The sequence below is a fragment of the Achromobacter xylosoxidans genome, from assembly GCF_002192695.1.
Lineage (GTDB): Bacteria > Pseudomonadota > Gammaproteobacteria > Burkholderiales > Burkholderiaceae_B > Achromobacter > Achromobacter xylosoxidans_C.
In genome coordinates this window covers 1-57,464 of sequence record NZ_MTLG01000058.1, presented here as the reverse complement: position 1 = coordinate 57,464, position 57,464 = coordinate 1, and the positions used below count along the sequence as shown (strand labels likewise).

Annotated in this window: 49 protein-coding genes (1 of these 49 running past the window's edge); 23 read left to right on the top strand and 26 right to left on the bottom strand. The window is 66.7% G+C overall.

Features of this window, described 5'->3' with window-relative positions; translation table 11 throughout:
• Positions 1 to 206 carry the final stretch of an acyl-CoA dehydrogenase family protein gene (locus tag BRO63_RS09680; RefSeq protein ID WP_088139545.1) on the top strand. It extends 946 nt beyond the left edge of the window, so 206 of the gene's 1,152 nt are visible here — the last part of the coding sequence; its start codon lies off the left edge, out of view; it ends in the stop codon at positions 204 to 206.
• A 23-nt stretch (positions 207 to 229) separates the two neighbouring features.
• Here the strand turns inward: BRO63_RS09680 and BRO63_RS09675 are convergent, their stop codons facing one another.
• From BRO63_RS09675 to BRO63_RS09650, 6 genes are all read right to left on the bottom strand, one after another.
• On the bottom strand, positions 230 to 1,102 hold the full coding sequence (locus BRO63_RS09675; RefSeq protein WP_088139544.1) for an MOSC domain-containing protein: 873 nt from the start codon (positions 1,100 to 1,102) through the stop codon (positions 230 to 232).
• Between the two features lie 95 nt (positions 1,103 to 1,197).
• Positions 1,198 to 2,124 (bottom strand): ectoine hydroxylase, encoded by a 927-nt coding sequence (gene thpD, locus BRO63_RS09670; protein WP_088139543.1) that lies wholly within the window; start codon positions 2,122 to 2,124, stop codon positions 1,198 to 1,200.
• A 17-nt stretch (positions 2,125 to 2,141) separates the two neighbouring features.
• Positions 2,142 to 2,546 (bottom strand): ectoine synthase, encoded by a 405-nt coding sequence (locus tag BRO63_RS09665; protein ID WP_088139541.1) that lies wholly within the window; start codon positions 2,544 to 2,546, stop codon positions 2,142 to 2,144.
• Positions 2,543 to 3,850 carry a diaminobutyrate--2-oxoglutarate transaminase gene (ectB, locus tag BRO63_RS09660; RefSeq protein WP_088139539.1) on the bottom strand — a complete coding sequence of 436 codons (1,308 nt, stop codon included), beginning with the start codon at positions 3,848 to 3,850 and terminating at the stop codon, positions 2,543 to 2,545. Before ectB ends, BRO63_RS09665 begins: the two co-directional genes overlap by 4 nt.
• A 123-nt stretch (positions 3,851 to 3,973) precedes the next feature.
• A complete protein-coding gene (ectA, locus tag BRO63_RS09655) occupies positions 3,974 to 4,534 on the bottom strand; it encodes a diaminobutyrate acetyltransferase (protein ID WP_088139538.1) in 561 nt (186 codons plus the stop codon).
• A complete protein-coding gene (locus BRO63_RS09650; protein ID WP_088139536.1) occupies positions 4,531 to 5,079 on the bottom strand; it encodes a MarR family winged helix-turn-helix transcriptional regulator in 549 nt (182 codons plus the stop codon). Before BRO63_RS09650 ends, ectA begins: the two co-directional genes overlap by 4 nt.
• A gap of 260 nt (positions 5,080 to 5,339) precedes the next feature.
• On the opposite strand from BRO63_RS09650, the gene BRO63_RS09645 reads away from it, so the two are divergent.
• The 4 genes from BRO63_RS09645 to BRO63_RS09630 all read left to right on the top strand — a co-directional run bounded on the left by BRO63_RS09645 (position 5,340) and on the right by BRO63_RS09630 (position 11,590).
• A complete protein-coding gene (locus BRO63_RS09645; RefSeq protein WP_088139534.1) occupies positions 5,340 to 6,272 on the top strand; it encodes a MurR/RpiR family transcriptional regulator in 933 nt (310 codons plus the stop codon).
• Between the two features lie 49 nt (positions 6,273 to 6,321).
• Complete coding sequence (locus tag BRO63_RS09640) at positions 6,322 to 7,662, top strand: aspartate aminotransferase family protein (protein ID WP_088139532.1); 1,341 nt, start codon at positions 6,322 to 6,324, stop codon at positions 7,660 to 7,662.
• 156 nt (positions 7,663 to 7,818) lie between these two features.
• On the top strand, positions 7,819 to 8,823 hold the full coding sequence (locus BRO63_RS09635) for a TAXI family TRAP transporter solute-binding subunit (RefSeq protein WP_088139530.1): 1,005 nt from the start codon (positions 7,819 to 7,821) through the stop codon (positions 8,821 to 8,823).
• Between the two features lie 148 nt (positions 8,824 to 8,971).
• A complete protein-coding gene (locus BRO63_RS09630) occupies positions 8,972 to 11,590 on the top strand; it encodes a TRAP transporter permease (RefSeq protein ID WP_088139529.1) in 2,619 nt (872 codons plus the stop codon).
• Here the strand turns inward: BRO63_RS09630 and BRO63_RS09625 are convergent, their stop codons facing one another.
• The 5 genes from BRO63_RS09625 to BRO63_RS09605 form a co-directional block, all read right to left on the bottom strand.
• On the bottom strand, positions 11,591 to 12,790 hold the full coding sequence (locus tag BRO63_RS09625; protein WP_088139527.1) for a DUF418 domain-containing protein: 1,200 nt from the start codon (positions 12,788 to 12,790) through the stop codon (positions 11,591 to 11,593). It lies immediately after the preceding gene.
• Positions 12,787 to 13,410, bottom strand: coding sequence for a TetR/AcrR family transcriptional regulator (locus BRO63_RS09620; RefSeq protein ID WP_088139525.1), 624 nt, complete (start codon positions 13,408 to 13,410; stop codon positions 12,787 to 12,789). Before BRO63_RS09620 ends, BRO63_RS09625 begins: the two co-directional genes overlap by 4 nt.
• A gap of 114 nt (positions 13,411 to 13,524) precedes the next feature.
• On the bottom strand, positions 13,525 to 15,855 hold the full coding sequence (gene parC, locus BRO63_RS09615; protein ID WP_088139524.1) for a DNA topoisomerase IV subunit A: 2,331 nt from the start codon (positions 15,853 to 15,855) through the stop codon (positions 13,525 to 13,527).
• Positions 15,856 to 15,890: 35 nt separating this feature from the next.
• Positions 15,891 to 16,496 carry a YcxB family protein gene (locus tag BRO63_RS09610; RefSeq protein ID WP_088139522.1) on the bottom strand — a complete coding sequence of 202 codons (606 nt, stop codon included), beginning with the start codon at positions 16,494 to 16,496 and terminating at the stop codon, positions 15,891 to 15,893.
• Complete coding sequence (locus BRO63_RS09605) at positions 16,496 to 18,457, bottom strand: DNA topoisomerase IV subunit B (RefSeq protein ID WP_088139521.1); 1,962 nt, start codon at positions 18,455 to 18,457, stop codon at positions 16,496 to 16,498. The genes BRO63_RS09610 and BRO63_RS09605 overlap by 1 nt, the downstream gene beginning before the upstream one ends.
• 337 nt (positions 18,458 to 18,794) lie before the next feature.
• Between BRO63_RS09605 and trxA the strand changes: the two genes are divergently transcribed.
• Complete coding sequence (gene trxA, locus BRO63_RS09600; protein WP_006218534.1) at positions 18,795 to 19,121, top strand: thioredoxin TrxA; 327 nt, start codon at positions 18,795 to 18,797, stop codon at positions 19,119 to 19,121.
• A 116-nt stretch (positions 19,122 to 19,237) separates the two neighbouring features.
• On the top strand, positions 19,238 to 20,497 hold the full coding sequence (gene rho, locus BRO63_RS09595; protein WP_088139520.1) for a transcription termination factor Rho: 1,260 nt from the start codon (positions 19,238 to 19,240) through the stop codon (positions 20,495 to 20,497).
• Between the two features lie 112 nt (positions 20,498 to 20,609).
• Here rho and BRO63_RS09590 read toward each other — a convergent pair whose 3' ends face one another.
• Positions 20,610 to 24,275, bottom strand: coding sequence for a YhdP family protein (locus BRO63_RS09590; RefSeq protein ID WP_306425670.1), 3,666 nt, complete (start codon positions 24,273 to 24,275; stop codon positions 20,610 to 20,612).
• A gap of 82 nt (positions 24,276 to 24,357) precedes the next feature.
• Here BRO63_RS09590 and glnE point away from each other — a divergent pair, with 82 nt between their 5' ends.
• Together glnE and BRO63_RS09580 are read left to right on the top strand one after the other, a co-directional pair.
• Complete coding sequence (glnE, locus tag BRO63_RS09585) at positions 24,358 to 27,138, top strand: bifunctional [glutamate--ammonia ligase]-adenylyl-L-tyrosine phosphorylase/[glutamate--ammonia-ligase] adenylyltransferase (protein WP_088139517.1); 2,781 nt, start codon at positions 24,358 to 24,360, stop codon at positions 27,136 to 27,138.
• Between the two features lie 83 nt (positions 27,139 to 27,221).
• Positions 27,222 to 27,896 (top strand): epoxyqueuosine reductase QueH, encoded by a 675-nt coding sequence (locus BRO63_RS09580; protein ID WP_088139515.1) that lies wholly within the window; start codon positions 27,222 to 27,224, stop codon positions 27,894 to 27,896.
• Here the strand turns inward: BRO63_RS09580 and BRO63_RS09575 are convergent, their stop codons facing one another.
• From BRO63_RS09575 to BRO63_RS09530, 10 genes are all read right to left on the bottom strand, one after another.
• Entirely contained in the window at positions 27,897 to 28,856 is a 960-nt protein-coding gene (locus BRO63_RS09575; protein WP_088139513.1) for an AraC-like ligand-binding domain-containing protein, read from the bottom strand. It lies immediately after the preceding gene.
• A gap of 131 nt (positions 28,857 to 28,987) precedes the next feature.
• Positions 28,988 to 29,524 carry a c-type cytochrome gene (locus BRO63_RS09570; protein WP_088139511.1) on the bottom strand — a complete coding sequence of 179 codons (537 nt, stop codon included), beginning with the start codon at positions 29,522 to 29,524 and terminating at the stop codon, positions 28,988 to 28,990.
• Complete coding sequence (locus BRO63_RS09565; RefSeq protein WP_088139510.1) at positions 29,521 to 30,042, bottom strand: methylamine dehydrogenase light chain; 522 nt, start codon at positions 30,040 to 30,042, stop codon at positions 29,521 to 29,523. The genes BRO63_RS09570 and BRO63_RS09565 overlap by 4 nt, the downstream gene beginning before the upstream one ends.
• On the bottom strand, positions 30,026 to 30,664 hold the full coding sequence (mauD, locus tag BRO63_RS09560; protein ID WP_088139508.1) for a methylamine dehydrogenase accessory protein MauD: 639 nt from the start codon (positions 30,662 to 30,664) through the stop codon (positions 30,026 to 30,028). Before mauD ends, BRO63_RS09565 begins: the two co-directional genes overlap by 17 nt.
• 10 nt (positions 30,665 to 30,674) lie before the next feature.
• Positions 30,675 to 31,232 carry a MauE/DoxX family redox-associated membrane protein gene (locus BRO63_RS09555; RefSeq protein ID WP_088139506.1) on the bottom strand — a complete coding sequence of 186 codons (558 nt, stop codon included), beginning with the start codon at positions 31,230 to 31,232 and terminating at the stop codon, positions 30,675 to 30,677.
• A complete protein-coding gene (locus tag BRO63_RS09550; protein ID WP_088139504.1) occupies positions 31,229 to 32,419 on the bottom strand; it encodes an amine dehydrogenase large subunit in 1,191 nt (396 codons plus the stop codon). The genes BRO63_RS09555 and BRO63_RS09550 overlap by 4 nt, the downstream gene beginning before the upstream one ends.
• 32 nt (positions 32,420 to 32,451) lie before the next feature.
• Positions 32,452 to 33,333, bottom strand: a complete 882-nt coding sequence (locus BRO63_RS09545) for a transporter (protein ID WP_088139503.1) — start codon at positions 33,331 to 33,333, stop codon at positions 32,452 to 32,454.
• A 68-nt stretch (positions 33,334 to 33,401) separates the two neighbouring features.
• On the bottom strand, positions 33,402 to 34,913 hold the full coding sequence (styD, locus tag BRO63_RS09540) for a phenylacetaldehyde dehydrogenase StyD (protein ID WP_088139501.1): 1,512 nt from the start codon (positions 34,911 to 34,913) through the stop codon (positions 33,402 to 33,404).
• Positions 34,914 to 35,094: 181 nt separating this feature from the next.
• On the bottom strand, positions 35,095 to 36,084 hold the full coding sequence (locus BRO63_RS09535; protein ID WP_054458742.1) for a quinone oxidoreductase family protein: 990 nt from the start codon (positions 36,082 to 36,084) through the stop codon (positions 35,095 to 35,097).
• A 71-nt stretch (positions 36,085 to 36,155) separates the two neighbouring features.
• Positions 36,156 to 37,133, bottom strand: coding sequence for a DMT family transporter (locus tag BRO63_RS09530; protein WP_088139499.1), 978 nt, complete (start codon positions 37,131 to 37,133; stop codon positions 36,156 to 36,158).
• 76 nt (positions 37,134 to 37,209) lie between these two features.
• On the opposite strand from BRO63_RS09530, the gene BRO63_RS09525 reads away from it, so the two are divergent.
• From BRO63_RS09525 to BRO63_RS09505, 5 genes are all read left to right on the top strand, one after another.
• Entirely contained in the window at positions 37,210 to 38,103 is an 894-nt protein-coding gene (locus BRO63_RS09525) for a DMT family transporter (RefSeq protein ID WP_088139497.1), read from the top strand.
• Between the two features lie 33 nt (positions 38,104 to 38,136).
• Positions 38,137 to 38,643, top strand: a complete 507-nt coding sequence (locus tag BRO63_RS09520) for a MarR family winged helix-turn-helix transcriptional regulator (protein ID WP_088139495.1) — start codon at positions 38,137 to 38,139, stop codon at positions 38,641 to 38,643.
• A gap of 95 nt (positions 38,644 to 38,738) precedes the next feature.
• A complete protein-coding gene (locus tag BRO63_RS09515; protein WP_088139494.1) occupies positions 38,739 to 40,160 on the top strand; it encodes an efflux transporter outer membrane subunit in 1,422 nt (473 codons plus the stop codon).
• A 22-nt stretch (positions 40,161 to 40,182) separates the two neighbouring features.
• Positions 40,183 to 41,376, top strand: a complete 1,194-nt coding sequence (locus BRO63_RS09510; protein WP_088139492.1) for an HlyD family secretion protein — start codon at positions 40,183 to 40,185, stop codon at positions 41,374 to 41,376.
• Positions 41,373 to 42,971: a DHA2 family efflux MFS transporter permease subunit gene (locus tag BRO63_RS09505; protein WP_088139491.1), complete on the top strand. Its 1,599-nt coding sequence runs from the start codon at positions 41,373 to 41,375 to the stop codon at positions 42,969 to 42,971. The genes BRO63_RS09510 and BRO63_RS09505 overlap by 4 nt, the downstream gene beginning before the upstream one ends.
• A 55-nt stretch (positions 42,972 to 43,026) precedes the next feature.
• On the opposite strand, the gene BRO63_RS09500 is transcribed toward BRO63_RS09505, so the two are convergent.
• The 3 genes from BRO63_RS09500 to BRO63_RS09490 form a co-directional block, all read right to left on the bottom strand.
• Complete coding sequence (locus BRO63_RS09500) at positions 43,027 to 43,749, bottom strand: hypothetical protein (protein ID WP_256943265.1); 723 nt, start codon at positions 43,747 to 43,749, stop codon at positions 43,027 to 43,029.
• 268 nt (positions 43,750 to 44,017) lie between these two features.
• Entirely contained in the window at positions 44,018 to 45,085 is a 1,068-nt protein-coding gene (locus BRO63_RS09495) for a tartrate dehydrogenase (protein ID WP_088139488.1), read from the bottom strand.
• A gap of 155 nt (positions 45,086 to 45,240) precedes the next feature.
• Positions 45,241 to 46,767 (bottom strand): helicase HerA-like C-terminal domain-containing protein, encoded by a 1,527-nt coding sequence (locus BRO63_RS09490; RefSeq protein WP_088139651.1) that lies wholly within the window; start codon positions 46,765 to 46,767, stop codon positions 45,241 to 45,243.
• A 161-nt stretch (positions 46,768 to 46,928) separates the two neighbouring features.
• Here BRO63_RS09490 and BRO63_RS09485 point away from each other — a divergent pair, with 161 nt between their 5' ends.
• The 7 genes from BRO63_RS09485 (at position 46,929) to BRO63_RS09455 (ending at position 52,216) form a co-directional block, all read left to right on the top strand.
• Positions 46,929 to 47,660, top strand: coding sequence for a YebC/PmpR family DNA-binding transcriptional regulator (locus BRO63_RS09485; protein ID WP_054458755.1), 732 nt, complete (start codon positions 46,929 to 46,931; stop codon positions 47,658 to 47,660).
• Between the two features lie 138 nt (positions 47,661 to 47,798).
• Positions 47,799 to 49,106, top strand: a complete 1,308-nt coding sequence (purD, locus tag BRO63_RS09480; protein ID WP_088139486.1) for a phosphoribosylamine--glycine ligase — start codon at positions 47,799 to 47,801, stop codon at positions 49,104 to 49,106.
• A gap of 11 nt (positions 49,107 to 49,117) precedes the next feature.
• Positions 49,118 to 50,029: an oxygen-dependent coproporphyrinogen oxidase gene (gene hemF / locus BRO63_RS09475; protein ID WP_088139484.1), complete on the top strand. Its 912-nt coding sequence runs from the start codon at positions 49,118 to 49,120 to the stop codon at positions 50,027 to 50,029.
• Positions 50,026 to 50,613, top strand: a complete 588-nt coding sequence (nadD, locus tag BRO63_RS09470) for a nicotinate (nicotinamide) nucleotide adenylyltransferase (RefSeq protein ID WP_088139482.1) — start codon at positions 50,026 to 50,028, stop codon at positions 50,611 to 50,613. Before hemF ends, nadD begins: the two co-directional genes overlap by 4 nt.
• A gap of 74 nt (positions 50,614 to 50,687) precedes the next feature.
• A complete protein-coding gene (rsfS, locus tag BRO63_RS09465) occupies positions 50,688 to 51,089 on the top strand; it encodes a ribosome silencing factor (RefSeq protein ID WP_013392761.1) in 402 nt (133 codons plus the stop codon).
• Positions 51,090 to 51,096: 7 nt separating this feature from the next.
• Complete coding sequence (gene rlmH, locus BRO63_RS09460) at positions 51,097 to 51,567, top strand: 23S rRNA (pseudouridine(1915)-N(3))-methyltransferase RlmH (protein ID WP_088139480.1); 471 nt, start codon at positions 51,097 to 51,099, stop codon at positions 51,565 to 51,567.
• A gap of 34 nt (positions 51,568 to 51,601) precedes the next feature.
• Positions 51,602 to 52,216, top strand: coding sequence for a Maf family protein (locus tag BRO63_RS09455; RefSeq protein WP_088139478.1), 615 nt, complete (start codon positions 51,602 to 51,604; stop codon positions 52,214 to 52,216).
• A gap of 134 nt (positions 52,217 to 52,350) precedes the next feature.
• On the opposite strand, the gene BRO63_RS09450 is transcribed toward BRO63_RS09455, so the two are convergent.
• Complete coding sequence (locus BRO63_RS09450) at positions 52,351 to 53,724, bottom strand: dicarboxylate/amino acid:cation symporter (protein WP_088139476.1); 1,374 nt, start codon at positions 53,722 to 53,724, stop codon at positions 52,351 to 52,353.
• Between the two features lie 291 nt (positions 53,725 to 54,015).
• Here BRO63_RS09450 and BRO63_RS09445 point away from each other — a divergent pair, with 291 nt between their 5' ends.
• Positions 54,016 to 55,995, top strand: coding sequence for a sensor histidine kinase (locus BRO63_RS09445; protein WP_088139474.1), 1,980 nt, complete (start codon positions 54,016 to 54,018; stop codon positions 55,993 to 55,995).
• A complete protein-coding gene (locus tag BRO63_RS09440; RefSeq protein ID WP_088139473.1) occupies positions 55,979 to 57,388 on the top strand; it encodes a sigma-54-dependent transcriptional regulator in 1,410 nt (469 codons plus the stop codon). Before BRO63_RS09445 ends, BRO63_RS09440 begins: the two co-directional genes overlap by 17 nt.
• The last annotated feature ends 76 nt before the right edge of the window (positions 57,389 to 57,464 follow it).

Here is a 57,464-nt window from a genome sequence, read left to right as displayed (position 1 = left end):
CTACCTCCGAGACCGCGATCGCCAAGGTCGTCGCGACCGAAAACAACTGCAAGTGCGCCGACATGGGCATCCAGATCATGGGCGGCGCGGGCTACATGATGGAGAACGAAATGCAGATGTACTTCCGCGATGCCCGGGTAGGCCCGATAGGCGGCGGCACGAGCGAGATCATGCGCAGCATCATCGCCAAGCAAATGGGCGTGTAGCCGCCTCGGCAGCGGGGCCGGGATCAGAAATCGAGTTCGATCCCGACCTCGTCACCCACCTTCAGGCGCGCGCCCTCGGGCGCGTCCAGGATGGCGTTCTGGCCGAACACCACGCCGATTTCCAGATTGCGGTAGCCGGCCAGTGTGCGGCCAGGCTCTTCATACTGTTGGGCGGTGTTCTGGTCGATATCGGGAATCGAGCAACGGGTACAAGGCTTGACGAAAGCCATCTTCACGCCCGCAGCCTCGATCATGGCGGTGTGGTCTTCCTCAAAGGCTTCCCATTCGCCCTCGACCACGATATTGGGCCGGAAGCGGTCCATCGGCACCGGCGCCACGCCCTTGGCCCGCAGGCGCGCGTTCAGATCGTCCAGCGACGCCTGGTTGGCCACCAGCAGCGGGAAACCGTCGGCAAAGCCGAAGCAATGCTGGCCCGCGAACGGTTCGGCCAGGTCGGGATGCGCATCCACCCAGCGCGACACCCAGTCCGGCTTGGCGTTGCGTTGCGCGGCCGCGTCCACCTTGTACAGACGGCACGGCGTCTTGAGGAAGTCGGAAAACCACTGCCCGGCCGCCGCGCTTTCGCGCCGGCCGGAAGTGGCATCGCTCCACACGGCCACGGACTGCGCCTCTTGTTCCAGTCCCGATCCGTCCAGGGCAACGTCCAGATCGGGCATGCCCGGCGCGGACAGGCGCAAGGTCTGTGCGGTGAGCGCCGTGCGGATCAGCGCCATCGCGGGCCATTGCCGCTGCGTCATGAACTGGCCGTCGGCGCCGATCAGCATCCAGCGGCGGTCGTGGGCCAGTCCTGCGCGGTCGATGGGCGATTCGTTCAGCGCGATGCCCGCGCAGGATTTGACCGGGTAGATGTGCAGGCTGAGGATGCGGGCGGACATGACGTGCGGGATCTCGATGAGGCGAAGTGCGCAGAGAATAGCAGACGCCCGCAAGAAAAATGCCCAGGGGGCGCCTGGGCATTTTCACAGGAGGCTCAGCCTCCGACCAGCTTCAGGGTATCCAGCGGCGTGACCGCCTTGAATCCCTTGCGCGTCGCGATGTGCTCAGGACGCGGAGTCAGGCCGTACTTGGGCGGGTTCAGCGTGTTTTCCATGCTGTTGTAGACCATGAACACGTTGGCGCGCGGCCACGGCGAGATGTTGCTGTTGGAGCCGTGCATCGTGTTGCAGTCGAAGAACACCACCGACCCAGCCTTGGCCGTCATGGAGCGGATGCCGCCCTGCTCCACCAGCAGCTGCAGGCTGACCGGATCCGGCACGCCGTATTCCTGCTTCTTCAGCGACTGCTTGTAGTGTTCATTCGGCGTTTCGCCCACGCAAGAGATGAACTGGCGATGCGATCCAGGCACCAGCATCAGGGGGCCGTTGCACTCGTTGTTGTCGGTCAGCAGCACCGAGCAGCTGAGCGCGCGCATCGCCGGCATGCCGTCCTCGACGTGCCAGGTCTCGAAGTCGGAATGCCAGTAGAACTCCTTGCCCTTGAATCCGGGCTTCATGTTGGCGCGCGACTGGTGGATATACACCTCGGAACCCAGGATCTGCCGCGCCACGTTGACCAGCCGCGGATCGCGCACCAGGCGCGACAGGATGGGGTTGAGCACGTGCACCATGAAGATCGAGCGCACCGCATTGCTGCCCGGCTCGGTGATGGACTCTTCGCGGCGGACGATCGAGGGGTCGCGCGTCATGCGCTCGACCTCGGTGGACAACGCGCGGATTTCATCTTCGGAGAACAGGTTCTCCAGCAGGATGAAGCCGTCGCGCTCGTATTGCTCGACCTGGCCGGCGTTCAATGCGCCAGCGTACTGGCCGTTTTCATAGACCACCGGATCCTGGCGGGCGATGATGGCGGAACTTCGATCCGTACGGGAGGCGTACGGATCCTGTGCAGGTGAGATCATGCGAACCTCCTTGTATTTCAGGCCGCTTGGGCTTCGGCTTCAGGCAAGGCGTAGACGCCTTCTTTGTCATGCACTTCCTGGCCGGTCAGCGGCGGGTTGAAGACGCAGATGACGCGCAGCGGCTCCTTGCCGCCGCACAGCCAGTGCTCGTCGTTTTCGTTCAGGGCGTAGACCACGCCGGGCCCCAATTCGTACTTCTTGCCGTCGGCGATGGTCTCAATAGAGCCGTCGCCTTCGATGCACCACACCGCTTCAAGATGGTTCTTGTAGTGGATGTGGGTGCGGCCGCCCGGAAAGATGGTGGTCTCATGAAAGGAGAAGCCCATGCCGTCCTTCTTCAGCAGCACGCGGCGGCTGACCCAGGTGTCGGTGCGGACTTCGTCGGCGGTGCCGATCACATCTTTGACATTGCGTACGATCATTGACGTTTTCCTCCAAATTTCAGGATGCGGGCGGACTGCCCTTCTTCGGCAAGCGCTTCCGCAACGCTGGCTTCGATCACGTCCAGGCCCTTGCCCAGCAGCTCTTCCTCGATGGTCAGGGCGGGCAGCAGCTTCAGCACTTCATCGTGCGCGCCCGAGGTTTCGATCACGACGCCCTTCTTGAAGGCGTTCTGCGCGATGCGGTTGGCCAGCGCGGGCGTGGCGTTGCACACCAGGCCCTGGATCAGGCCGCGGCCGCGTACCGACAGGCCGGCGTTGGGATAGCTGTGCACCAGGTTCTCCAGCCAGTCGCGCACCTGGCGCTCCTTGCGCTGGATCTCGGCGGTGAAGGCGGTGTTGGCCCAGTAGGTTTCCAGCGCCTGGGTCGCCGTGACGAAAGCCAGGTTGTTGCCGCGGAAGGTGCCGCTGTGGGCGCCGGGCTTCCAGACGTCCAGCTCGGGCTTCATCAACACCAGCGACATCGGCAGGCCGAAGCCGGACAAGGACTTCGACAAGGTGATGATGTCGGGCCGGATGCCGGCGGCCTCGAAGCTGAAGAAGGTGCCGGTGCGGCCGCAGCCGACCTGGATGTCGTCCACGATCAGCAGCATGTCGTGGCGCTTGCACAGCTTTTCCAGTTCTTTCAGCCAGCGCAGCGTCGCCACGTTGACGCCGCCTTCGCCCTGCACCGTCTCCACGATGACGGCGGCCGGCTTGTCCATGCCGCTGCTGGGATCCTCCAGCATGCGTTCAAGATAGGCCATGGTGTCCACGTCCGGACCGAAGTATCCGTCGTAGGGCATGAAGGTGGTGTTGCCCAGCGCATAGCCGGACGCCTCGCGGAACTTCATGTTGGCCGTCACCGCCAGCGAGCCGCCGCTCACGCCGTGGAAACCATGGGTGAAAGAGATGACGTTGGGACGCCCCTTCACCTGGCGCGCGATCTTCAGCGCGGCTTCGACCGCGTTGGTGCCGGTGGGGCCGGTGAACTGCAAGGTGTATTGCCAGTTGCGCGGCTTGAGCAGCACGCGGTCCACCGTCTCCAGGAAACGCTTCTTCGCGCTGGTGGCCATGTCCAGGCCATGCACCACGCCGTCCGACTGGACGTACTCCAGCAGCTTTTCCTTGAGAACAGGATTGTTGTGGCCATAGTTCAGCGTGCCGGCACCGCTGAAGAAATCGATGTATTCGGTGCCGTCCTCATCGATCAGGGTCGAGCCCCTGGCCTGGCTGAATATCACGGGGAACGACCGGATGTAGCCCCGTACCTCCGACTCCATCCGGTCAAAGATCTTCAAGTCCATGATTAATCCTCCCTTTTCATCTCATGAGTGGACGGACGGCCAGAACCCCTCCGGGTGCGCTTGCGCATCCGGATCGGCCAACCATCCCGGTAATTCGATAAGACCGCTGGGCTTGCGCCGCCCCTAGGGCGCCGGCAAGGCGAACGGACCTATCCTCAACAACATCTCGTCGTCATGGTCCGCGCCGCCGAAAAGCTGCCGGTCAAAGAACGGCTGCTCGGAGACGTGGGCACCGAGTTCGCCGGCCAGGCCGGCAAAGCTGCGGCGCGATGCCTGGTTGTCAGGCCCCACCGTGGTTTCGAGATAGCGGACATGCTCGAGACCCTTGCGGCGCAAGAGCTCGCGGAGCATGGCGCGGCCCAGTCGATGGCCGCGTGCGCGGGTGTGCACCGCGACCTGCCAGACAAACAAGGTGTCGGGCCGGTCCGGGATCACGTATGCGGAGATAAAACCGTCGATGCGTCCGCCGGCGCTTTCGGCCAGGACACAGGTGTCGCGGAAATGCTCAGCGAGGAGCAAGTACGCGTAGAGGGAATTCAGGTCGAGCGGCGGGCACTCGGAAATGAGGCGGTGGATGGCGGCGCCGTCTTTGCGGTCGGGCAGACGCATGGTATGGGTCTGCGCGCTGACCGCCGGCGCCACGGCACTTGAGAGGGTTGGGGTATCCAGTTCGTTTTTTCTCATGCAACGATTCCTGATTCAGGGGGCGCCCCGCCCGTGGGCACTTCAAGGATGGGCGATGACACGTCGCCATGCGTGTCGACGGCGGCCTGGCCATCTTGTTCCATGAGCGCCACGATGCGCTCCAGGGACAGCGTGATGGTGGCCTGTTCCAGTTCGGGCAGGGCGTTGAGCGCGTCGGCCAGGTGCTTTTGCAGCGGCGACGGCGCGCCTTGCGCCAGGTCGCGGCCCGCGTCGGTGGCCGTGACGAATACGATGCGGCGGTCTTCGCGGCCGCGTTCGCGGCGGATCAAGCCCTTGTCCTCCAGGCGATCCAGGATCCCGACCACGGTGCTCGGACTGACGTGCATTTCGCGGCTGATGGCGGTGGCCGTCATCGGACCGTTGGCGATCACGGTGCGCAGGCACATCAACTGCGGCGCCGTGATGTGGCTGACGGCGGACAGCTGGCGCGAATGCAAGGCGATGGAGCGCGTGATGCGGCGCAGCGCCCGCAAGATGCGCAAATCGTATTGCTGTGAAGGATCGGATTTCGCGGCGTCAGTCATGGGAAAAAGAAGGTTCGGTCAAATTCATTTCTACACAAATGATATGCGCACGATTCATTCCCGTCAAACAAAAATCCCGTTGCACGATGTAAGTAAATGGATGCTGATTTGCGGAGGATGACAGCTAATTTCAAGGACTTACCTGCGCGGCGCCTTAGCTGTTCGGCTCTTTGCTCTAGGTGGAAATCCCTAGAAAAACATATGTTTTTTTATACAACGCAGATTTATCATCTGTTTTTTATGAAAACCTGCCGCCGTAGATGTCCCTGCCGTCCGAACTCCTTCTGACCCTCCAGGAAAAACTGGAACAACTGCCGCCGGAACTGCAGCGGGCGGCGCATTGGGTCGTGGCGCATCCCGCCGAGGTCGGCCTGTGGTCCATGCGGCGCCAGGCGCAGACCCTGGGGGTGGCGCCGGCAACCATGTTGCGGCTGGCGCGGGCTGTCGGCTTTTCCAGCTACGAGGACTTCCGCCAGCCGTTCCAGCAGGCTTTGGCGGGGCAAGCCGCGCCGGGGCTGCGCGAGCGCGCGGCCGCCCTGCAGGCCGCGGCGGGAGACCCCGCCGCGCCCGGGCACGACGTGCTCACCGACTACCAGATCCAGGCCATGAGTTCCGTCTGCGCGCTGAATCCGCCTTCCGCCTTCGATGCCGCCGTGCAGACCCTGCTGCAAGCCAGGCAGGTCGGCTTCCTGGGCACGCGCTCGGCCTTCGGCATTGCCTTCCAGATGCGCTACGCCTACCAGCTGGTGCGGCGCAACAGCGTCCTCATAGACGGTTTGGGCGGCGCGCCGGCCGAGCAGGCCGACAACCTGGGAACCGGCGACGCGCTGATCGTGATTTCGCAAGCGCCCTATCCCACCGCCACCGTGCAGTTGGCGCGACAGGCCGCGCAGCGCGGCGTGGCGCTCATCGCGCTGACCGATGATCCCTTGTCGCCGCTGGCCGTCGAAGCCCGGCATGTGCTGCGCTTCGCGCCCCCGGACCGCGAAGGCGTGCGGGCCCGCCCGGCGCGCCAGGGGCCCGGTTCGTTCTTCCACACCACGGCCGGCCTGCTGGGCCTGGCCGAACACCTGATCGCGCGTCTGACCGCCCGCGGCGGCGACGAGGTGCTGAACCGCCTGACCGAGGTGGAACAGCGCCTGCTCAACGACAACGTTTATTGGAGCAGCGCCCCGCCGCGCCGCCCCGCCTGACACCCTGCCCGAATTCGCCTTCAAACCTCCTGCATTGCGGAATTGCCCCATGAGCCACACCCACGTCATGCATCGTTCATTGCGCCAGACGCCCCCCGTCGCGGTACGCGGCCAGGGCGTGTGGGTCTATGACAGCGCCGGCCGCTCCTACCTCGACGGTTCGGGCGGCGCGGCGGTCTCCTGCCTGGGGCATAACCACCCCGACATCCAGGCCACCATGCACGCGCAGATCGACGCGCTGGCCTATGCCCACACCAGCTTCTTCACCACCGAGGTCGCGGAACGGTTGGCCGAACGCCTGGTGGCCGACGCGCCGCCAGGCATCTCCCACGCCTACTTCGTCTCGGGCGGCTCGGAAGCGGTCGAGGCGGCGCTGAAAATGGCGCGCCAGTACTTCGTGGAAATAGGCCAGCCGGAACGCCGCCACATCGTGGCGCGGCGCCAGAGCTATCACGGCAACACGTTGGGCGCGCTGGCGGTGGGCGGCAACGCCTGGCGCCGCGCGCAGTTCGCGCCGCTCCTGATCGAAGTCGAGCACGTGTCGCCCTGCTATGCCTACCGCGACCAGCGCGAGGACGAAAGCGCCGAACAATACGGCGAACGCCTGGCGCAGGAGCTGGAGCAGACCTTCGAGCGCCTGGGCCCCGGCACGGTGATGGCTTTCGTGGCCGAACCCGTGGTCGGCGCCACCGCCGGCGCCGTCACGGCGGTGCCGGGCTATTTCCGCCGCATCCGCGAAGTCTGCGACCGCCACGGCGTGCTGCTGATCGCCGACGAAGTCATGTGCGGCATGGGCCGCACCGGCACGCTGTACGCCGTGGAGCAGGAAGGCGTCACGCCCGACCTGATCACCATCGCCAAGGGCCTGGGCGGCGGCTATCAACCCATCGGGGCGGTGATGGTGCAGCAGCGCATCGTGGACGCCATGCAGCAAGGCAGCGGCTTCTTCCAGCATGGCCACACCTATCTGGGCCATGCGATCGCCTGCGCGGCCTCGCTCGCCGTGCAGGACGTGATCCGGCGCGACGGTCTGCTGGCGCGCGTGCAAGCGCAGGGCGCGGGCTTGCGCCAACGGCTGGACAGCGCGCTGGGCGCGCATCCGCACGTCGGCGACATCCGCGGCCGGGGCCTCTTCATGGGCATCGAGCTGGTGCAGGACCGCGCCAGCAAACAGACTTTCGATCCCGCGCTGTCGCTGCACGCGCGTATCAAGCGCGAGGCCATGGCGCGCGGCCTCATGGTGTATCCGATGGGCGGCACCATCGACGGCCGCCAGGGCGACCACGTGCTGCTCGCCCCGCCCTTCATCATTTCCGACGATGAGCTGGACCAGTTGACCGAACGTCTGAGCGGCGCCATCGACGCCGCTATCGCGCAGGCGCGCGCCTAGCCGCCTGCTGCAAGCGCGGCGCAAGGGATTGCGCCGCGCCGCCCGCCTGACGCGGGCTCGTGATGATACGCACAGGGTGCTCCGCGGCTCGCGGGGCGCACCAACCGCCGGCCAAGACCGGCAATATCACGGGGAAAAACCCCAAAAGGAGTTTGCATGACCACGTCCGTCAAACACCCCTTGGGCCATCGCAACGCCTGGACGCTCGCAGCCGCGGGCCTTGCCACGGCATTGCTGTCCACGGCGCCGGCGCCCGCCGCCGCCCAACAGAAGTTCGTCAGCATCGGCACGGGCGGCGTCACCGGCGTCTACTATGCCGCCGGCGGCGCCATCTGCCGCCTGGTCAATAAAGACCGCTCCAGCCACGGCATCCGCTGCTCGGTCGAATCGACCGGCGGCTCGGTGTTCAACGCCAACACCATCAAGGCCGGCGAGCTGGACCTGGGCGTGGTGCAGTCCGACGTGGGCTTCAACGCCTACAAGGGCGAGGGCCAGTTCAAGCAGGCCGGGCCATACGCCAAGCTGCGCTCGGTGTTCTCCATCCACCCCGAACCGTTCACCGTCGTGACGCGCAAGGAAGCCAATATCAAGAGCTTCGAAGACCTGAAGGGCAAGCGCTTCAACGTCGGCAACCCCGGCTCGGGCACGCGCGCCTCGATGGAGGAGTTGCTGAGCACCATGGGTTGGACGCTGAAGGATTTCTCGCTGGCGTCCGAGCTGCGCCCCGACGAACACGGCTCGGCACTGTGCGACGGCAAGATCGACGGCTTTTTCTACGGAGTGGGCCACCCCTCGGCCAACATCCAGGACCCCACCACCAGCTGCGGCGCCAAGCTCGTGTCGCTGACCGGCCCCGCCGTGGACAAGCTGGTCGAGAAGTACCCGTACTACGCCCACGCCTCGATTCCGGCCGGGCTCTATCCGAACAACCCGGCCGAAACCAAGACCTATGGCGTGACCGCCACCTTCGTCACCTCGGCCGACGTGCCCGAGGCCACGGTCTACACCGTGGTCAAGGCGGTGTTCGACAACTTCGACGACTTCAAGAAGCTGCATCCCGCGTTCGCCAACCTGAAGGCGGCGGACATGGTGAAGAACGGGCTGTCGGCGCCGCTGCACCCGGGCGCCGAGAAGTACTTCAAGGAAAAGGGCCTGCTCTGAGGCCCGGGCCCCAGGGCCGCTGAAACGGCACGCCTGCGGAGCCCGGCCCGGCCCGGCCACGCAGGCTGCCGTCCCTGGCGCACAGCAAGCGCGGGGACTCAACGCGCGCCGCGCCGCCGGCGCGCGCCATGACACGTAGGGGAATTTCATGAATAAAGAGCCGCATACGCCGGCCCCGGACCTGGAACAGCTGGTCGCCGACGCCGACCGCGGAGGCCGCAATGTGCGCGGCCTGGCGGGCGCCACGCTGGCCGCGGGCGCGCTGATCTGGTCCGTCTTCCAGCTTTGGTACGCATCGCCGCTGCCGTTCTCGCTGAACTGGGGCATCTTCAACGATACCGAGGCCCGCGCCCTGCACCTGGGCATCGCGATGTTCCTGGGCTACCTGGCCTACCCCGCCAGCAAGCGCTCGGCGCGCGACCGCATGCCCTGGTACGACTGGGCGCTGGCGCTGATGGCGGGCTTCTGCGGCAGCTATCTGTACCTGTTCTACAACGAACTGGCGGGCCGTCCCGGCCAGCCCACGACCATGGACGTGGCCACTGCCGCGATCGGCCTGGCGCTGCTGCTGGAAGTGACGCGCCGCGCGCTCGGCCTGCCCATGACGGTGCTGGGCCTGGTGTTCGTCGCCTATGCCCTGGCCGGCCCCTGGTTGCCCGACGTGCTGGCGCACCGCGGCGCTTCACTGGAACGCCTGATGTCGCACATGTGGCTGACAACGGAAGGCGTCTATGGCGTGGCGCTGGGCGTGTCGGTGTCGTACATCTTCATCTTCGTGCTGCTGGGCTCCATGCTGGACAAGTGCGGCGCCGGCAACTACATGATGCAGGTGTCGTTCGCGCTGCTGGGGCACCTGCGCGGCGGGCCGGCCAAGGTGGCGGTGGTGTCCTCCGCCGTCAACGGCCTGGTGTCGGCGTCTTCGGTGGCCAACGTGGTGACGGGCGGCATCTTCACGATTCCGCTCATGAAGAAGGCCGGATACGGCGGCGTGCGCGCCGGGGCCATCGAAACCGCCTCGTCCGTCAACGGCCAGATCATGCCGCCCGTCATGGGCGCTGCCGCCTTCCTGATGATCGAGTATGTCGGCATCCCCTACACCGACATCATCCGCCACGCGATCCTGCCGGCCGCGATCTCCTACATCGCGCTGTTCTACATCGTCCACCTGGAAGCGCTGAAACTGGGCATCCAGCCCATGATGGCCTCGGGGCCCGCGCGCACGGCGCTGCAGAAGCTGGCCGGCTGGGGCATGGGCATCAGTGGCACCTTGCTGGTGATGGGCGCGGTCTACTGGATAGGCACGGGCGTGCAGGCGCTGGCGGGCGCCGCCGCCATCTGGGTGCTGCTGGCCATCCTGGCCGTGCTCTATCTCTGGCTGCTGCGCGTGGCGGCGCGCCACCCGGACCTGCCGCAGGACATCGACATCAATCATCCGGTGCGCCCGCAGCCCTGGCCCACGGTGCGCGCCGGGCTGTACTTCCTGATTCCCATCGGCATCCTGGTCTGGTGCCTGAGCGTGGAAGAACTGTCGGCCGGGTTGTCGGCGTTCTGGGCGGCGATGGCGATGCTGTTCCAGATGGTGACGCAGCGGCCGCTGATCGCCTGGTTCCGTCAGCAGCCGCTGTCCGCGCCCTGGCGCCAGGGCTGGCGCGACGCCATCGGCGGCCTGGAGGACGGCGCCCGCAACATGATAGGCATCGCCATCGCCTGCGGCACCGCGGGACTGATCGTGGGGGCCATTACCCTCACCGGCCTGGGCCTGCGCATGACGGCCTTAGTCGAGCTGGTATCGATGGGCAACGTGCTGCTGATGCTGATCTTCACCGCGGTGGTGTGCCTGATCCTGGGCCTGGGCATGCCGACCACGGCCAACTACATCCTGATGGCGACGCTGATGGCCCCCGTGGTGGTGGAACTGGGCGCACAGAGCGGCCTGGTGATCCCGCTGATCGCGGTGCACATGTTCGTCTTCTACTACGGCATCATGGCCGACATTACGCCGCCCGTCGGCCTGGCCACGTTCGCGGCCGCGGCCATCTCGGGTGAGGATCCGATCAAGACCGGCATCCAGGGCGTGACCTACGCGGCGCGCACGGCCATCCTGCCGTTCATGTTCGTGTTCAATCCCATGCTGCTGCTGATCGACGTCACCTATGGCTGGGAGCTGGCCCTGGTGGTGGCTGGCGCCACGCTGGCCTCGCTGACCTTCGCCGCCGCCACCATGCGCTGGTTCCGCGTGCGCTGCACCCTGGCCGAAGTCGGCGTGCTGCTGCTGGTCACGTTCATGCTGTTCCGCCCGGACTGGTTCATGGACCATTTTGCGCCGCGCCATGAAAGCCGCCCGGCGTCCGAGATGCAGGCCATCGCGGGCGCGCTGCCCGACAACGGACGGCTGACGGTAGTCCTGCGCGGCATCAACCTGGAAAGCGACGAGCTGACCAAGACCGTGGCCGTCGCCCTGCCCGAATTGACCGACAACCCAGGCGGGCAGGACGCGGGCCGCAAGCGCCTGGCCGAGGCCGGGCTGACGTTGATGAGCCTGGGCGACCAGATGCAGATCGGCGGCGTGCGCTTTGGCAGCCGCGCCCAGCGCGCCGGCTGGGAACAAGGCTGGGACGTGCTGGAAGTGAAGGCGCCCAACCCGCAGCGCTGGTCCGACTTCTGGGTCTATGTGCCCGCGTTGCTGCTGCTGGCGGGCATGTGGGCGCGCCAGGGCCGGCGCGACGGCGGCGCCGCCGTCGGCCAGCTGCGCGCCAAGCCGGTCTGATCAGTCCGCCCGCGCGCGCCACCAGGCCGGCCACGCGCCGATGGTGAGCGCGCGCAGGAACCACTCCACCGGACCGTAGGCGTGGCGCCGCAGCCACCAGGCGGACAGCGGCAACTGCGCCGCGAATAGCGCCACGGCGATGCAGAACGCCGCCAGCGGTGAGACCGAGGCGAACAGGCGCAGGCCCCAGGCTGTGAACAAGAAGGCGCAGACGACCGATTGCATCAGGTAGTTGCTCAGCGCCATCCGCCCGGCCGGCGCCAGCCAGCCCGCCAGCCGCGCGCCGGGCCCCGTGCGCATGGCCAGCAGCAAGGCCGCCGCGTATGACATGCTGAGCAGCGGCGCGGTCAGCAGGTCCGCCGCCAGCCCTGGCAATTCCCAGGCCACGCCCGCCGACGGCAGCGACGTGAAGGCATATAGCGCGGAACCGGCCAGGCCCGGTATCAGGCCCAACGCGCACAGCAGCCACAGCGCCCGCGGCTCGCGCCAGGGATCCGCCAGCGCGTTGCGGCGGCCCAGCGCATAGCCCGCCAGGAACATGGCGAACGCGAACGGCCCCTGCACGAACAGCACCGTGAACCACACGCCGCCGGTGAGTTCCTTCACATGCTGCGCGATGGTCGTGCCTACGGTGCCGCGGTACGCGTCGATCGCCGCCAGGGCATCCGCGTGATACTGCGCCTCGTACCCAGGCGGCACCGGGTCCAGATAGCTCAGCGCGCCCAGGATGGCCCACAGCGCCGCCGTCAGCACGATGAGCCACAGCGAAATGCGCAGCGCCCGCCGCGGCTCCATCCGTCGGCACAACAGCAGCGCAAGTCCCAGCAATGCATAGGTCAGGAGTATGTCGCCCTGGTAGAACAGCACGGCGTGCGCCATCCCCAGCAAAGCCAGGCCCATCAGCCGCCGCAGGAAACGCGGCGCGAAAGCCGCCTGGCTGCGTTCGGCGGCCGCCATCTGCAGGGTGAAGCTGTAGCCGAACAGGAACGAGAACAGCAGGTAGAACTTGGTCTCGAACAGCCAGGCGATCAGCCAGCGCACGGCCAGGTCCAGCGGCTGCGAATAGGCCGGGTCGGCGATGCCCGCGCCGTAGAACGGCGAGGAGAACACGCCGATGTTGACCACCAGGATGCCGAACAGCGCGAAGCCGCGCAGCGCATCGACCTGTGCCAGCCGCGCGTGGGTTGCCGGCGCGTTCATGCCTGCCTCCCTGCGGCTGCGTCCGGCTCGGCGTCGCCGGGCAGGCAGCGCAGCAAGGCCTGCTCCAGGAGCCGGCTACCCGCTGCCGCGCCGAACGCGGGATCCACCACCGAACGGCTGTAGACGCCGTCCAGCAGCAGCAACAGCGTGTCGGCCATCTCGGCCGCGGGCTGCGGCGGCGTGCGTTGCGCCCACAGCGTTTCCAGCAAAGCCACCAGGCCAGCCTTGCGCTCGGCCTCGTTCTCCATCACCAGCGCATGCACGCGCGGATTGCGCACGGCCTCGGCCAGGATCTCCATGCCCAGCCGGACGTAGGCGGGATCCTGATGCTGTGCCAGCTGCGCGGCGACCCAGTCCGCCAGCGCCCGCCTGGAGTCGGACGCGGCGCACGCTAGCCGCATGAGCTCGCGCGCCGACTCGGTATCCGACGCGATCATCGCTTCGATGATCTCGGCCTTGCTGCCGTAGTAGTGGAACAGGTTGCCCGGGCTCATGCCGGCGCGGGCGCAGATCTGCGCCGTGGAGGTCGAATGGAAGCCCTGCTCGGCAAAGCACTCTGCCGCGGCGGCCAGTATCTGGCTGCGCCGCTCCTGCTGCTTGATGGGGTCGATCTTGCGCATTTTATTAATAGACTGAATGGTCTATCTATTAAATACCGGGATCATAGGGCCAGTCAACAGACGAAAAAATGGCGGGCCACAGCCCGCCATTCCCTTGCCTGTCCGTCCAAATGCCTAGCCGAGCACCGGCGACAGCACCGGCTGCTTGGGCCGCACGTCCAGCGCCCGGCCCTTGCGGGCGCGTTTGCCGATGTAAGGCGCCAGCGCATCGCCCGCCAGGATGTCCTCGGTGTGCTTGTTGCGGTAGATGCCCGCGGCGCGCAGGCCGCCCGCGCCGATGGGCACGGTCTGGTCCAGCTTGTCGGTGCCGTCCAGCCCCATCAGGATGGTGCCGCGGCCGCCGCCGGAAAGCGTCTTGACCTCGTCCAGGCCGAAGACCAGGAACTTGCCCTTGTGCGACAGCAGCGCCAATTGCTTGGCGCCATCGAACAGCGGCACCGGACGCAGGAGTTCGTCGCCCTCTTCCAGGGTGATGAACTGCTTGCCGGCGCGCTGGCGGCTGACCATGTCGGACAGCTTGGCGGCAAAGCCATAGCCGCCGCGCGTGGCCAGCAGCCAGCGGCTGTCGGCCGCGGCCGCTATCGTGTGGACGATGCGCGTGCCGCTGCCCAGGTCGATCATGGTGGTGACCGGCTGGCCGTCGCCGCGGGCCGAAGGCAGCCCGGCGACCGGCACCGAATAGACGCGACCGTTGTCGCCCACGGCGATCAGCGTGTCGGTGGTGCGGCACTCGAAGGCGCCGTACATATCGTCGCCCTGCTTGAAGCCGAATTGCGCGGCGTCGTGGCCGTGGCCCTGGCGGGCGCGCAGCCAGCCCTTTTGCGACACGATCACGGTGACGGGTTCGTCCAGCACCTTGGTTTCGAGCACGGCGCGTTCGGCGGTCTCGATCAGCGTGCGGCGGTCGTCGCCGTATTGCTTGGCGTCGGTCTCGATCTCCTTGATCAAGAGGCGCTTGAGCGTGGCGGGATTGTCCAGCAGTTCCTGCAGGCGTACCTGGTCTTCGCGCTTGTCGGCCAGTTCCTGTTCAATCTTGAAGCCTTCCAGGCGCGCCAGCTGGCGCAGGCGCATTTCCAGGATGTCCTCGGCTTGCCGTTCGGACAGCTTGAAGCGTTCCATCAGCGCGGCGCGCGGCTCGTCGGATTCGCGGATCGTCTGGATCACTTCGTCCACGTTCAGGTAGACGACCATGCGGCCTTCCAGCACGTGGATGCGGTCGATGACCTTGTCCAGGCGGAAGCGCGTGCGGCGCACCACGGTATTGGTGCGGAACGCCAGCCACTCGACCAGGATGTCGCGCAGGCCCTTCTGGCGCGGCCGGCCGTCGGTGCCGATGCACACCAGGTTGATGGACGCGCTGCTTTCCATACTGGTCTGCGCCAGCAGCGTGTTGACGAATTCGTCGCGGTCCACGCGCGAGGTCTTGGGTTCGAAGACCAGGCGCACGGCGGCGTCCTTGCCCGACTCGTCCCGCACGGCGTCCAGCAGGTTCAGCATCACGGCCTTGGCCTGCGTCTGCTCGGGCGTCAGGCTCTTCTTGCCGGTCTTGACCTTGGGATTGGTGATTTCCTCGATCTCTTCCAGCACCTTCTGGCCCGAGGTGCCGGGCGGCAGTTCGGTGACCACCAGCTGCCACTGGCCCCGCGCCATTTCCTCGAACTGCCAGCGCGCGCGCACCTTGAGCGAGCCGCGGCCGCCCGCATAGATCTGGGCGATGTCCGCGGCCGGGGTGATGATCTGCCCGCCGCCCGCGAAGTCCGGGCCCGGAATCAGGGCATGCAGCTCGGCGTCCGGCAGTTGCGGATGCTTGATCAGCGCCACGCAGGCCTGCGCCACTTCACGCAGGTTGTGAGGCGGGATCTCGGTGGCCATGCCGACCGCGATGCCCGAGGCGCCGTTGAGCAGCATCACGGGCAGGCGCGCCGGCAGCATCTGCGGTTCCTGCTGGCTGCCGTCGTAGTTGGGCACGAAGTCCACGGTGCCCTCGTCCAGCTCGTCCAGCAGCAGCTTGGCGATGGGCGTGAGGCGGGCTTCCGTGTATCGCATGGCCGCGGCGTTGTCGCCGTCGCGCGAACCGAAGTTACCCTGGCCGTCGATGAGCGGATAGCGCAGGGAGAAGTCCTGCGCCATCCGCACCATTGCGTCGTAGGCGGCCTGGTCGCCATGAGGATGGTATTTGCCCAGCACGTCGCCGACGACGCGCGCGGACTTCACGGGCTTGGCGCCGGCCGCCAGCCCCATCGCCTGCATGGCGTACAGGATGCGGCGCTGCACGGGTTTCTGCCCGTCGCCCACGTCCGGCAGGGCGCGGCCGCGCACCACGGAAACGGCATAGTCCAGATAGGCTTGCTCGGCGTAGCGCGCCAGGGTGATGGCGGCGTCGCCGTCGCCATCGCCGCCGGGCGGGTTGGAATCGAACAAGCCGGGTTGATTGCTGTCGGTCATGATGTATTCAGGTAGACAATTTCATCGAAACGGCGTCACAACGCCTGCGCGGACGACATCAGCTGCGTATCGGCGACATGCGCGCGCAACTGGGTCCGCACCGCATCCAGCGTGGCGGCGTCCTGCCCGCGCTTGGGAATGATCACGCCTTGCAAGGTGCCGAGAATGACATAGAGATGTTGCGGCGTTTCCTCGACCCGCCGCACATCGGACCAGTCCATGCGTCCGGAGGCGGTGGCAGTGGTATCCGTGATGCCCTCGGCGCCGAAATCCAGCTGATGGCGGCCCAGGAACAGCTCGTCGGGCTGCCTTTTCAGCATGCGGCGCGTGTTCATCCTGACCAGCGAGGGCAGGACATACTCGTAGGCCAGCGCCAGCAGCGCGAGGATGCCCAGGCCCACCGCCAGCCCCTGGAAGTACACGGGCAGGATCCGCCCCCAGTTCGGCGCATTGCCGTCCCAGGTCTGCCAGATCAGGTAGGCCAGCAGGGCCACGATCATCAGGACCGCGAAACGCAGATGGGAGCGGTAGCGGCGGCGGCGCAATTCCGGCCGCTTGTACACATAAGCGGCGAAGTCGGCGTAGTCGTCTGCCGTCATCTGGACGTCCATGCGGGCCGAGCCGGGCGCGGACGCGGCCATCAGATGTCCAGCTCCGCCAGATTGCCCTTCTCTTCGATCCAGGCGCGGCGCTGCGAGGACTCGCCCTTGCCCATCAGCATGTCGAACATGCGGGTGGTGTCTTCGGGCGTCTGGTCGCCGTAGCCCACGGGCAGCAGGCGGCGCGTATCCGGGTTCATGGTGGTTTCCCAGAGCTGCTCGGGATTCATTTCACCCAGGCCCTTGAAGCGGCTGACGGCCCACGCGCCTTCACGCACGCCTTCCTTGCGCAGCTTGTCCTGCGCGGCCTCGAGCTCGCCTTCGTCCAGGCAGTAGATCTTGCGCGCCGGACGCTTGCCCTGCGCCGGCACGTCCAGGCGGAACAGCGGCGGCTTGGCCACGAACACGTTGCCGGCTTCGACCAGCTTGGGGAAGTGCTTGTAGAACAGCGTCAGCAGCAGCACCTGGATGTGCGAACCGTCGACGTCCGCATCGGACAGGATGCAGATGCGGCCGTAGCGCAGGCCCGACAGGTCCGGCGTGTCGCCAGGGCCGTGCGGGTCCACGCCGATGGCGACGGAAATGTCATGGATTTCGTTGTTGGCAAAGAGCCGGTCGCGGTCCACTTCCCAGGAATTGAGCACCTTGCCGCGCAGCGGCAGGATGGCCTGGAATTCCTTGTCGCGGCCCATCTTGGCGGAACCGCCCGCGGAGTCGCCCTCGACCAGGAAGACTTCGGTGCGGGTCGCGTCGCTGGACTCGCAATCGGTCAGCTTGCCCGGCAGCACGGCCACGCCCGAGCTCTTGCGCTTTTCGACCTTCTGGGCCGAGCGCTGGCGCGCCTGGGCCTGGCGGATGGCCAGTTCGGCCAGCTTCTTGCCGTACTCGACGTTGCTGTGCAGCCACAGGTCCAGCGCGCTCTTGGAAAAGCCGCCGACCAGGCGCACCGCGTCGCGGCTGTTCAGGCGTTCCTTGATCTGGCCCTGGAACTGCGGATCCAGCACCTTGGCCGACAGCACGAAGCTGGCGCGCGCGAACACGTCTTCGGGCAGCAGCTTGACGCCCTTGGGCAGCAGGCTGTGCAGCTCGGCGAAACCCTTGACCGCGCCGAACAGGCCTTCGCGCAGACCGGACTCATGGGTGCCGCCGGCCGGCGTGGGGATCAGGTTGACGTAGGACTCGCGCACGGCGTTGCCGTCCTCGGTCCAGGCCACCACCCACTGGGCGCCCTCGCCTTCGGCGAAGTTCTCATGGTCGGCCCCGGCATACTGTTCGCCTTCGAAGAACGGCACCATCAGCTCCGCCCCGGACAGCGCTTCGGACAGATAGCCCCGCAGGCCGTCCTGGTACTGCCAGGTCTTGGTGTCGCCGGTCTTCTCATTGACCAGGGACACCTTGACGCCCGGCAGCAGCACGGCCTTGCTGCGCAGGAGGTGCGTCAGCTCGCCCAGCGGAATGTTGGGGCTGTCGAAATACTTGGCGTCCGGCCACACGCGCACGCGGGTGCCGGATTTCTTGCGGCCGCCCTGGTCGTAGGGCGCCAGGGGCTCGGCCACGTCGCCGCCCTTGAACACCAGGCGGTTGACGGCGCCGTCGCGCCACACCACCACCTCGAGGCGCGTGGCCAGGGCGTTGGTGACGGACACGCCGACGCCGTGCAGGCCGCCGGAGAAGGCATAGGCGCCGCCGCCCGCCTTGTCGAACTTGCCGCCGGCGTGCAGGCGGGTGAACACCAGCTCCACCACGGGAGCGTGTTCTTCGGGATGCAAGCCGACGGGAATGCCGCGCCCGTCGTCCTCGACGGAAACACTGCCGTCGATGTGCAGCGTGACCTGGATCTGCTTGCCGTAGCCGGCCAATGCCTCGTCTGCGGCGTTATCAATGACCTCCTGCACGACGTGCAGAGGGTTTTCGGTTCGGGTGTACATGCCCGGGCGCTGGCGCACGGGCTCCAGTCCCTTCAGGACGCGTATGGACGCCTCGGTGTAACGTGGAGTGGCCAAGTTATCCCCAACATCTGTGGAAAAAAACCGACATTTTACGGATAAGCCTAGATTCTGCGCGGCTCCCAGTGGGATGAGCACGACCTGAGCAGCTCCAAATTCGGTAGGATGATGACAGTCACAGCCAGCGCATCGGGTCGGTACGGCCCGGATCGCGACAACTGCGCCGCAACATCCTACACAAATCCAGCAACTCCTGTTGTTATTAACAGTGGTTATTAACAGTGGTATGCCTGGTGTTATTGACAGTGGTATGCTTGAGGCCATCCACAAACAAGAACAACGCAAGGCGCGTCCTTTTTACGCGCCTTTTGCTGCCGAACCGAGAATCACCATCATGAGCGACCAAATCAAGAACGTCAGTGACGCCAGCTTCGATGCCGATGTGTTGAAATCCGGCCAGCCGGTGCTGGTGGACTACTGGGCTGCCTGGTGTGGCCCTTGCAAGATGATTGCCCCGATCCTGGAAGAAGTCGCCACGGAGTACGCTGGCCGCCTGACGATCGCCAAGCTGAACGTCGACGAAAACCAGGGTACCGCCACCAAGTATGGCATCCGCGGCATTCCCACCCTTATGCTCTTTAAAGACGGCCAGGCTGCCGCCACCAAGGTTGGCGCGCTGTCGAAGTCGCAACTGACCGCATTCCTGGACGGCGCGCTGTAAGCCGCGTGCCGTGACGAAGGCGCCGCCCTCGGGGCGGCGCTCATTCAATACCGCGTGTGCCCGTCCGTGGCGCGCCGCCAGAACTCTCCTTCACTTTCCCCCAAAATCCCACCGCGATGCACCTCAACGAACTGAAGGCGCTGCATGTCTCGCAGCTGCTGGAAATGGCCGCCGGCCTGGAAATCGAGAACGCCAACCGCCTGCGCAAGCAGGAGCTGATGTTCGCCATCATGAAACGGCGCGCCAAGCAAGGCGAGCAGATCTTCGGCGACGGCGTCCTGGAAGTCCTGCCCGACGGCTTTGGCTTCCTGCGCTCACCCGAGACCTCGTATCTGGCCAGCACGGACGACATCTACATCTCGCCCTCGCAGATCCGCCGCTTCAACCTGCACACCGGCGACTCGATCGAGGGCGAAGTGCGCACGCCCAAGGACGGCGAGCGCTATTTCGCCCTGGTGAAGGTGGACAAGGTCAACGGCGTGGCGCCGGAAGCGATCAAGCATCGCATCATGTTCGAAAACCTGACGCCGCTGCACCCGAACCGCAACATGCGCCTGGAACGCGACATCAAGAGCGAGGAAAACCTCACTGGCCGCATTCTCGACGTCTTCGCCCCCATCGGCATGGGCCAGCGCGGCCTGATCGTCGCCAGCCCGAAGTCCGGCAAGACGGTGATGATGCAGCACATCGCGCATGCCATCACCACCAACTACCCCGATGCGGTCATGATCGTCCTGCTGGTGGACGAGCGCCCCGAGGAAGTGACCGAAATGCAGCGCACAGTGCGCGGCGAAGTGGTGGCCTCGACCTTCGACGAACCCGCCACCCGCCACGTGCAGGTCGCGGAAATGGTCATCGAAAAGGCCAAGCGCCTGGTCGAAATGAAGAAGGACGTCGTGATCCTGCTGGACTCGATCACCCGTCTGGCCCGCGCCTACAACACCGTGGTGCCGGCCTCCGGCAAGGTGCTGACCGGCGGCGTGGACGCCAACGCGCTGCAACGCCCCAAGCGCTTCTTCGGCGCCGCCCGCAACCTGGAAGAAGGCGGTTCGCTGACCATCCTGGGCACGGCGCTGATCGAAACCGGCAGCCGCATGGATGAAGTCATCTATGAAGAATTCAAGGGCACCGGCAACTCCGAAGTCCACCTCGAGCGCCGCCTGGCTGAAAAGCGCGTCTACCCGTCGATCAACCTGAACAAGTCCGGCACCCGCCGCGAAGAGCTGCTGATCGCCCCGGACCTGCTGCAGAAGGTCTGGGTGCTGCGCAAGTTCATCCACGACATGGACGAAGTCCAGTCCATGGAATTCATCCTGGACAAGATGCGCGCCACCAAGACCAACGCCGAATTCTTCGACATGATGAAGAAGAAGTAAGCCCCGTCGCGGTCCACGGCGCCTGCGCCTTGGATCCGGCCATGAAAAACGCCCTGGGCGCCAAGCGCGCTCCAGGGCGTTTTTCATGGGGCGAACGGGCCGCCTGCGCGGCTCACTGCCCCCCCATGAACTCCTCCAGCGTGCCGGGCTGCGGCGCCGGGCGCGGGGTCTGCTTGTCGCCCGTCGGCTTGCCGGATGAGTCTATCGGCTCGATCTTGGGATCGTCCCAGCTGCCGGTGACGGCGTATTCCATGGTCATGGCTCGCGCCAGCGGCTGCTTCAGCAGCCATTGCGTCACGAAGGCCCCCAGGCCGATCAGCGGATTGACCGCCAGCGCCGTCACCATGGCCGCGCCGCTGGCGTCCAGGTTCGGAATCACCACGGCCTTCATGTCCCAGCGTTCGCGGATGATGTTGACGCCGCCCGCCAGCACGATCGCCGCCACCGGCCCATTGATCTTGTAGCCCTCGGTCGAGGCCGTGCCGTCTGCCAGCTTGACCTTGCCTCGGATGGTGTCGAAGGGGAAACCATCGCGCAGCAGATTGGTGGGGTTCACGTCCAGCCGCGCCAGCCGCTGCAGCGATTGCAGGGACAGCAGCTCCAGCAGCCGCGCGGTGCGGGAGTTGACGTGCATGAAGCGGCCCTTGTCCAGGCTGACGTCGACCTCGCCCGTCAGGTCTTCGATCTTGTGGGTCCAGGGCAGATTGCGCCAGGTAGCCTTGCCTTGCATCGTGCCCTTGCCGCCCGAGACCACCTTCTCGAAGCCGATGCGGTCCAGGAACTTGCCCACGTCTTCGAACTTGACCGAGGCGTCCACGGTCAGGCCGCGGCCCTGGCCCTCCAGGTTCCAGTTGCCGGTGGCGTTGAGCGAGGCCGCGTCGTTGACGATGGACAGCTTGTCCAGGCGCCATTCGCGGCCGCGCTGCAGATTCGTGCCCATCACCTGGAGTTCGCCCACATTCTTGCCATACAGCAGGAATTCCTTGGCCTGCAGGTCGATCGCCGGGATGTCGGATAGATCGTTGCCGGAGGACAGCGCCTCGTCGGCCTTGTTGGTGTCGCCCTCGCCGCCCAGCGACAGATGCTTCAGGCGAGCGGTGATCTGGCCGGCGATGGCGCCCGAGGCTTCGCGCCATTCCAGCGAGCCCGTGGCCTGCTTGGACTGCAGATCCACGCGCCATTGCGCGGGACCCGGCCGGGTCGCGTACAGCGTCAGGTCGTTCAGGGTAAAGCCGCCGGTCCGCAGGACGCCCGCCGCCAGGCTGATGCGTTCGGCTGCGGGCAGCATCGGCTTGGCCGCGGCACGGCCCTTGCCGGCAGGCGCGCTGAAGCCATCGGACACGTTCTCCCAGGCATCCACGTCCAGCTCGGGCAGGCTGGCGTTCAGGCTGAAACCGCGTTCCGGCAGGCTCGCGGGACGATTGATGCCCAGCGCGCCGCGCGCGAAATAGGACGGCGTCCCTTCGGACGGTGCCCGCTCGAACAGGGCGTTGACGCCATCGCCCAGGCTGGCGGTCAGCCAGCGCCGGTTCTGCGCCCCGCGGTCCTGGGCGGGCGACCATTGCACCTTCAGCAACTGGGACGCCTGGGCCGGCTTGCCCACCGGTGCAGGCATGTCGATCGCCATGCCCACCAGATCGGACTCCACTGAGATGTCCACCGCGCCGCCGCGCTGATAACCCACCCGGCCCTTGTAGGCGGCCTTGCCCGAAAAGCGCGACATGGACGGCGTGTTGCTCAGTTGGGTCAGCGCCGGCCCGGCCAGCGTGCCCTCGAAGCGCAGCGCGTCCGTGCTCTGCGCCAGGCGTCCGAACATCCGCGCCGGGCCGCCCAGGAATTGGGCCCGCAGATCCTTGGCCTCGACGCCCTTTTCCGAGAACGCCAGGTCGCCGTGCATCTGGCTGAGCAGCGGCATCTCCGGCATGAAAGTGAAGGTGTTGCCCGCGAACAGGATATTCCCCTGCACCTCGGTGTCATCGGTGTTCAGCAGGGGCACCTTGAGCTTGAGTCTCACCCGCCAGTCGCCGGTGCCTCGCGCCTCGTCCAGGGCGCCGTCCAGCAGCTCGCCCAAGGGCGAGTTGGCCGCCAGCGCCAGATAGGCCGGCACGGTGCCGGCGGTCTCGCCGGTCAACAGCAGCTCGGAGTTCTCTTCCATGTTGGGAATGGTTGCGGCAACCGCTCCCAGCGTCACGGTATGCCCCGACCCGGTATGGGCGACCGCGCCGCCCGCGCTGTCCAGCGCCAGGCTGACCTTGTCGATGCGGAAATTGCCCGACAGGTTCTCCAGCATCGGCCAGCCCTTGCGGCGCTCGCGCGCCGGCGCGTAATCGACCTTGGCGCCGCTGAATGCGCCGGCGATCACGAATTCGCCCTGGGACGCCGGCGCGCCAAAAGGAAACTCGTCGAGATCGCCCTTGAGCGTGATGGAGGCGGACTGCATTTCGCCTGCCGGCAAACCGATGGCCAGCCATTCGCGGGCGTCGGCGTTGACCTCCAGGGGCAGGTAGCGGTGGATGGCGGACATGGCGCCGCGCGCCATCACGCCGCGCATGTCGACGCTGCCCGCCGCTGTCTTGCCCTCGGGCCGCCACTGCCCTTGCACGCGCACATCGAGATCGTCGTTGACCAATTGCAGCTGGCCCACGTCCACGAACCAGTGATCGGCGTCCGGCCCCTTGACGGCGGCATCCAGCGCCACTTCGCGCACCGCCAGGTCGGGCTGCTCGAAGACGCCCGGCAAGCTCAGGCCCAACTGCTCGACCTTGCCGCTGACCGATACCGCCGGCGCGCCAGGGCTGCGCGCCAGGGGCACGCTGTCCAGTTGCATGAAGTCGCCCGGCAGGCCATGGATGCGGGCCTGGACGTAGCCAGCCTTGAAGCCGGGGGCCTGCGCGCCTTGCGCGGGCTGCGTCCATTGCAGGCCGCGCGTCGCGGCGTCCGCGGTCAGATCGGTGAACTTGCCGCGTTCCAGCTGCAGCCATGCCCGTCCGCTCAAGCGCCCCGCCACCGCCGGGACGTCGAACCACGGCTGCCACGCCAGCGGCTCGGCGTCGTCCAGCTGCACATACAGCTGGCCGCCCCAGTTGCCGGGATTGGCCGCGCTCACCGAGAACAGGCTGCGGTTGAATTCGCCGCGCAGCTCCACGTTGCGCGCCAGCGCGTCGCCCGCCGCGGCCTTGAGCACGAAGCGGTGCGACAGGCTGCCGTTGCGCGCCAGGAGGTCGACGCCCGTCAGGGTCAGCTCGGGCGCGCGGCGCAATTCGTCCTGCCAGCGTATGGTGGCGCCGCGGATGCGCAGCTCGCGCTGCGCGCCCAGCCAGCGCAGCGCCGGATGGTCCAGGTCGGAACGCTGGTCGCCATCATTGAGATCAATGTCCTGGCCCGCGACCCACAGGTGATTGGCGGAATCCCGCCGCAAAAGGAGTTCGGGCCGATCGAGCTGCAGCCGCAGCAGCTTGGGCGACAGGACCAGGATGCTGCGCCAGGCCAGCACCGCCGAAACGGAAGGCAAGGACAACACGGGGTCGACCTCGTCGTCGTAGACTTGGACGGAGGTGAGATCGAGCTTGGGGTTCAGGCCTTGCCAGTTCGCCTGGATGGAGCCGATGGTCACTCGGGAACCCAGCGCCTTGCTGGCGTAGGCTTCGATCTGGGGACGCCATTGGTCCACGCGGGGCAGGACCCAATAGCGTACGCCCAGCAGTCCGAGGGCCACGACGCCATAGACGGTCAGCACGGCCCAGAAGACCCAGCAGAGCACTTTTTTTGAAACAGACACGGATCGGTGGGCAGAAAAATAGGTCTTGCGGTATCGTCCCCACTTATACCTGAAACGCGCCTATTCTGCCGCCCCTTTCGCCATGTCCACGCCCTCTACGCTCGCCCCCGCCCTCGCCTGGTCCGGCCATCTGCGCCGCCGACTGGATGCCCATCCGGATCTGGCCGCATGGCTGGACGACGCCGTGCGCGAACCCGTCACGCCCGCGCAGATCGCAAGCTGGCAGGCCGAGCTGGCCGGACCGCAGGCAGGCGACACGCTCCCCGTGGATGCCTGCCGCATGGTGCTGCGCAAGCTGCGCGAACGGGTCTTCAACGCGCTGATCGTGCGCGACCTGACCGGCCAGGCCGATCTGGAAGAAGTCGTCGGCGCCATGACCACGCTGGCCGACACCGCGGTGGCGGCGGCCTATCGCAGCGTGGCCGCGGACCTCGCTGCCGTGCATGGCGTGCCGCGCGATCCGGCCACCGGCAAGCCGCAAGAAATGCTGATCGTGGGCATGGGCAAGCTGGGCGGCTGCGAGCTGAATGTCTCGTCCGACATCGACCTGATCATGCTGTACGGCGAAGAAGGCGAAACCGACGGCCCGCGCCGCATCAGCCATCATGAGTTCTACGGCCGACTGACGCGGCGCATGATGCCGGTGCTGTCCGAAGTCGACGCCAACGGCCAGGTGTTCCGCACCGACCTGCGCCTGCGTCCCGACGGCGACGCCGGCCCCCTGGCCTGGAGCCTGGACGCGCTGGAGCACTATCTGATCGGCCAGGGCCGCGAATGGGAACGCTACGCCTGGCTCAAGGCCCGGCTGATCCCGGCCCAGGCCTTCGAAGGCAGCGACAGCGCCGCCCAGGCGCGCCAGCTGGAAAGCCTGCGCGTGCCCTTCGTCTACCGCAAGTATTTCGACTTCGACGCGCTCTCGGCCCTGCGTGCCCTGCGCGAACGCATCCGCCAGGACTGGCAGCGGCGCGCCAGCGCGCGCAACGGCATCGACAGCGCCAACAATATCAAGCTGGGCGACGGCGGCATCCGCGAGATCGAATTCGTGGTGCAGCTTGCCCAACTGATCCGCGGCGGCCGCATGCCCGCGCTGCAAAAGCGCGGCCTTCTGGAAGCGCTGCACGCGGAAAGCGCGGCCGGGCTGGTGCCCGAGGAAGACGCGCGCCGGCTGGAAGAGGCCTACCGCTACCTGCGCCGCACCGAACATGCCCTGCAATACCGCGAGGACGCCCAGACCCATCTGCTGCCAGGCGACCCCGAGCAGCGCGCCGCCCTGGCCGCCGCGCTGGGCATGAGTCACGCGGACTTCGAAAGCACGCTGGCCGCGCACCGCCAATTCGTCTCGCAGACCTTCCGCAACGTGTTCCGCCTGGTGGGCATGGGCGACGCCGAAGTGCCGGCGCCCGCGCCCGGCGCCAGCGACCCCGGATCCGGCCCGGACGAACCCGACAGCAACAGCGAATTGGCCGAACAGATCCGCCAGGCCTTCGGCGACGACGCGCAGGACCTGCTGCGCCGTACCGAGACCCTGCTGGGCAGCCACCGGGTGCGCAGCCTGCCCGAGAGCAGCCGCAAGCGCATGGACGCCCTGCTGCCCGCCGCCCTGCGCGCCGCCTTGCAGACCCCCGCTCCGCTGCAAGCCACGGTGCGGCTGTTCGACCTGATCGAAAAAATCGCCCAACGCAGCGCGTACCTGGCCCTGCTGGCCGAGTATCCGGACACCCTGGCGCGCGTGGCGCGCATGGTCGCCGCCAGCCCCTGGGCCGCGCAATACCTGACCCAGCACCCCCTGCTGCTGGACAGCCTGATCGACTGGCGCACGCTGTTCGAACCGCTGGACTTCGCCCAGCTCGCGCGCCAGCTGACCGCGGACCTGGACGCCTGCCGGCTGCCCGACGGCGATCCGGACATCGAACGCCAGATGAACCTGATGCGCGACATGCAGCGCCAGGCCAGTTTCCAATTGCTGGCGCAGGACCTGGAAGGCGAGCTCACCGTGGAAAAGCTGGCTGACCAGCTGTCCGCGCTGGCCGATCTGCTGCTGACCGAAACCATCCGCCGCACCTGGCCGCTGGTGAACAAGGCCGAGGGCGCCGAACCGCGCTTCGCCGTCATCGCCTACGGCAAGCTGGGCGGCAAGGAACTGGGCTATGCCTCGGACCTGGACTTGGTGTTCCTGTTCGACGACCCCCGCGACGACGCCGCCGAGGTCTACGCCAAGCTGGGCCGGCGCATGACGTCGTGGCTGTCGACCATGACGTCTTCCGGCCGCCTGTACGAGGTCGACCTGCGCTTGCGGCCCGACGGCGACGCCGGCCTGCTGGCGGTATCCGTCGAAGCTTTCGAGCAATACCAGCACAAGCATGCCTGGGCCTGGGAACACCAGGCGCTGACCCGCGCCCGCTACGCCTCGGGCGACGCTGGCGTCGGCGCGCGCTTCGAGCAGATCCGCGAGGACATGCTGGTGCTGCCCCGCGACGCCGCCAAGCTGCGCGAGGAAGTGCTGGCGATGCGCGAAAAAATCAATGCGGGCCATCCCAACACCAGCCCGCTGTTCGACCTGAAGCACGATCGCGGCGGCATGGTCGACGTGGAATTCGTCACGCAATACCTGGTGTTGTGCCACTCGGGCACGCAGCCGGTGCTGGTGCGCAACCTGGGCAATATCGCGTTGCTGCGCCTGTCCGGCGAGGCGGGCCTGATTGCTCCCGAGCTGGCCGCGCGCGCCGGCGACGCCTACCGCACCCTGCGCCGCGTCCAGCACCAGATGCGCCTGCAGGGCGTGGAGAAGGCGCGCGTCCCGCAAGACCAGCTGCAGGAAGAACGCGCCGCCGTGCGCGAACTCTGGGACGCCGTGCTGGGCTGAAGGCATAGGGGGACGGGGCGTCCCCCCTTCGGCGGCAACTCAGCGTAAAATAAGGGGTTTTCCGTTATCTTTGCCTGCAAGCCATGTCCGAACTCGTGCGCCCCAAACTCGACCTGCCCGCCGGCCGCCGCAAGGTGCTGATGCACTCGTGCTGCGCGCCCTGTTCCGGCGAAGTCATGGAAGCGATGACCGCCTCGGGCATCGACTACGCCATCTACTTCTACAACCCGAACATCCACCCGGTCAAAGAGTACGAAATCCGCAAGCAGGAGAACATCCGCTTCGCCGAGCAGCACGGCATCGAGTTCATCGACGCCGACTACGACATGGACAACTGGTTCGACCGCGTCAAGGGCATGGAAGACGCCCCCGAACGCGGCGAACGCTGCACGGCCTGCTTCGACATGCGCTTCGAACGCACGGCGCTCTACGCGCACGAGCATGGTTTCGACACCATCACCAGCTCGCTGGGCATTTCGCGCTGGAAGGACATGAACCAGATCAACGGCTGCGGCGAACGCGCCGCGGCGCGCTACGACGATCTGATCTACTGGACCTACAACTGGCGCAAGGGCGGCGGCTCGGCCCGCATGATCGAAATCAGCAAGCGCGAGAACTTCTACCAGCAGGAATATTGCGGCTGCGTCTACTCGCTGCGCGACACCAACCGCCACCGCCGCTCGCAGGGCCGCGAACGCATCCACATCGGCGTGAAGTTCTACGGCAAGGAAGACCTGATCAACGAGGAACAGCTCTGATCAGGACGGGCGTCCATGGCGCCGGTATTCCGACGGCGACGCGCCGAAACGCTTGCGGAACGCGTGGCTGAAACGCGCCGCATCTGAAAAACCGAATCGATAGGCAATGTCGCCTATCGGCCGCGCCGCCTGCGCGGGGTCGCACAGCGTGTCGCGGCAACGCTCCAGCCGCGCGCTGAGGATGAAGTCGGCCGGGGTCGTGCAAGCCTGGGCGAACAGGTTGTAGAGATAACGGCGCGACATCCGGAAGGCCGCGGCCGCGGCCGCCGGCGACAGCGCCGGATCATGCAGGTTTTCAAGTATGTGCTGCTGCACCCGGCGCAATTGCGCCTGCCGCAGTTCGGCCTGGTCGTGTTCGGCCTGCGCCCCCGCCCGCTCGCTGATGTCCAACCCCATCATCTGCAGCACCGCATTGGCGGCATCGCGCGAGGCGCTTTCGGAAAGGTGCGCGTGCTCGGTCAGCGCCACGCGCAGCAGGTCCATCGCCATGCGGCCGCAACCCTGGCGCGCGCTGAAGTTGCGCGCCACGGCATGCTGCATGAAGGACTGCCAGGCGTCGAAATGCTTGCCGGGCACCTGCATCACCAGGAAATGCGCGCCATCGTCGACCTCGACCTCGTACGGCCGGGTGGTGTCGTAGATGCTCCATTCGCCCGGCACCAGCAAGGCGCTGCGCCCCGACTGGCGGATCTCGCTGCGGCCCGCGAGCTGCAGCGTCACCTTGTATCCCGGCGCTTCGGAGCGGTCGGCCAGCAGCTTGCTGCGACGCACGCGCTGGGCGCTGCTGCGCAATTCACAGACCTGCATCCAGCCTAGCGAATCCACCGCCACGCTGTTGCGAAAGCGCGTTGGGAACACCGCGGAAACTTCCAGGGGAACAAAGGTATCGCTGACATTTTCCTGCCAGCTTGCGCAGTCCAGGAAATGCCTGGGCTCGCTGCGCAAAAGGGATGGGGACATGGCGACTCCGTGCCTTTCTGCCTGGGCGGCAAGCCCGGCAACACAGCTACAGCGTTGAATGGAATGCTGCCTCTTTCTAGCACCGGCCGGCGCGAGGGAGTATCGGTGACAACCCCTAAGTTGCCGGGCCGCTAGGGTTTTCTGTCGCTGCCATAGGAATAGTCGGCCAAGGGCAAGCCCAGCCCTGTCAAGGCCTGCGCCAGTCCGTGGCGCACCGGCACCACGTCCTCATAGCGGCGCGGACGCACCTGCGCCACCTCCTGCTCGGTGTAGGGACGGAAGTTCTCTGGCAATTGCGCGGGACTGAATTCCTCCACGATCCAATTCAGCACCGCCGCGAGTTCGGCATTGCTCAGCTGCGATTGCGCCGCTCCCGGCACGCGCACCAGATACTCCCGGCCTTGCGGCAAATGCACGAACGAACCCACCGAATTGCGGAAGTCCGGAATGCCATGGCGGCCGCTGCCGCGCCCGTCCACCCGATGGCAACCCGCGCACTGCAGCACATAGTCGGCACGGACGGCCTGGCGCAGCCGGTCGGAGGCGGCACCGGCCGCCGCGGCATCGGCCGCCGCCACCTGCGCAACGGCCGGGCCCGCGCAAAGCAGGACCGCAGCGGCACCGAGCCTGCGCAATCCCTGCCACCGCGGCCGTTGCGCTGACATCATGATTTCGGCTTGGGCTTGGCCAGGCCCACGATCACTGACGTGGTGCAATGGAAGATGGAGGACTCGTTGGACATGCACCAGTTCACATCGTTGTGCAGGAACATCTGATAGCCCGGCCGCTCGCGCTCGGCCGATGCGCACATGCATTTGCCGCAAGCGGCCTTGCCGCAGCAGTCGTTATAGCTGATCAGATAGTCCTTGCCGTCCAGCGGATTGTGGCAGGTGCCTACCCACGACACGGCCGAAGGCGAGGTGCCGGGCGGGCAGGACGTCATGCTGCCGCCGCAGCATGAACACAGAAAGCCGTCCACCGCGCAATAGCGCCAGTAATCGCATGCCGTGTCATCCATCTGCGGCTTCTTGGGATCCGCGGGCGCGGAACGCGCCACCGGCAGCACCGGCACGAGGAATGCCGTTCCGACCAGGACCCGGCCGATGCGGTTGAGCACGCTGCGCCGGGAAGTGGTGTGCGCGACCGAACGCGCGGCGCGCTCTGCGAGTTTATCCAGCCAATGCATTGCCGCTCTCCTTGCGGGAAATCCGGGTTTCTTCCAGCGTGCCGGCGGCCAGGAATTCCTGCACCGACGCCACGCCCAGCTCCTTCGCCGTGAACAGGCTTTCGAGCTGTTCACGCGAGTTGATCAAGCCCTTGGCGCGCAAGGTTCCGGTTTCATCGATCAGCACGGCATAGGGCAGCTTGCTGATCTGGAACTTCATGCCCAGCTCAGTCGACAGCAAATACGGAAAGCGCTCCAGCCCCGCCTGCTTGTAGAAGGCCAGGTGCTCGGGCATTTCGCCGTCGCTGGCCAGGACGATGCGCAGCCAGGCGCTTTCCGTGCTGGCCACCGACTTCAGGATGGGCAGCAGCTTCTTGCAGACCGGGCAGGTCGGGGAAAGAAAGAACAGCAGCTGGCTGTGCTGGCCGCGCTCGCCCACGACGATGCGGCGGCCCAGCAGATCCGGCAGCTCGAAGCGCGGCGCGGGCTCGCCCACGCCTGGGCCCTTGTCCATCGTCAGCGCCCCCATCGGCGCCACGCGCTCGTACAGCACGCCGATTTGTCTGGACAAGGCCAGGATGACGAGCACCAGGCAGAGCACCACGCCCCACAGCAGGAAATTGGAAATGATCAAGGCATCCATGTGAATTCCTTCAGAAATTGCGCAACTTGAGGTGTGAGGCCAACAGGTGGTTGGCGGTGAAGTACAGGCCCACGGCGACGATGGTCAGGCCAAAAACGGCTGCGGAATCGGTCCACTGCAGGCCGCGGGACTGGCCCGCCGCGGCGATGAGCGCCGGCGCGGTCCATAGCGCCAGCACCGCGTTGCGCAACACCAGCCACCACGACAGCCCTCCCCGCCGCGCGCCGCGCCCCGGCCCGCTGGACGCAGGGCCGCCGCAGCCGCAATCGATGTCGCGGTGGCCGCGCACCAGGTTGAAAGCCAGCGCCAGCGTGGCCGCCGCCAGCACCAGCAGCGCCAGCTGCGCGCCCGCCGCCTGCCGCGACGGCACCAGCAGCAAGGCGCCGGCCAGCGCTTCGGTCAGCACGAAAAGCCACGCGAACGCGCTGCTCCACCCGCCCGGCAGGATGCGATAGGCCGACACGATGGCGGCGAAGCCCGCCATGTCCCTCAGTTTTTCCAGCGCGCCCAGGAGCAGCACGCAGGCCAGCGCCGCGCTCGCGGCATACAGCAACACGGGATCGTTCATCGCGCGCCTCGCGGTTGCGGTTCGACCTGCAGCGCGGTTTCACCGGCGGCCTGGATCGTGCCCTTGAGGACTGGCGCGGCCGGCGCGGCGTCGTAGACGCTCACGTTGCCGCCGTCGATGGTGTACAGGCGCGGCTGGTCGTCCTGCGAGACCGACATCGACAAGGCATTCTGGCCCGGCACCCGCGCCACCCGCCGGTGCGTGGCCAGGTCATAGACCCAGATCTCGGCGGCCGGGGTCTTGTGCGAACCTTCGGCCCCATTCGGATGCATGCCCACGTACAGACGCTTGCTGGCCTGGTTCACGGCCAGCAGGTTGTAGCCGCCCGGGCGCCAGCCCTGGTCCTTGCCCGATGCGTCCAGCAAGGACCAAGGTTTGCCGAACACGGCGTCCTTGCCGCTGAAGTCGGCGCTGTAGACGTTGCCGTTGTAGGACACGAAGTAGTAGGTATCGCCCAGATTTTCCGTGTGCGTGAAGATGGGGTCCTTCTCGGGGTCGAACATGGGCTGGCTGCGCTGCTGCCCCGCCGGCTTGCCGGCCTGGTCCAGGTCCACGGTCAGCAGCGCGCCGTCGCCGCAGATGCTGGCGAAGCTGCGCGGGCGCGAGGGCAGCACGATGATGCTCCAGCAACCCGCGGCCGCGGTAACCTCGTCGGCGAACTGGCGTGTCTTCAGGTTCACCACCGTGACCGAGGACGCAGGCGTGGCGTTCTGCACGAACAGCAGTTCCCCGTCCGCGCTCTGCTGCAGATAGTTCCGGTAGTTCAGCGCCTGCGCGCGTTTCTGCGGGATCGGCACCTCGTACTTGGGCGTGAGCGTTTCGGCGTCCCAGGCCTCGACCACGTCGGTGCGCTTACCGCGGTTCAAGCGCTCGTAGTAGGTCGTCATGACATAGATGTCCTTGCCGTCCGCGGACACGGTCATGTGGCCGTTGAACGACGTAGGCACCAGGCCCAGGAACTTCAGGGTGTCGCCGTCATAGATGTTGACCCGGCTGTCGACCAGGTGGTTGAAGACGGCGTCCATCACGTACAGCCGGTGCGGCGTGGCCGGCGGCAGGCGGGTGCCGCCCTTCAGTTCTTCCACGGGCAGGTCCGCCCGGGCTAGGCCTGCCGACGCCGCCAAGGCGGCGCACAGCGCCCACCGTCCGGCCCGCGATGCGCATGATCTGGCGCGAGGCGCGTTCATCGATATTCTCCTGGTCTCATGGTCCTGTTCTCCTAGAACGCGTAGACGTAGCGCAACTGCACGCCACGCATCCGCGGTCCGTTCTCGACCTTCAGGTCGTGGATGTACTGCATCTGGATCTGGTTGGCGTCGTTGATCTGATGCGTCAGTTCGACGGCCAGCTGGTGATTGCGCGCCCGCGTGGCAACGGTCTCGCCGGACGCGGTTTCCTTCCCGCCTGTCTCATAGCGGTAGCGGATGCCGGTATAGGTGTCCGGCGTCAGGTTGGTCGAGGCCAGTGCGAAGAAACGGAACGAGGGATCCTTCTTCAGCGTCTGCCCATGCCAATCGGTATTGCGGCCGTAGATCTCCACTTCCGCGATGGCTTCCAGATAAGTGGATTCGCCAAAGCCCTGCACAAAGGAAAAATCCTGGACGGTGGACCAGCGGTTCTTGCCCGGCGACACATCGGGGCGCGAACCGTCGTAGCGGCCCACGGGCGCCACGACGAACGGTTCCCAGGCGAACCAGGTCCGGGTCTGCTGGTTGTTGTAGAACCAGATCGCCGAACCTAGCGTCACGTCGCCGATGCCGGTCTGGTGGTCGCCCGCCATGCCCGGCAGGTCCTGCGAGGTCCGGATCATGGGCACGATGAATTCCAGCTGGACCGTCTTGCCGTAGAAGTCGCGATAGTGCATCTGCCGATAGACCAGCGTGTTGACGTCGACCGACCCGCCGTCCACGCGCGAGCCTTCGGCATACAAACCCGAGGACCTCAGCCCGGCCATGTACCCTGCGATGATGTTGGTGCCCACCGGCGCGGGTATCCAGTCGCGCGCGCTGGGGTCTCCCGCCCATGCCGCCTGCGACGCTCCCGCGCACGCGAGCAGCAGCGCCGCCCGCCTGCGGGCCCGGCTCCCTGTCCTGCCTGCCATGTCTTCCCCTTGGTGTCGTGAAGGCGCGGCCACCGGTATTTCCCGGCTTGGGCCGCGCGATCACCGTTCTAGTAAGCGATGCAAACGGATTTCCGTTCCAGGTACATTTCCAGCACGGCGCGGCCGTGCTCGCGGCCGATGCCGGATTGCTTGAATCCGCCGAAAGGCATGTTGGGATCCAGCATGTTGTGCGTATTGACCCAGACGGTGCCGGCATCGATGCGCGGGATCAGGCTTTGCACGCGGGAGAGATCGTTGCTCCAGAGACTGGCGCCCAGGCCGTAGGCGCTGTCGTTGGCCAGCCGCACGGCATCGTCCAGAGTGTCGAAAGGCTGCGCCACCACGACGGGGCCGAAGATTTCCTCGCGGGCAATGCGCGCGCCCGCCGGCACGTCCGCAAAAACAGTGGGCTGCACGAAGTAGCCGGAGCCGGCTCCGCGCCCCCCTCCCGCCAGGATGCGTCCGCCCTCGCTGCGTCCGATATCGATGTAATCCATGACGCGCTTCTGGTGGCGGGCCGACACCAGCGGGCCGACCTGCGTGGCGGGATCGAATCCGGACCCGAGCCTCATGCCGGCGGCCAGATCGGCCAATCCCTCGACGACCTTGGCATACAGGTTCTTTTGCACATACAGGCGCGAGCCCGCCGTGCAAACCTGCCCCTGGTTGAAGAAAATGGCGGCTGCCGCTCCCTGCACGGCGCGGTCGGCGTCGCAATCGTCCAGCACGATCACAGGGGACTTGCCGCCCAGCTCCAGCGATACCCGCTTCATGTCGTCCATCGCGGCGCGTCCGATCAGCTTGCCGACTTCGGTCGAACCCGTGAACGCGATCTTGTCCACGCCGGGATGCGCGACCAGCGCGGCGCCGGCGGTCTCGCCACGGCCGGTCACGACGTTGACGACGCCGGGCGGGAAGCCCGCTTCCAGCACCAGCTCGGCCAGGCGCAGCGCCGTCAGCGGCGTTTCCTCGGCCGGCTTGAGCACCACGGTGCAGCCCGCAGCCAGGGCGGGAGCGATCTTCCAGATCGCCATCAGCAGCGGAAAATTCCAGGGAATGATCGCCGCCACCACGCCCACGGCCTGCGGCAGGGTATGGGCGCTGTACCGCACGCCGGGAGGAAACGGTATGGACAGCGACAGAGTGTCGCCCGTGATCTTGGTCGCCCAACCCGCCATGTAGCGCAGCCACTGCGCGCCCGAGCCGACTTCCAGGCCCTGCGCCACGCCCAGCAGCTTGCCGTTGTTCAGGGTTTCCAGGCGGGCCAGTTCCGCGCCGTGCAGCTCGACCAGGTCGGCCAGCTTCAGCAACAGGCGCTCGCGCCCGACGGGCAGCATGTCGCGCCAGGGACCGGATCCGAAGGCGCGCCTGGCCGCCTGCACCGCCATGTCCACCTGCTGCGGCCCTGCGTCGGGTTGATGGGCGATGATCTCGCCGGTGGCGGGGTCATGGACGGCTATCGGCGCGCCCTGCCCTACGCCCACCGGCTTGCCGTCGATGAACATGGCTTCCCGGATGGCGCCCAGTTCCGGGCGGTCGGAGGCGGCGTGGCCGGCGGCGCTTGCGCTTGCTGAAGACATTCGAAGCTCCAACGAAATGGTTGAAGCGAGGATAGCAACGGCCTTTCCGCAAGGCTTGTCGGTCCGTGCATGGCGATTTGTCATTCTGCGCACGGCGCAATAAAAAAACCGGCAACGCGCGCAGCGCGGTGCCGGGCCTGGCGCGGCGCCCCTGCGGGACCCGCGCATCATGGACCTTGGATCAGTCCAGCATCAGCACCGTGGCGCCGGTGGTCTTGCGCGCGGCCAGCGCGGTCTGGGCTTCGCCGGCCTGCTCCAGCGTGTAGCGCTGGTCGATGCGGACCTTGATCTTCTTCTTCAGGACCAGGTCGAACAGCTCTTCGGAGGCGGCTTGCAGCTTGGCCAGCGTGTTGACGTGCAGGCCCAGCGACGGGCGCGTCACGTACAGGCAGCCCTTCTGGTTCAGCGTCGCCAGGTTGACGCCCGACACGGGGCCGGACGCGTTGCCGAAGCTGACCATCAGGCCGCGCGGCTCGATGCAGTCCAGCGAGGTTTCCCAGGTGTCCTTGCCCACGCCGTCATACACCACCGGCACCTTCTTGCCGCCGGTCAGCTCAAGCACGCGCTCGGCCACGTTCTCGCGCGAGTAGTCGATGGTTTCCCAGGCGCCGTTGGCGCGGGCCAGTTCGGCCTTCTCGGGGCTGGAGACGGTGCCGATCAGCTTCACGCCCAGGGCCTTGGCCCATTGGCAGGCGATCAGGCCCACGCCGCCGGCGGCCGCGTGGAACAGGATGGTCTCGCCGCCTTGCAGGCGGTAGGTCTGGCGGAACAGGTACTGCACCGTCAGGCCCTTGAGCATCAGGGCCGCGGCCTCGTCAAAGCCGATGCCCTTGGGCACCTTGACGACCTGCGCGGCCGGCACGTTGCGCGCCTTGGCGTAGGCGCCGATCGGGCTCTGGCCGTAGGCGACGCGGTCGCCCTTTTTCAGATGCGTGACGTCGGCGCCGACGGCGGTCACGACACCCGCGCCCTCGAAACCCAGGCCGTGCGGCAGCGCGTGGGGATACAAGCCCGTGCGGTAATAGATATCGATGAAGTTCAGGCCGGCGGCGTGCTGCTCGATCGTGACTTCATTGGCGGCGGGCGGAGGCACTTCCACCTCGACCAGCTTCAGGACCTCAGGACCACCGTGCTGCTCGATACGAATTGCCTTGACGAGATTGCTGGCCATGCTGGCCTCCTTTCATTGGAAAAAATGCTAACGAGAGCCTGTCCGCGGCCCCTGAACGAGAAAAACCAGATTCAACGCGATGGCCGGGTCTCGCCCTGCCTGGCGGACGCCAGCCTGCCGGCCCCGCCCCCCATCAGCACGAATACCCCAGCCAGCACCAACGCGGTTCCCGCCATCTGCCACACCGTGATGGGCTCTTGCAGGAACCACGACGCCAGAAACAGCACCGACACCGGCCCGATCATGCCCAGCAGCGATGCGGTGGGCGCGCCGATCAGCGCCACCGCCCACATCAGCATGAACACCGGCACCACGGTATTCAGCGTGGCGTGTATCACCGAATACCCGTAGACCCCGGCAGGCTGGATCAGCATGGACGGGGGATGCACGGCAAAGAACTGGATGATGCAGGCCACGCAGGACACCAGCATGGCATACGCCACCAGGCGCGTCGCCCCCAAGCGCTTGACCAGTTCCCCCGAACAGATCAGGTACACAGAATAGCTTGCGGCCGACCCGAAAACGAACAAAGACCCTAACAATACCTCGCCGCCGCCGAAGGACAGGTCGTGGGCGAACACCAGCACCACCCCGGCATATGACAGCGCCATGGCCATCCACTGGCGGCGCTCGACCGGGCGCTTGAACCAGAACGCCGACAGCAGCACCACCAGCGAAGGCGACAGGAACAGGATCAGGCGCTCCAGGCTGGCGGTGATGTAACGCAGTCCCAGGAAGTCCAGGAAGCTGGACAGGTAGTAGCCGAGCAGGCCCAGCACGCAGACCTGCGCGCGTTCCTTCCAGGTCATGACGGGGATTTCGCCGCGCGCCGCGCGCCGCGACTGATGCCAGGCCACCGCCGCGAAGAACGGCATGGCGAACAGCATGCGGAAGGCAATGAGGGTGACGGCGTCGATGCCGTAGCGATACGTGAACTTCACCACGATGGCCTTGGCCGAGAACAGGACTGCGCCCAGGGTCGCCAGGAAGAAGCCGGCTGCGCGGCTGGAAAGGCGGAAGGACGGCGAAAGCTTGGCAAGGCGATTCATGCGATGATTTTATGTTCTGTGCGAAAACACCGCACGCCTTTGCCCACGCCTACCCGGCCATATTCTTGCCTCACGCATGACCCGACACCGCGCCCTCACCTACATCCACGTTGCCGCCGTGCTTTTTGGCCTGACCGGCGTGTTCGGCGAACTGATCCAGGCCAGCGCCGCCGTGATCACGCTGGGCCGGGCCATCTTCGCGGTGCTCGCCCTGGGGCTGTTCGCCCGCATGCGCCGCAAGCCGCTCCTGGGCGCCCTGACGCCGGCGCAGCTGTTCGTGCTGGTGGTTTCGGGCGCCCTGCTGGCGGGGCATTGGGTCACCTTCTTCATCGCCGTGAAGGTCGGCGGCATCGCCATCGCCACCCTGGGTTTCGCCAGCTTCCCCGCCTTCATCACCCTGTTCGAGGGCCTGCTCTTCCGGGAACGCATCCGTCCGACGGAATGGCTGCTGCTGGGCTTGGTCACGGCCGGGCTGGTGCTGGTCACGCCCGCGTTCGACCTGGCCGACCAGGGCACCATCGGCCTGGCCTGGGGGCTGCTGTCGGGCCTGAGTTTCGCCCTGCTGGCGCTGAGCAACCGCCGTTCGGCCTCGGGCATGGATCCGATGCAGGTGGCCTGCTGGCAGAACCTGATCGTGGCGCTGGTAATGCTGCCCTTCGCCGTGTCCCAGTTGCCCGCGCTGCCTGCGCTGGACTGGTTCTGGCTGGCGCTGCTGGGCATCTTCTGCACGGGCCTGTCGCACTATCTGTTCGTGTCCAGCCTGACGCGGCTGAACGCGCGCAGCGCCGGACTGGTCATCGCGCTGGAACCGGTCTATGCCATCGCTTTCGCCTGGGTGCTGTTCAGCCAGGAGCCCACGCCGCGCATGATGGCGGGCGCCGCCCTGATCGTGGCCGCCATCGTCTGGTCGGGCCTGCGCAAGCAGGCGCCCGCCGCACAGCCGGACATGGCGGCGAAAACACAGCCTTGACAATAACTGACTAGGCAGTAAAATTTGGCGCATATGACTTCCGCGCCTTCCCAAACTCCGCCCGACGGCCCCGTCCATTACCGCCCAGATGCCAGCTGCGTGATGGATGAAAACGCCGGTTTCCTGATCAAGCTGGTCTCCAATTCCCTGAACCGGATGCTGGACCAGGAAATGGCCCCGCTGGAACTCACCGCGATGCAATGGCGTCCCGTCCTCCTGGTTTTCCAGGGCCGCGCCGACACCCCCGCGGAGCTGGCCAGGCTCACCGGCATGGACACGGGCGCCATGACCCGCGCATTGGACCGGCTGGAAGCCAAGGGCCTGCTGCGCCGCAACCGATGCCAGACGGACCGCCGGGTCGTCAAGATCGAACTTACCGAGATCGGCGAAGCCAAGGCGCGCGCGATCCCGCCCAATATCGCGCGAGTACTGAACTACCACCTGCGCGGGTTCTCCAGCGACGAAGTTGCGCAGCTCAAGCACCTGCTGCGTCGGATGATCGCCAACGGTTCCGCCTCGTCGGCCCCCCAAAACCGCTAAGGGCTGCCAGCACCCCCGGCTTCCGGGGTTTTATTTGGCATAATGGCTGCCTAGGCAAATACAGATTAATCAACTACTTTCAGCAAACAGTCAGGATGAAACGCCTTCTCACTACCGTATTGGTGCTGGCCCTGAGCGGTTGCGCATTGATGGAACCCGGCTCCGAGCCCGTGGCTGCACTGGATGGCGCCAAGCTGGGCCTGACCAGCCAGGAAACGGCCTGGCCTGAAACGCAATGGTGGCAGCGCTACGGCGACCCCCAGCTCAATGCCTTGCTGGACGAGGCCCTGGCCAACAACCCGTCAATGAGCGCCGCGCAAGCCCGACTGGCCAAGGCCAACGCCGCCGTCGGCATCGCCCGCGCGCCGCTGCTGCCGCGCGTGGACGCGAACTACACGCTGACCCGCGAGCACCTGTCCAAGGACTACATCTACCCCGCGCCCATGGGCGGCTCGGTCGTCAGCGACAATCGCCTGGCGCTGGACTTCAGCTATGAGCTGGATTTCTGGGGCAAGAACCGCTCGCGCCTGCAAGCGGCGGTATCGCAACAGGCCGCCGCCGCGGCCGACGCGCAGGCGGCGCGCAATCTGTTGGCAAGCGCCACGGTCCGCGCCTACCTGAACCTGCAGAACGCCTTTGCCCAGCGCGACGTGCTCGAGCGCGTGCTGGCCCAACGCGCCGATGTGCTGTCGCTGACCCAGGGCCGCTATAAGGCCGGGCTGGACACCCAGGTCGAAGTCAAGCAGGCGGAATCGTCGCTCGCCGCCGGCAAGGTGGAACTGACCCAGACCGACACCACGCTGGCGCAGTTGCGCAATCAGGTCGCCGCGCTGGCCGGCGCCGGCCCGCAGCGCGGACAATCCCTGCAGCCGGTGGCGCTGACCGCGCCCGCCGGCGGCGTGCCCGCCAGCGTGCCGCTGGACCTGCTGGGCCACCGCCCCGACGTGGCCGCCGCGAAATGGCGCGCCGAGGCCGCCGGCCATGCCATCGACAGCGCCCGCGCCGAGTTCTACCCCAACGTGAACCTGGCGGCGTTCGTCGGCTTCCAGGCCATGGGCACCGGCAACCTGCTGGGCGCGGATGCGCGCATGGCCGGTTTCGGCCCGGCGGTCACGCTGCCGATCTTCCACGGCGGCGAGCTCAACGCGAACCTGGCGGGCCGCCGCGCCGACGCCGACCTCGCGGTGTCGGACTACAACCAGACCGTGCTGGACGCCGTGCACCAGGTGGCCGATGCGCTTGACGGCTTGCGCCTGCTGGACCAGGAAAAGGCCCAGCAACGCCAGGCGCGCGAAGCCATCGACGCCGCCTATGACCTGGCGGTCAAGCGCTACAAGGCCGGCATGGGCAATTACATCTCCGTGCTCATCGCGCAGACCGGCGTGCTGACCCAGGCGCGGCTGGACACCGATCTGCGCATCCGCGCCTATCAACTGGACGCCAGCCTCGCCACTGCGCTGGGCGGCGGCTACGCCCCCGCAGCCGAGCCGGCCCCCGCCACGAACCCCACCCATTGAACGCTCCCCGGACTCAGACGTCATGACCGCAGCCACTCCCGCCGCCAACCCCGCCCGCAAACGCCTGCTGTTGCTGGCCACCGGGGCCTTCATCCTCATCGCGATCGCCTACGGCATCTGGTGGGCGCTGTTCGGCGCCCACTTCGAAAGCACCGACGACGCCTACGTCCACGGCAACCTGGTGCAGATCACGCCGCAAGTGCCCGGCACGGTCGTGTCCATCGAGGCCGACGACACGGAAACCGTCGCCGCCGGCCAGCCGCTGGTGCGCCTGGATCCGGCCGACACCGACGTCGCCTTGCAGCAGGCCCAGGCCAAGCTTGCGCAGACTGTGCGCCAGGTGCGCACCATCTACGTCCAGAACGACGCCCTGGCCGCCGACGTCGACCTGCGCAACGCCGACATCCTGCGCGCCCAGGCCGAGCTGACCCGCGCGCAAAGCGACGTCAACCGCCGCCAGCAACTGGCCAAGTCGGGCGGCGTCAGCGGCGAAGAAATCCTGCACGCCGAAGCCGCGCTGAAGTCCGCCCAGTCCGGCCTGGCGCAAGCCCGCGCCGCGCTGGCCGCCTCGCGCGCCAAGCTGGCCACCAACCAGGCGCTGACGCAGGGCACCACGGTCGCCGACCATCCCGACGTGCAGCAGGCCGCGGCCGGCCTGCGCAACGCCTGGCTGGCGCAGTCGCGCACCGTGCTGCCGGCCCCGGTGGGCGGCGTGGTGGCGCGGCGCAGCGTGCAGGTCGGCCAGCGCGTCGCGCCCGGCTCGGCCCTGATGACGGTCGTGCCGCTGGACCAGGTGTGGGTCGAAGCCAACTTCAAGGAAGGCCAGCTGCGCAAGATGCGCATCGGCCAGCCGGCCAAGATGGTGGCCGACCTGTACGGCAGCGCGGTCACCTACCACGGCACCATCGCCGGGCTGGACGCCGGCACGGGTAGCGCCTTCGCCCTGCTGCCCGCCCAGAACGCCACCGGCAACTGGATCAAGGTGGTGCAGCGCGTGCCGGTGCGCATCGCGCTGGATCCCGAAGACCTGAAGAAGCACCCACTGCGCGTGGGCCTGTCGATGGACGTGGAAGTGGACGTGGGCAAGCAGGAAGGAGAACCGCTGACGCAGGCCGAACGCAAGGAGCCGGTCTGGTCGACGCGCGCCTTCGAGCCGGCCCATGATGAAGTCGACGCCATGATCAGCAAGATCATCGAGGCCAATCTCGCATCATGAGCGCAGCCAAGCAGCCCGCCGCCGCGCCGGCGCCCCCGCCGGGCGCCCACCCGCCGCTGGAAGGCGCGACCCGCATCATCGGGTCCATCGCGCTGTCGACGGCGGTATTCATGAATGTGCTGGACACGTCCATCGCGAACGTGTCCATCCCGACCATCTCGGGCGATCTGGGCGTCAGCACCAGCCAGGGCACCTGGGTCATCACCTCGTTCGCCGTGGCCAACGCGATCACGGTGCCGCTCACGGGCTGGCTCACGCAGCGCTTCGGGCAGGTGCGGCTATTCCTGATCTCCACGCTGCTGTTCGTGCTGGCGTCATGGCTGTGCGGCTTTGCGCCCTCGCTCGAAGCGTTGATCGCATTCCGCGTGCTGCAAGGCGCGGTCGCCGGCCCCATGATCCCGCTGTCGCAAGCGCTGATGCTGGCGAGCTTCCCCAAGTCCAAGGCGGGCATGGCGCTGGCGGTCTGGTCCATGACCACGCTGGTGGCGCCCGTCGCCGGGCCCTTGCTGGGCGGCTGGATCTCCGACAACTACACCTGGCCGTGGATCTTCTACATCAACGTGCCGGTGGGCCTGCTGGCGGCGTGGATCAGTTGGCGCATCTATGGCGACCGGGAATCGGTCACGCGCAAGCTGCCGATCGACAAGGTCGGCCTGGCGCTGCTGGTGGTGTGGGTAGGCGCGCTGCAGATCATGCTGGACAAGGGCAAGGAGCTGGACTGGTTCGCCAGCGGCACCATCATCGCGCTGGCCGCGACCGCCTTCGTGGCCTTCGTCTTCTTCCTGATCTGGGAACTGACCGACGCGCACCCCGTGGTCGACCTGCGCCTGTTCAAGATCCGCAATTTCACCGTCGGCGCGCTGACGCTGGCGGTGGCCTACGGCGTCTTCTTCGGCAACGTGGTGCTGCTGCCCCTGTGGCTGCAGAGCAATATGGGCTACACCGCGACCTACGCGGGGCTGGTGACCGCCCCGGTGGGTCTGCTGGCGATCCTGCTGACGCCCATCGTCGGCAAGATGCTGGCCACGCGCGACCCGCGGCAGATCGCGACGGTGGCGTTCCTGATCTTCGCGCTGGTGTGCTTCATGCGCTCGGGCTTCAACACCCAGACCGATGTGCGCACGCTGATGGTTCCGACCATCATCCAGGGCGCCGCCATGGCGACCTTCTTCGTGCCGCTTACCTCGATCACGCTGTCCAGCATCGAACCGTGGCGCATTCCCGCGGCCTCCGGCCTGTCGAACTTCCTGCGCCTGACGGCGGGCGCGTTCGGCACGTCCATCGCCACCACGCTGTGGGAAAACCGCGCGACCATGCACCACTCGCAACTGACCGAAGTCGCCAAGCCCGGCCAACAGGCGTTCGACCAGACCATGACGGCGCTGCAAAACGGGCTGGGGATGTCGCATCAGCAAGCGCTGACCATGGTGGACGGATTGATCAATGCGCAAGCCTTCACCATGTCTGCGGTGGATGTGTTCTATGCCTCCGCCATCATTTTCCTGGCCCTGACCGGCCTGGTCTGGTTCGCCCGCCCCCGATCGACCAAGTCGGGCGGCGGCGGGGCCGCCGAAGCGGCGGCCGGCGCCCACTGAGGCGCGGCCGGCCCGATCCTCGGCGGCTGCGTCCGGGATCGGGCCGTAAAGCGCCTCATTGCCTCAGCAGGACCTGCCAGTCGGCGCGCTCCATGATGTCGGCCGGCAAGGCGCTGATGGGCGACAGGTTGAACACGGAGATGCCGCGAGCGCGCCATTGCGCGGCGGCGAAGCGGAACGACGGCTCGATCAGCTGCGAAAACTTGCGCGCCAGCCTGCTCGACTGGGGCAAGGTCCCTTCATCATAAAAGCGCACGCCATTTTGCAACGTCAGATCCAGCCCGTGCGCGTAGACCTTGCGGGCGCCGCTGGACACCAGCACCTGCAAGGCGGCATAGGCCACGGTATCGGCGTCGAACACGCCCAAGGCCACGTTGAAGCTGAATCCCATGGCCTGTTTTGCGTCCAGCAACTGCACGTCGGGCGAGGCCGCCGCCATGCGCTGGAGCACGGCTGGCGCGGAGATGCGTTGGTAGGCCCGTGCGGAGATCAGTTCAATGACGCAGATGCGGCAGCGGATCGACTCCTGCGGCAGCCCCTGCATGATGTAGCGCAGAACCTCGGGCAAGACGTACAGGGTCAGGTCGCGCGACACGATCTCGCGCACCAGGTCGATACGCTCGCGCACGAAGTTCTGGTCGATGATGCAGTAATACTTGAACGGCAGGTCGAACTTGCGCGCCAGCATGATGGCGCCATTCACGCCCATCGCCGCCCGGATGTCGAGCCGGTCGTAAGGTATCTGCGCGACCGACGGGCCGCTCAGGATCAAATGCACTTCCTGGTCGGCGGAATCGTACCCTTGAGCCAACGGCGTGACTGGCTGCGGCCGGCCAAAGGCGCGAAAGCCGCAGATGGCGCCTGACCTATCCCTGCGAATCCGGACGAAAGGCCACAAGTGCTGGTTATGCCTCTGCGTGCGCGACCGAAGCACGCGGAACAGCTTGCGCACGAAACGGTCGGCCCGCCCGCTACCCACGTGGGTAGCGGAGAAGGAAAAGCCAGATTCGTCCATTGACTAGCCGAAGGTCTGGCGAGGACTTGCCTCAGCCCGCGGCGATCAGCGCGGCGATGGCGCTGCCGACGTCGGCGGTGGAGGCGGTGCCCTTCATGTCCCGGGTGCGCGGACCTTCCGCCAGGACGGTTTCGATGGCCTTGACCACCGCCGCCGAAGCGTCCGGATAGCCCAGGAAATCCAGCATCAACGCGCCACTCCAGATCTGGCCGATCGGGTTGGCGATGCCCTTGCCGTAGATGTCCGGCGCCGAACCGTGCACCGGTTCGAACAGCGACGGGAACTTGCGCTCCGGGTTCAGGTTGGCCGAAGGCGCGATGCCGATCGTGCCGGTGCAAGCCGGCCCCAGGTCGGACAGGATATCGCCGAACAGGTTGGACGCCACCACCACGTCGAACCAGTCGGGATGCTGCACGAAATGGGCGCACAGGATGTCGATGTGATACTTGTCCCAGCGCACGTCCGGGTACTTCTCGCCCATCTCGGCCACGCGCTCGTCCCACCAGGGCATCGAAATCGAAATACCGTTGGACTTGGTGGCCGCGGTCAGGTGCTTGCCGCGCTTGCGCGCCAATTCGAAGGCGAACTTGAGGACGCGGTCGGCGCCGATGCGCGTGAAGACGCTTTCCTGGATGACCACTTCGCGCTCGGTGCCCGCGAACAGGCGGCCGCCGCTATTGGAGTATTCGCCTTCGGTGTTCTCGCGCACGATGAAGAAGTCGATCTCGCCGGGCTGGCGGTCCTTCAGCGGGGAAGGCACGCCAGGCATCAGGCGCACCGGGCGCAGGTTGATGTACTGATCGAACTCGCGGCGGAACTTGAACAGCGAGCCCCACAGCGCTTCGTGGTCAGGCACCGTGGCGGGCCAGCCGATGGAACCGAAGAAAATCGCTTCGTGCTGGCCGATCTGCGCCTGCCAGTCGTCCGGCATCATCTTGCCGTGCTTGGCGTAATAGTCGCAGCTCCAGTCGAAATGGTCCCACTGAAAATCGATGCCGAATCGCGTTGCGACCGCGTCCAGCACCTTCAAGCCCTCGGGCACGACCTCCTTGCCGATGCCGTCTCCAGGAATCACCGCAATCTTGTGTTTCTTTGCCACCACGTCTTCCTCTGTTTTGCTTTGATATACCGCCCGGCATCGCAGGCAGGAATGCCGCGGCGCAGTAATTGGATCGTTGCAGAAATATACGCCCCGCTGCTCGTGTTGCCAAAGCACGGAACGAGCCGCCGCCTAGCGGCCGGACTCCATGAAACTCAGCGCCTGCCCTTGGACCCCAACAGGGATCCCAAGATGCCACGGGTCAATTCGCGCGCGATCGACCGGACCGTGCTCTTGGCCATGGTCTGCACCACGCCGTCGCGCTTGCCGCCGCGCGGGCCCGTAGACCCGAACAGGACCTCATTCAGGCTGTCCATGAGACCGCCGCCCGACTCTTCCGCGGCGCCCTTGCCTTCCGGCTGCGCGGAACCGTTCTTCGCCGCGCCGGCCTGGTCCACCGGCTTGGCCGCGCGCCCGGCCAGCACTTCATAGGCGGATTCGCGGTCGATGGATTTCTCATACTTCGACGCCAGCGGACTGCCTTGGCGCAGCGCTTGCCGCTCGGCATCGGTCGCCGGGCCAATCCGGCTTGCCGGCGGCACGATGTAGGCGCGTTCGGTCGGCATCGGCCGTCCCTTGGCATCCAGCAAGGAAACCAGCGCCTCGCCCACGCCCAGCTCGGTGATGGCGGCCTCGATGTCCAGCCCCGGATTGGGACGCATCGTCTGGGCCGCCGTCTTCACGGCCTTCTGGTCGCGTGGCGTAAACGCCCGCAAGGCGTGCTGGACCCGATTGCCCAACTGCCCCAGCACGGTGTCGGGGATATCCAGCGGATTTTGGGTCACGAAATAGACGCCCACGCCCTTGGAGCGGACCAGGCGCACCACCTGCTCGATCTTGTTCAGCAACGCGGGCGGGGCGTCATTGAACAGCAGGTGGGCTTCATCGAAGAAAAACACCAGCTTGGGCTGGTCCATGTCGCCGACTTCGGGCAGCTTCTCGTACAGGTCCGCCAGCAGCCACAGCAGGAAGATGGCATACAAGCGCGGCGCCTGCATCAGCTTGTCGGCAGCCAGCACATTGACCATGCCGCGGCCCTGCGCGTCCGTGCGCATCAGGTCGGCCACGTCGAGCATGGGTTCGCCGAAGAATTTCTCCGCGCCCTGCGATTCCAGCGCCAGCAGTCCGCGCTGGATGGCGCCGATGCTGGCGGCAGACACGTTGCCGTATCGCGTCTTCAGCTCCGAGGCCCGGTCGGCGACGTTCTGCAGCATGGCGCGCAGGTCCTTCAGGTCCAGCAGCAACTGGCCTTCGTCGTCGGCAACCTTGAAGACCAGCGTCAGCACGCCTTCCTGCGTGTCGTTCAATTCCAGGATGCGGGACAGCAGCAGCGGTCCCATGTCCGACACGGTGGCCCGCACCGGCAGCCCCTGCTCGGCAAACACGTCCCACAGCGTGACGGGGCTGGCCGCCCAAGCGGGTTCGCTCAAGCCCAGGTTCTTCAGGCGTTCCAGCAGCTTGGGCGTGGCCGCGCCGGCCTGGGAAATGCCAGTCAGGTCGCCCTTGACGTCGGCCATGAACACCGGCGTGCCGATACGGGAGAACGATTCAGCCAGGACCTGCAGGGTGACGGTCTTGCCGGTACCCGTGGCCCCGGTAATGCAGCCATGGCGATTGGCCAGGGCGGGCAGCAGCGCCAACTCGGTCTGTGCATTCTTGGCGATGACGATGGGGTTGGGCATGTGCAGCTCTCCGGACCAGGGAATCAGATGGATGCCCAAGTGTAGAGCCTGCCGCGCCGCTTGTGCGCGTGGCAATATGGACACATGCGGTCCGCCCCCGGGCGCGCCGGGCGCCGGCACGGTAAAATGCCATCTTTGCAGACAATTTACCCTGGGAAGCCATGGCCGGACACAGCAAATGGGCCAATATTCAGCACCGCAAAGGGCGCCAAGACGCCAAGCGCGGAAAGCTGTGGACCAAGATCATTCGTGAAATCACCGTGGCGGCGCGTGCCGGCGGCCCTGACCCGGACAGCAACCCGCGCTTGCGCATGGCCTGGGACAAGGCCACCGACGCCAACATGCCCAAGGACAACATCCAGCGCGCCATCCAGCGCGGCGCGGGTGGCGCCGACGGCGAGGCCTACGAGGAAGTCCGCTACGAAGGCTACGGCATCGGCGGCGCGGCCGTGATCGTCGACTGCATGACCGACAACCGCACCCGCACCGTGGCCGAAGTGCGCCACGCCTTCGCCAAGAACGGCGGCAACCTGGGCCAGGAAGGCTCGGTCGCCTTCATGTTCAAGCACTGCGGCCAGTTCGTGTTCGCCCCCGGCACCTCCGAAGACAAGGTCATGGAAACCGCCCTTGAAGCCGGCGCCGAAGACGTGACGACCGACGAGGAAGGCGTGATCGAAGTGGTCTGCGCGCCGGCCGACTACGCCGCCGTGCGCGGCGCCTTCGACGCCGCCGGCCTGAAGGCCGAAGTGGACGGCATCGTCATGAAGGCCCTGAACGAAACCGAACTCGCCGGCGAAGACGCCATCAAGATGCAGAAACTGCTCGACGCCCTGGAAGGCCTGGACGACGTGCAGGAAGTCTATACGAACGTCGTTTTCGACGAGGCGCAGTAATCCCATTACCCCGGCGCCGGGCGGGCCTTGCCTGCCCGGCGCCACGCTGTCACCGGATCCGGGTCCGCCCGGATCCTGGCCTACTCCACGGGCTGGCGCCTTGCGGCGCTCGACTGGCAACCTTAAGAACCACGCAACATGAAACTCCTGGTAATTGGCTCTGGCGGCCGTGAACACGCCCTCGCCTGGCGCTTGGCCCGCTCCCCGCGCGTCCACAAGGTATACGTCGCTCCGGGCAACGGCGGGACCCAGCGCGCCGAACAGATCGAGAACGTCCCGTTCACCAGTGCCGAGGAATTGGCTGATTTCGTGCAACGCGAAGGCGTCGCCCTGACCGTGGTCGGCCCCGAGGCCCCGCTGGCTGCCGGCGTCGTGGACGTGTTCCGCGCCCGCGGCCTGAAGATCTTCGGCCCCACCAAGGCCGCGGCGCAGCTGGAAAGCTCGAAGGACTACGCCAAGGCCTTCATGGTCCGGCACAACATCCCGACCGCCCGCTACGCAACCTTCACCGATCCGGCCCAGGCGCACGCCTACATCGACCAGGAAGGCGCTCCCATCGTGATCAAGGCCGACGGCCTGGCCGCGGGCAAGGGCGTCGTGGTCGCGGCCACGCTCGAGGAAGCGCATGCCGCCGTGGACGCCATGCTGGGCGACGGTTCCATGGGCGCTGCCGGCGCGCGCGTCGTCATCGAGGAATGCCTGGTGGGCGAGGAAGCCAGCTTCATCGTCATGTGCGACGGCCGCAATGTGCTGGCCCTGGCCACCAGCCAGGACCACAAGCGCCTGCAGGACGGCGACCAAGGCCCCAACACCGGCGGCATGGGCGCGTATTCGCCCGCGCCCATCGTCACCCCGGAACTGCACCACCGCATCATGCGCGAAATCATCCTGCCGACCGTGCAGGGCATGACGCGCGACGGCATCCCGTACACGGGCTTCCTGTACGCCGGCCTGATGATCGCCCCGGGCGACGATCCCGACCGCGAGATCAAGACCCTGGAATTCAACTGCCGCATGGGCGACCCGGAAACGCAGCCCATCATGATGCGCGTCAAGAGCGACCTGCTCGACGCCCTGGAGCATGCCGTCGACGGCACGCTCGACCAGGCCGACATCGTCTGGGACCGCCGCACCGCGCTGGGCGCCGTGCTGGCCGCGCACAACTACCCCAACACGCCGCGCACCGGCGACGTCATCCGCGGCCTGCCCGCCGATGCCGAGGACTGCATGGTGTTCCACGCCGCCACCAAGCTCGACGGCGAGGAAGTCAAGACCACCGGCGGCCGCGTGCTGTGCGTCACGGCGCTGGGCGACTCCGTCAAGATGGCCCGCGACCGCGTCTACGAAGCGATCGACGGCATCCACTTCGACGGCCGCCAGTACCGCAGCGACATCGGCTGGCGCGCGCTCAAGCCCTCGCAGCAGAAGCTCAAGCCCAACGCCTAGCCGGAACCGCAATGAACGCCTTGCCCGTCTCCTCTGTCCGGGACTACCTCACCGGCCTGCAGGCCCGCATCGTCGGCGCCCTGGAAGCCGCCGAGGGCGCGGCCTTCCGCAGCGACGAATGGGTGCGGCCCGAGGGCGGCGGCGGACTGTCGCGCCTGCTGGAAGGCGGCTCGCTGTTCGAACGGGCCGGCGTGCTGTTCAGCCACGTCCAGGGCACCAAGCTGCCGCCATCGGCCAGCGCACACCGCCCCGAACTGGCCGGCCGCTCATGGGAAGCCATGGGCGTGTCCATGGTGCTGCACCCGCGCAATCCCCATGTGCCCACCACGCACATGAACGTGCGCATGTTCCTGGCAGCCGCCCGGCCGGGCCACGACGAGACCGACGTCTTCTGGTTCGGCGGCGGCATCGACCTCACGCCCTACTATCCCTACGAGGAAGACGCGCGCCATTTCCACGCCGCCTGCCGCGATGCGCTGGCCGGCCACGGCGCCGATTACTACCCGCGCTACAAGCGCTGGTGCGACGAGTATTTCTTCCTCAAGCACCGCAATGAGACGCGCGGCGTCGGCGGCATCTTCTACGACGACCTGAATGCCCCCGGCTTTGACGCCTCGTTCGCTCTGACCCGTTCGGTGGGCGACGCCTTCCTGCCGGCCTACATGCCCATCGTGGAGCGCCGCCGCGGCCTGGCCTACGGCGAACGCGAGCGCGACTTCCAGGCCTACCGCCGCGGACGCTACGTCGAATTCAACCTGGTCTTCGACCGCGGCACGCTGTTCGGCCTGCAGTCCGGCGGACGCACGGAATCGATTCTGCTGTCCATGCCGCCGCTGGCGCAGTGGCGCTACGACTGGCAACCCGAAGCCGGCACGCCCGAGGCCGAATTGGCGGCCTACCTGAAACCGCGGGACTGGGCTTGAAGCGCATCGGTCTCCTGGGCGGCAGTTTCGACCCCGTCCACGTCGCACATGTCGCCTTGGCGCAAAACGCCTTGCGGACGCTAGGCCTGGCCGAAGTGCAGCTCATTCCCGCCGCCAATCCCTGGCAGCGTGCCGCGCTGCACGCCACGGCCGACCAGCGCCGCGACATGCTGCAGCTGGCTATTGCCGGCCACGCGGGCCTGGTCGTCAACCCCATCGAAATCGAACGCGGCGGCCCAACCTATACCATGGACACACTGCGCGCCCTGCCCCAGGACGCGCGCTATGTCTGGCTGCTGGGCGCCGACCAGCTGGCCAATTTCTGCACCTGGCGCGAATGGCAGGACATCGCCAGCCTGGTGGACCTGGCCGTCGCCACCCGCCCGGGCACCGCGCTCAGCGCGCCGCCGGCGCTGGCCGAACACCTGCGCGGCCAGGGACGCGAACTGCAGGAACTGCCTTTCGCTCCCATGCCGGTTTCGGCCTCGCAGATCCGCCAGCGGCTGGCGCAAGGCGAATCCACCGAAGGCCTGCTCGCCGCGCCGGTCGCCGCCTATATTGCGGCGCACCATCTTTACCGATAAACCCTCACCCGCCGGCGTCTGAAAACGCCACGGGGCCAGCATCCGCTGTCCACGCGCGGGTTATATTTGCAGCTATGGATATACAAAAACTCCAACGCGCCGTCATCGATGCCCTCGAAGACGTCAAGGCGCAAGACATCAAGGTCTACAACACCACGCATCTGACCAGCCTGTTCGATCGCGTCGTGATTGCAAGCGCCACCTCCAACCGCCAGACCCGCGCCCTCGCTTCCAGCGTGGCGGACCGCGGCCGCGCGCTCGATCTGTCCGGCATCACCATCGAAGGCGAAGACACCGGCGAATGGGTCGTGGTCGACCTGGGCGACGTGGTCGTGCACATCATGCAGCCCGCCATCCGCCAGTACTACAACCTGGAAGAGATCTGGGGCGGCAAGCCGGTGCGCGTGAAGCTCCTGCCCGAGTCCACCCGCCCCGCGCCGGTCGCCAACGACGGCGCGCACGACGCCGAGTACTGAGCGCGCCGTGAAGCTGATCGTCGTGGCCGTGGGCACGCGCATGCCGGACTGGGTGCAAACCGCCTGGGACGATTACGCCAAACGCCTGCCGGCCGACTGCGCGCTGGAACTGCGCGAGATCAAGCCCGAACCCCGCACCACCGGCAAGACGCCCGCCCAGATGATGGCGGCGGAAGCCAAGCGGATCGAAGCCGCCCTGCCTGCCAGCGCCTTGCGCCTGGCGCTGGACGAGCGCGGGCGCGACCTCACCACCATGGCCCTGTCGCAGAAGCTGGAGCAATGGCGCGCCGGCGGCCAGGACGTCGCCTTTCTGGTCGGCGGCCCGGACGGCCTGGATGCCGCTCTGAAGGCCTCCTGCGCCGGCCAGTTGCGCCTGTCCTCGCTGACGCTGCCTCACCCCATGGTGCGCGTGGTGCTGGCCGAACAGCTCTACCGGGCCTGGGCCATCATGACCAATCATCCCTACCACCGCGCCTGACCGCTGGCCGGGCCGGCGCCCATCTCGCTGACGCATGACCCACACTGCAAACTCCGCGCGTCTCTACCTTGCCTCGGCCAGTCCCCGGCGGCGCGAGCTGCTGGCCCAGATCGGCCTGGCCCACGAAGTCCTGCTGGTACCCGCCCCGCCGGGCGAGGACGAACCCCAGCATCCCGGTGAAAGCGCCGCCGATTACGTCCAGCGCACCGCGCGGGACAAGGCCTTGCGCGGGCGCGACTGGATGCTCGGCCGGGACCTACCTCAGTTGCCGCTGCTGGCCGCCGACACCACGGTCATCCTGGCAGGCGCCGTCCTGGGCAAACCCGCCGACCGCGACGACGCCATGCGCATCCTGCACGCCCTGTCCGGCTCGGCGCACGAAGTGCATACCGCCGTCGCCGTCTGGACCGGCGACCGCTTGCTGGAAACCGTGTCCATCACCGAAGTCCGCATGCGCGAGCTGGCGGATGCGGAAATCGGCCGCTACTGCGATAGCGGCGAGCCCTACGGCAAGGCCGGCGCCTATGGCATCCAGGGTCTGGCGGGCACGTTCATTTCGCACATCGCCGGCAGCTATACCGGCGTGATGGGCCTGCCTCTGTTCGAGACCGCCAACCTGCTGCGCGCTGCGGGTATACCAGTGCCCTGAGAGCCGCGGCGTTCGGCCGAAAAAATCCCCCGAGGCCTGCAAGGTCCCGGGGGATTTTCTTTGTCGCGGGGCGATCCCGCTCTTCGCGGCTGCCGCCCGCGGCAACGCGCGGGCAACTTCGGATCTACGCTGCTTCAGCCATGCTGCATCGGCTGGCCCATGGGCATGGCGCCAACCCTCGGCGCTTCCTGGACCGGGACTGCGGCGGGAACCGGCGCGGGCTGAAGCTCGCCCTCCAGCGCGGCATGCAGCTGCTCCTGGTCCAGCTCTCCTTCCCAGCGCGCCACGACCACGGCGGCGGTGGCATTGCCGACCAGGTTGGTCAGCGCGCGGCATTCGGACATGAAGCGGTCCACGCCCAGGATCAGCGCCATGCCGGCAACCGGCACGGAAGGCACCACCGACAGGGTGGCGGCGAGGGTAATGAAACCCGCGCCGGTCACGCCCGCCGCGCCCTTGGAACTCAGCATCGCAACCAGCAGCAGCAGGATCTGGTCGCCCAGCGACAGCGGAATATCGCAAGCCTGCGCAATGAACAGCGCCGCCATCGTCATGTAGATATTGGTGCCGTCCAGGTTGAAGGAATAGCCCGTGGGCACGACCAGCCCGACCACCGACTTCGAGCACCCGGCCCGCTCCATCTTCTGCATCAGCGTAGGCAGCGCGGCCTCGGACGAACTGGTGCCCAGCACCAGCAGCAGCTCTTCGCGGATGTAGCGCACCAGCTTCAGGATGGAGAACCCGTTGTAACGTGCAACCAGGCCCAGCACCACCACCACGAACAGCACCGAGGTCGCGTAAAACGTGCCCACCAGCATCGCCAGGTTGATGACAGACTTGATGCCGTACTTGCCGATGGTGAAGGCCATTGCGCCAAAGGCGCCGATGGGCGCGGCCTTCATCAGGATGGCGACCAGCTTGAAAACGGGCTGGGCCAGCGCGGTCATGAAGTTCAATATCGGCTGGCCGCGCTCGCCCACCATGGCCAGCGCGATGCCGAACAGCACCGCCACGAACAGCACCTGGAGGATGTCGCCGCCCACGAACGGACTGAAGATCGTGGTCGGGATCACGTTCATCAGGAAGCCCGTGATGGTCGAGTCATGCGCCTTGGCCACGTAGCCCGAAACCGCCTTCGCGTCCAGGGTCTTGGGGTCGATGTGCATGCCGGCGCCCGGCTGCACGATATGGCTGACGATCATGCCCACGATCAGCGCAAGCGTCGAGAACACCAGGAAGTACAGCATGGCCTTGCCCGCCACGCGGCCGACCTTCTTCAGGTCGCTCATCCCGGCGATGCCGGTGGCCACGGTCAGGAAGATCACCGGCGCGATGATCATCTTCACCAGCTTGATGAAGGCATCGCCCAGCGGCTGCATCTGCTGGCCGAGTTCGGGCTTGAAGGCGCCCAGCAGCACGCCCACCACGATGGCGAAAATCACCTGCACATAGAGGATTTGATAGAACTTGAGCTTGCGCGCGGGCGCGACTTGATCCACGTCGATCATTGGGATTGTCCCCACCAAGGCCCCTTGCTCCGGGCAGTGAGGCGCGGGCGACGGGGCGTTATCTGTTTTCTGGCCCGCGCCTGTCTGCGCGGGCCGATTTCACCCCGCGTTCGATACCGCGGGGCTTGGATTCCTCTATGCAAGACCCGTGCCAAGGCCAAGCGCGTCGCTCGGTGTTTCCAAGCCATTGATTGGAAATGACTATTTCCTCAGGAAAGCAAGTTAGGGCCGAATAGCCTGGCGGAATTTCACACAAAATAGATATAGAATGTGCGAAAAACCGCACAACTCATGTCAACCCGAACCACATCCCGCAGCCCTGGCGCCGATCCGGACCGGACACAGCGGCCAGCCCGCCGCGCGCCAGCGCCTACGTGGCCCTGGCCCTGGCGCGCGGCCGCCATCCTGCTGGGCATCGCCGTCGTCTTCGGCGTGCTGCATGCCGCCACGCTCTGGGCGCGCGACGGCGCCCTGAAGAACGCGGCGGCGCAGGCGCGCGGCGCGGCGCAGATCAACGCCGCCCTGCTGCGCAACAACCTGGACAAATTCCGTGCGCTGCCCTTCGTCCTGACGCGCGACGTCGACGTGCGGGGCGCCTTGCTGGACCGTTCGACCCGGCAGATCGAGTCCCTGGATGAAAAGCTCGATACGCTTAGCCGCGGCGTAGGCGCGTCCGCAATCTATGTACTGGACAAGAAAGGCCTGGCGATCGCCGCCAGCAATTGGCGTGAACCGGCCACCTTCGTCGGCGTCGATTATCAGTTCCGGCCCTACTTCCAGGGCGCAGTCGCCCGCGGCTCGGCAGAGCATTTCGCCCTGGGCACCATCAGCCATGAAGCCGGGCTGTACCTGTCGCGGCGCGTGGACGACGCCAACGGCGCGATGCTGGGCGTCGTGGTGCTGAAAGTGGACTTCCGCGACCTGGAGGCAGACTGGCGCCAGTCCAATGCGCCCATCTTCGTCACCGACGAGCACGGCGTGGTGTTGTTGGGCAGCATCTCCGAGTGGCGCTTCGACGTGCTCGCGCCGCTCGCGCCCACCCTGGCGCGCACGCTGCGCACCAGCCTGCAGTTCGGCGATGCGCTCTTCCAGCCCCTGCCGCTCAAGCCCCAACTGCAGCCTGTCAGCAACGGCCAACTGGTGCGCTCGGAAGCGACGCTGCCGCAAATCCCCGCCGGCGCCCCTTTGCTGCACACCACCCTGCCCATCGTCGAATCGCCCGGCTGGACCCTGCATCTGCTGTCGCCCGTGCAGACGGCGATCAACCAGGCCACGGCCAACGCGCAGCTGGGCGCACTGCTGGCGCAGAGCGCGTTGGCCGCCCTGGCCGGCCTCGTGCTTTTTCGCCGCCACCGCAATCGCGAACGCGCTGAACAGCAGGCCGCCATCCATGAACAGCTGGCCTCGCTGGTAGACGAGCGCACGGCTCAGTTGTTGCGGGTGAACGAACAACTGGTCGATGAAATGGACGAACGCCAGCGCACGGCCGCCCGCCTGCACACCATGCAGGAAGAACTGGTCCAGGCCAGCAAGCTCGCCCTGCTCGGCCAGGTCGCCGCCGGCGTGGCCCACGAAATCAATCAACCCGTGGCCGCGATACGCGCCTACGCCGACAACGCGGCCGAGTTCCTGCGTCGGCGGGATGAGGGCTCGGCGCAGGAAAACCTGGGCACCATCGCCGCATTGACCGACAGGATCGGCCACATCACCGGAGAACTGCGCGCCTTTTCCCGCAAGGCCGGCGCCTCGGTGGGGCCGACCAGCCTGAAGGATTGCCTGGAAGGCGCGCTGCTGCTGGTCGCGCCGCGCGCGCGGCGCCAGGGCGTCGCGCTGCAACGTCCGCCCGAGGATCAGAACTACCACGTGCTGGCCAACCGAGTGCGGCTGGAACAGGTGCTGGTGAATCTGCTGCAGAACGCCATGGAAGCCCTCGACGGCCTGCCGGACGGCCGCATCGTCGTCGCCCTGCAGGATCTGGGCGCCACGGTGCAGATCCATGTCAGCGACAACGGCCCCGGCCTGTCCCCCGAGACCCGTGCGCACCTGTTCACGCCGTTCCACACCACCAAGCCTGAAGGACTGGGGCTAGGCCTCGTCATATGCCGCGACATCGTCGCTGAATTCGGCGGCGACCTGATCGCCGCCGGCCCTTCCGATCCCGCCTTTCCCGCTCCGCATGGTCCGGGCAAGGGCGCGATGTTCATCCTGACCTTGCGCAAGGCGCCCGGCCAGGACAACGCCACGAATCTCCATCATGACCCGCGCACCTGAACTCCCGTCCCACGCAAACAGCTCCATCGCCCCCAGCCCGCGCCAGCCGTTCATGCCGCGCGCGCTGTTCATCGACGACGACGAGGAACTGCTGCGCGCCAATGCCCAGACGCTCAAGCTCCACGGCATCGCGGTAGATGCCCATGCCAGCGCGCGCGCGGCGCTGCCGGCGCTCACCCGCGATTTCGACGGCGTGGTCGTCAGCGACATCCGCATGCCCGACATGGACGGCCTGCAGCTCTTTCAGCGCGTGCGCGAAATCGATCCCGACATCCCCGTCATCCTCATCACCGGACATGGCGACATCGCCACCGCGGTGCAATGCATGCGCGATGGCGCCTACGATTTCCTGGCCAAACCCTATGCCTCCGACAGGCTGATCACCGCCATCATGCACGCCGCGGAGAAACGCCACCTGGTGCTCGAAAACCGCCGCCTGCGCGAAGCAGCCTTTGCGGTCGAAGCGGACGAGGTTGCGTTCATCGGCACCACGCCCGCCATGCAGCGCATCAAGCAGACGCTGCGCCACATCGCCGATGCGGATGTGGACGTGCTGGTCGAAGGCGAAACCGGCACCGGCAAGGAGGTCGTGGCCACCGCGCTGCACCGCCTGAGCCGCCGCAGGCACCGCGCGCTGGTGGCGATCAACTGCGGCGCCCTGCCGGAAAGCGTCATCGAAAGCGAACTCTTCGGCCACGAAGCTGGCGCATTCACGGGCGCCCAGAAAAAACGCATCGGCCGCATCGAGCATGCCAGCGGTGGCACCCTGTTCCTGGACGAAATCGAAAGCATGCCGCTGGCCGTGCAGGTCAAGCTGCTGCGCGTGCTCGAATCGCGCCAGATCACGCCCCTGGGCAGCAACGAAGTGCGCAACCTGGACCTGCGGGTGGTCGCCGCCACCAAGGAAGACCTGGGCAGCCCGGCCATACGCGCCAAATTCCGCGAGGACCTGTTCTACCGGCTAAATGTGGTCACCATCCGGATTCCGCCACTGCGTGAGCGCCGCGACGACATTCCGCTGCTGTTCGCCCACTATCTCGGCCACGCCTCGCGCCGCTTCCAGCGCGACATTCCCGAAATGCCGGCATCCATCAAGCAGCATGTCATGACGCATGACTGGCCCGGCAACGTGCGTGAACTTGCGCACTTCGCGGAACGCGTGGTGCTTGGCGTACTGAACACGCCCACCCCTGAACCCGCGGCAAGCTCCGGCGCAGTTGCAAGCCTGCCGGAACGGATGGAACGCTTCGAAGCCCAGCTCATCCGCGACGCGCTCCAGACCCACCAGGGCGACATCAAGGCCACCCTTGAATCCCTGGGCATTCCGCGCAAAACCTTCTACGACAAACTGCAGCGCCACGGCATCGACCGCCAGCAATACACGCAGCAATAGACAACTGAAAGCGCGAGAACCACTCCCGCAAAAACAAAACCCCTCGCAGGGTCTGCCTGCGAGGGGTTTTTCATTG

Coding starts and splice junctions, on each gene's coding strand:
- BRO63_RS09675 (WP_088139544.1), bottom strand. CDS start 1,102: ATGTCCGCCCGCATCCTCAGCCTGCACATCTACCCGGTCAAATCCTGC.
- thpD (WP_088139543.1), bottom strand. CDS start 2,124: ATGATCTCACCTGCACAGGATCCGTACGCCTCCCGTACGGATCGAAGT.
- BRO63_RS09665 (WP_088139541.1), bottom strand. CDS start 2,546: ATGATCGTACGCAATGTCAAAGATGTGATCGGCACCGCCGACGAAGTC.
- ectB (WP_088139539.1), bottom strand. CDS start 3,850: ATGGACTTGAAGATCTTTGACCGGATGGAGTCGGAGGTACGGGGCTAC.
- ectA (WP_088139538.1), bottom strand. CDS start 4,534: ATGAGAAAAAACGAACTGGATACCCCAACCCTCTCAAGTGCCGTGGCG.
- BRO63_RS09650 (WP_088139536.1), bottom strand. CDS start 5,079: ATGACTGACGCCGCGAAATCCGATCCTTCACAGCAATACGATTTGCGC.
- BRO63_RS09645 (WP_088139534.1), top strand. CDS start 5,340: ATGTCCCTGCCGTCCGAACTCCTTCTGACCCTCCAGGAAAAACTGGAA.
- BRO63_RS09640 (WP_088139532.1), top strand. CDS start 6,322: ATGAGCCACACCCACGTCATGCATCGTTCATTGCGCCAGACGCCCCCC.
- BRO63_RS09635 (WP_088139530.1), top strand. CDS start 7,819: ATGACCACGTCCGTCAAACACCCCTTGGGCCATCGCAACGCCTGGACG.
- BRO63_RS09630 (WP_088139529.1), top strand. CDS start 8,972: ATGAATAAAGAGCCGCATACGCCGGCCCCGGACCTGGAACAGCTGGTC.
- BRO63_RS09625 (WP_088139527.1), bottom strand. CDS start 12,790: ATGAACGCGCCGGCAACCCACGCGCGGCTGGCACAGGTCGATGCGCTG.
- BRO63_RS09620 (WP_088139525.1), bottom strand. CDS start 13,410: ATGCGCAAGATCGACCCCATCAAGCAGCAGGAGCGGCGCAGCCAGATA.
- parC (WP_088139524.1), bottom strand. CDS start 15,855: ATGACCGACAGCAATCAACCCGGCTTGTTCGATTCCAACCCGCCCGGC.
- BRO63_RS09610 (WP_088139522.1), bottom strand. CDS start 16,496: ATGGCCGCGTCCGCGCCCGGCTCGGCCCGCATGGACGTCCAGATGACG.
- trxA (WP_006218534.1), top strand. CDS start 18,795: ATGAGCGACCAAATCAAGAACGTCAGTGACGCCAGCTTCGATGCCGAT.
- rho (WP_088139520.1), top strand. CDS start 19,238: ATGCACCTCAACGAACTGAAGGCGCTGCATGTCTCGCAGCTGCTGGAA.
- glnE (WP_088139517.1), top strand. CDS start 24,358: ATGTCCACGCCCTCTACGCTCGCCCCCGCCCTCGCCTGGTCCGGCCAT.
- BRO63_RS09580 (WP_088139515.1), top strand. CDS start 27,222: ATGTCCGAACTCGTGCGCCCCAAACTCGACCTGCCCGCCGGCCGCCGC.
- BRO63_RS09575 (WP_088139513.1), bottom strand. CDS start 28,856: ATGTCCCCATCCCTTTTGCGCAGCGAGCCCAGGCATTTCCTGGACTGC.
- BRO63_RS09570 (WP_088139511.1), bottom strand. CDS start 29,524: ATGATGTCAGCGCAACGGCCGCGGTGGCAGGGATTGCGCAGGCTCGGT.
- BRO63_RS09565 (WP_088139510.1), bottom strand. CDS start 30,042: ATGCATTGGCTGGATAAACTCGCAGAGCGCGCCGCGCGTTCGGTCGCG.
- mauD (WP_088139508.1), bottom strand. CDS start 30,664: ATGGATGCCTTGATCATTTCCAATTTCCTGCTGTGGGGCGTGGTGCTC.
- BRO63_RS09555 (WP_088139506.1), bottom strand. CDS start 31,232: ATGAACGATCCCGTGTTGCTGTATGCCGCGAGCGCGGCGCTGGCCTGC.
- BRO63_RS09550 (WP_088139504.1), bottom strand. CDS start 32,419: ATGAACGCGCCTCGCGCCAGATCATGCGCATCGCGGGCCGGACGGTGG.
- BRO63_RS09545 (WP_088139503.1), bottom strand. CDS start 33,333: ATGGCAGGCAGGACAGGGAGCCGGGCCCGCAGGCGGGCGGCGCTGCTG.
- styD (WP_088139501.1), bottom strand. CDS start 34,913: ATGTCTTCAGCAAGCGCAAGCGCCGCCGGCCACGCCGCCTCCGACCGC.
- BRO63_RS09535 (WP_054458742.1), bottom strand. CDS start 36,084: ATGGCCAGCAATCTCGTCAAGGCAATTCGTATCGAGCAGCACGGTGGT.
- BRO63_RS09530 (WP_088139499.1), bottom strand. CDS start 37,133: ATGAATCGCCTTGCCAAGCTTTCGCCGTCCTTCCGCCTTTCCAGCCGC.
- BRO63_RS09525 (WP_088139497.1), top strand. CDS start 37,210: ATGACCCGACACCGCGCCCTCACCTACATCCACGTTGCCGCCGTGCTT.
- BRO63_RS09520 (WP_088139495.1), top strand. CDS start 38,137: ATGACTTCCGCGCCTTCCCAAACTCCGCCCGACGGCCCCGTCCATTAC.
- BRO63_RS09515 (WP_088139494.1), top strand. CDS start 38,739: ATGAAACGCCTTCTCACTACCGTATTGGTGCTGGCCCTGAGCGGTTGC.
- BRO63_RS09510 (WP_088139492.1), top strand. CDS start 40,183: ATGACCGCAGCCACTCCCGCCGCCAACCCCGCCCGCAAACGCCTGCTG.
- BRO63_RS09505 (WP_088139491.1), top strand. CDS start 41,373: ATGAGCGCAGCCAAGCAGCCCGCCGCCGCGCCGGCGCCCCCGCCGGGC.
- BRO63_RS09490 (WP_088139651.1), bottom strand. CDS start 46,767: ATGCCCAACCCCATCGTCATCGCCAAGAATGCACAGACCGAGTTGGCG.
- BRO63_RS09485 (WP_054458755.1), top strand. CDS start 46,929: ATGGCCGGACACAGCAAATGGGCCAATATTCAGCACCGCAAAGGGCGC.
- purD (WP_088139486.1), top strand. CDS start 47,799: ATGAAACTCCTGGTAATTGGCTCTGGCGGCCGTGAACACGCCCTCGCC.
- hemF (WP_088139484.1), top strand. CDS start 49,118: ATGAACGCCTTGCCCGTCTCCTCTGTCCGGGACTACCTCACCGGCCTG.
- rsfS (WP_013392761.1), top strand. CDS start 50,688: ATGGATATACAAAAACTCCAACGCGCCGTCATCGATGCCCTCGAAGAC.
- BRO63_RS09455 (WP_088139478.1), top strand. CDS start 51,602: ATGACCCACACTGCAAACTCCGCGCGTCTCTACCTTGCCTCGGCCAGT.
- BRO63_RS09450 (WP_088139476.1), bottom strand. CDS start 53,724: ATGATCGACGTGGATCAAGTCGCGCCCGCGCGCAAGCTCAAGTTCTAT.
- BRO63_RS09445 (WP_088139474.1), top strand. CDS start 54,016: ATGTCAACCCGAACCACATCCCGCAGCCCTGGCGCCGATCCGGACCGG.
- BRO63_RS09440 (WP_088139473.1), top strand. CDS start 55,979: ATGACCCGCGCACCTGAACTCCCGTCCCACGCAAACAGCTCCATCGCC.